Genomic DNA, 55,382 nt, shown 5'->3' with positions numbered 1-55,382 from the left:
ACGGTACCGGTTGGCGAGCACGGCCAACTGCCGAACGTCCTCACCCTCGGGCCGGGCGTCGGTGACGATGCCCACGAGCCCCTCCGACTGGTCCTTGCCGAACGGGCGCGCCCGGAAGTGCACCCAGTGCGCCACCCCGTCTGCGTCCTCGAACCATTGTTCCGATTCCACGTCCTGCCACACCGGCACCGCGGACATTGATACGATCAAGGGTTCGAGCAGCTCGCGCAAGCGTGTTCGCAACGCCTCGGTGGTGGCGCCGGGCATTGCCAGCAGCCGGGAAAGGCCCGAGGAGAACCACGTGAGATCGCCACTGTCGTGGCGATACTGCCACAGCACGGCCCCGTGTGCGGTCAACGCGAGATCCAGCACCGCACGACTCAGCTCGGAACCAGGTGGAAGATCACCGGCGTGCTCGTGCCCCTCGCGAGGCATCCACGTCCCCCTCTCCGTCCATGTCGACAGGGCAACTGTCTCCACCATCGCCCACGTGCGCAGCCCTCCGCAGTAGCCGTGTCCGGCGAGCGCGCTTCGGCGAGCACGTCCGGAGAGTGCCGCATAGCGGATCCGGACGAATACATACTGTGTTTCTCTCCGCCGACTTCAACTCGATGTTTCATTCATATGGGTTAAAAAACGAAATATATAAGCACATGTAGTAGCAAACCTCGAGTGTTCTCGGCACTGTCGTGTGAGGGGAGGGCGCGGTCGTGCTCACGATCCGTGTCCACGACCGTGCGGAACTGAGCGAGGAGACCAGCATGAGCACGCAGCAGTTAGATATCACTGGATTGGGTACGGTCACCGGCTATGGATGGGGTCGGGAGACCCTGTGGGACGGCCTGATCGCGGCGAAACCGGCTGCGTCGCTGCATCCCGGCTATCAGGATGCTGGGCAGCAGTCCGGGTGGGCCGCACTCGTGCCCGAGGGAGGCGACCCGACCGACGGGACCAGCCGGTTCCAACGCGCGATGCGTGCCGCCGCCCGTGAGGCCGTCCAGGACGCCAGCACGCGGGGATGGCAACCCGGCCGGCGGGTCGGCCTGCTGCACGCGGTCGTACTGGGCGAAGTCGATCTGTGGAAGGACTTCTACATCACCCAGGACGGGCAGCTGCCCGTGCGCGACTACCTCGCCCTCATGCCGTCCACACCGATGTCGACGTTGATGCAGGAACACGATTTCCACGGCCCCGCGATGAACGTCGGAGCAATGTGCTCCTCGGGCAACGCGGGCCTGCTCACCGCCAAAGCCTGGCTGGACGCGGGCATCGTCGACGACGTGGTCTTCGTGGCCACCGATCTGTCGGCGACCCCGGAGAACGTCGAGCACTTCGTCAAGATGGGCGTGGCCATCACCGACACCGATCCGCTGCAAGCATGCCGCCCCTTCCAGGAAGGCAGCCGAGGCTTCAGCATGGGTGAAGGCTCCGTGAGCATGGTCCTGTCCAGGCAGACACCCAACCCCTACGCACATGTCCTCGGCGGAGCCATGTCGCACGACGCCCACCACGTCACCTCGATCGACCCGGAACTCACCGACATCCGACGCTGCTTCACCGAAGCCCTCGACAACGCCGACGTCGACCCCAGCGAGGTGCGCTACCTCAACGCCCACGGACCCGGAACCGGCCAGTGCGATCAGGCCGAGGCCACCATCTTCGACTCCTTGTTCCCCGCCGAGGCCCAGCTCTACTCGGTCAAGCCCCTCGCCGGCCACTGCCAGGGCGCCGCCTCGGCCGTCGAGATCGCTGCCACCGCCCTGGGTTACGACCGCAACCTGCTGCCCGCACCGCCCACCATCGCCTCCGGGCACCCACGCCTGCTGAACGGTCCAACCCGGCCGAGCGACGGACTCACAGTCAAATCCTCCATCGGCATGGGCGGCCACAACTCCGCCGTCATCCTCAGCCCAGCATCCGAAGGACCCAACAAGCCCCAAGGCGGCACACGCTGACGTAACCGCTCACTGCACAAGCATCTCCCGGGACCGCCCACACAGCCTCAGAGTGTGTCGAGTCTCAGGTGATGGTTGACGTTGTGGTTTCATCTGTTGCTTGACGTTGGGGCTAGGAAACGTTGGGGGTGCGGGGGTGTTGTGCCTTCCAGCTGCGCACTGGCTGGGTGGTGGTGCGGCGGAAGGTGCGTTGTCCGCCGTCATCGAGTTCGACGGTGATCGTGTGCTCGGCGACGTGGACGGTGACGACAGTGTGCGCGTGGACGCGGCCGAGGGCGAGGTTTTGCCGGGCGACCATGATCACGCCGCTGGCGGAGGCGCGGCGTTGCACGGTGATCGGTTCGTGGTGTGGTCGGGGTGCGGGCCCGGCGGGGCGGGCTCCTCGCAGGGTGCGGGTCTGGTTGGCGGTCAGGGGATTCGTCCGGGTGCGGAGCAGTTCGCGGGTGTCGGGATCGAAGATCATCAGGGTGGCTGCTTCGAGGCGGATGCTGACTCGGCGGCCGGCGAGGATTTCGGCGGCGAGGATGCGCCGTCCGGCCAGGGCGATCAGCCCGCCGCGGCTGACGGTGCGGTCGACTTCGATGGCGGTTTCCTCGCCCGTGCTGGGTGGCAGTGGTGCGACTCCGGCGGGACGGGCGCCGGTGGCCGCCAGGGTGTGCAGGTCGGTGACTGACAGGTGCGAGCGCACCGTCTTCACCCGGGCACCGCCGATCATGAGGTGGATCAGGTCGCAGTCGGCCCAGAAGGTCACGGTGACCCCGGCCTGGGTCGGGCCGAGCCAGAACTGCTTGCCGCGCACGGCCAGATTCCCGCTGGGCGGCACGACTCGGTCGAACTCGATGGGTCCGCCGGTGTAGGCGGCTGGTGCGGCTGTGTTGGCCTCCTCGCGGGTCTCGGGCCGTTCGGGCGCGTGCTGGGCTGGCTGTGCCGTGGGGGCGAGGGTGAGTTGGCTGGGCAGCCGCAACGGCAGCACTTCCTCGTTGCGGGCGCGGTCGGCTTGGCTGGCGGCGAAGTAGTCGGCCGGGCAGGCCATGTCCAGCGTCTGGTGCGGGCGTTGGCAGTTGTAGTCGGCCACCCAGGACTCGATCGCGGCCTGGGCGGCCAGCACGCTGGTGAACGGATCGGCATCGCAGAGCAGTTCACGCCGCAGGCTGCCGTGGAAGCGTTCGATCTTGCCTGTGGTCGTCGGCGAGGACGGCTGGGTCAGCCGATGCGTGATCCCGTTGTCGCGGCAGATCCGATCGAACAGCACCTCGCCACCGCGACCGAATCGGTCGGTGAACTGCTTGCCGTTGTCGGTGAGCACTTCCTCCGGGACGCCGAACTGCTGCAACGCCTCGGCGAAGGCGGTACACACGGCCCGTCCGGTTGCTCGAGCCACGACGGTCGCGAGCACGCAGAACCGCGAGTGATCATCCACGCCGGTGACAACCTTGGCTTCGGTCCCATCTGCGAGCCGCACTCCGCCGACGATGTCGAGTTGCCACAACGCCATTGGTGCCGGGCGCTGCCACCGCCGGTAGTCCGCACGTCGTCGTCGGCGCTGGCCGGGCTCGATCAGTTTGTGCCGCACCAGGATTCGATACACCGTCGCCCGCGAAGGTGCTGGAGTCTCGTGCGGTACCACGAGTCCCAGTTCATAAGCGATCCGGCGCGGCCCCCAGCGAGGATGCTCGCGGCGCATCTCACAGACCCAGGTCTCGACCTGCCCGTCGGCCTGATGCGGACACGACTCCGGGCGATGCGATCGATCGATCAACCCGGCCAGACCATCCGTGCGATACCGATGCAACCAGGTATGCAACGTCTGCCGGGAGACGCCGAACTGGGCCGCCACGGCCTGCTTCGGTTCACCACGCTCGACCGCCAAGACGGCCCTATACCGCTGCTCGACAACCGACAACTCCACCAGAGCCAATCTGGCCTCCCGATCACCGCCACCAGGACGGCAATCAGCAAAGCCGATCAGGCCCCCTGTCAAGCATCAGGTGAGACCGGTGTGTCAAGCATCTCCCGGGACCGCACACACAGCCTCAGTGCGCGTGTGTTCAGAATTTCTCCACTGCATCAAGGGCGGCCCCTGCCGGGGCGGTTCAGTTTTTCGTGCTGAAGCTGGCACACCAGCCGTTGTCGGCGCGGATCCGCCAGATCGTGCGCTCCGAGACCTTGAACCCGGCCGTCACGACCTGATCGGCTAGCAGGCGGTAGCCGAACTCCGGATCGTCGCGATGGGCGTCGAACACCGCGTTGGCGACCTGGGCCTGCCGGTACTCGGTACTGGTCACTGGCTGGCGACGCCACCGGTGATAGGGCTGGCGAGCGATCTTCAGGGCCCGACATGTCACCGCCACGGGCACCCCGTCGGCGGCGAGCTCGCTGGCGAGCGGCTTCGCGGTTACGGGCCACGCGGACGACGACGTCGTCGCGGAACTCGCGGGGTTAGAGCTTGGGCACAGTGACATCCTTTCAGCCTGCCGCGCGGGCTAGCCACGGTGTGTGTCACCTACCTCTGCATCAGCCCCGAAGGGCCGGCCCCGCTCGGGAGGGACGCGGAACCGGCCGATGTCGGTCACGCGTGCCTGTTCCTCGCGTCGCCGCTGGCTTCGTTCGTCACCGGCAGTTCGCTGGCGGTGGACGGGGGCAGCGGAGCCGCGCACGCTGTCGCGGGCAGTTGGTGACGCCGCACCCGCCGACGCGGGAAGCGGTGCGGCGAACGGTTCGCCGCGGTTCGGAGCGCTGCCGTGCTGGTGCGGAGCACCGCGGGCAGCGGTTTGTCGGTCGATGCTGGAACGTGGAGGTAGTGATGTCCGGAATGTGCGCGGGTCGCGTCGCCGTGGTGACCGGTGCGGCGCGCGGGCTGGGACGGGCGCACGCGGTGGAACTCGCGCGGCAGGGGGCCCGGGTCGTCGTCAACGACGTCGGCGTGCGCGGGGACGGCGGCGGTGCTGATCCCTCCGCGTGCGCGGAGGTCGCCGCGGAGATCCGGGGGATGGGCGGCGAGGTCCTCGTCGACGGGTCCGATGTCGCGGACTGGGAGCAGGCGCGCGCGTTGATCGATGACGCCGTGACGGCGTTCGGCGGACTCGACGTGCTCGTCAACAACGCCGGATTCCTGCGCGACCGGATGTTCGTCAACATGTCCGAACAGGACTGGGACGAGGTGGTGCGGGTGCACCTCAAGGGGCACGCGGCGATGCTCCGGCACGCGGCGGAGCTCTGGCGCACCCGCGCGAAGAGCGGGCACACCAACGACGCGCGCGTCATCAACACCACCTCCGGTGCCGGGTTGCTCGGCAGCGTGGGGCAGACCAACTACGCCGCGGCGAAGGCGGGTATCATTGCGCTGACGTTGAACGCGGCTGCGGAACTGGGACGTTACGGGGTCAACGTGAACGCGCTCGCCCCCTCGGCGCGCACCAGGATGACCGAAGGCGCCTTCGGGGCGGCCATGTCCGAGCCGGGGGACGGGAGCTTCGACGAGATGGCCCCGGAGAACGTCGCCCCGGTCGTCGCCTGGCTCGGCAGCGACCGCTCGGCTGCGGTGACCGGCAGGGTGTTCGAGGTGGCGGGCGGTTGCCTCTCGGTGGCGCAGGGATGGTCCCGGGGCCCGGAGATCGACGTCGGGCGACGACTGCGAGCCGCGGAAGTGGACGAGATCGTCCCCGACCTCCTCGCTCGGGCGGCGGCACCGGGACCGGTTTACGGGGCGGCGAGCTGAACGGCCCGAGCTGTTGCGGCTCGTGACGTTGTTGGCGCCCCGCCGATGGGAGACGTGATGACGAGCGCTGCGCAGGCGGTGACCTGGACCGACGTCGAGGGGCGCGAGCACACCGCCCGGTGGAGCTCCGCGGGTGGTTTCCCCGCCCCGAAGCGCGTCGTCCCCGGCGACGACCGGTTGCCCGCTGCCGTGGCGCACCGCATGGCCAGCGAGGGCACCGGGATCCTCTGGCAGGGCGACTTCCACAACGCGCGGCAGCTCCTCGGCGCGATGCGGCGGCGGGCCGACCGGAAGCGCCGCAGCCGCGCCGCCGATCCCGCGACCGCGTTCCACCAGCACCGCCAGCGGCAGGCGCAGCGCGCCCGCGTGCTCTCCCTGCTGCTGGTGCCCCTCGAACCCGGCGGTGTGGTGCCGCTGCGGCGAGCTCCCGAGGTCTCCGCCGCCTGCGCCGAAGCCGGCCTGGACACCGGAGTGTCCTGCGCGCTGCCGCTGCGCGATCTGCTCGGGATGATCGGCGCGCACGAGTGGCGGAGGAAGGGCGTCGCGGTCCCGGCGCTGGGCGGGGAGCGCATCCACCCGCACTACGGCGTGTTCGCGCCCACGCGGAGCGAGTACGTGGATCTCGTCGCCCGGGCACCCCTGCCGCAGGGACGTGCGGCGTGGGACGTCGGAACGGGGACCGGGGTGCTCGCCGCGGTCCTCGCCCGCCGCGGCATGGCGCCGGTGACCGCCACCGACTCGAGCGGGGCGGCCCTGGACTGCGCCCGGGACAACCTGGCGCGCCTGGGGCTCGGCGACCGGGTGGACGTGGTGGGCACCGACCTCTTCCCGGAGTCGGGCACGGCTTCGCTGGTGGTGTGCAACCCGCCGTGGGTCCCCGCCAAACCGACTTCGCGGCTGGAGCGCGGTGTCTACGACCCCGGCAGCACCATGCTGCGCGGATTCCTCGGAGGACTGCGCGCGCGGCTCGCGCCCGGCGGTGAGGGGTGGTTGGTCCTGTCCGATCTGGCCGAGCGGTTGGGACTGCGCACGCGCGAACAGCTGCTCCACCTGTTCGACACGTCCGGTGTGGACGTGCTGGACAGGTGCGACGGGCAGCCGCGGCACCCGCGCGCGTCCGATGAGGACGATCCGCTGCACGAGGCCCGAGCGGGCGAGACGGTCTCGCTGTGGCGGCTCGGCCCGCGGTGATCGGCACCTGCGCACAGGTGCGGCAACGGTTTTCCGGGAACCTCCCGCGCCGACTCGCGCGGAGCGCGCTGCCGGGCGGGGGCCGCCGGTGCGTGGAGCGGTGCGCGCACCGCTCCACGCACCGGCGGGAACCTGCGGCGAACCGGCGCCGGTGTCAGCCGCAGAGCTTCCAGTCGCCGTCCTCCTTGACGAGGTTGAGCTTCGACGACTGCGGCTGCTGACCGGGAATGCTCGTCTTGATCGTGGCCGTGCCCTTGTCGCCGTTCCGCTGAACGCCTTCCAGCTCGGTCTTCACCTTCTTGACCTGGTTCAGCTGCTGCGGGTTGGCCTGCTTGAGGTACTGCTCCTTCTGCTTCTGGATCTGCTCGATCTGCGGCATCGCCTTCTCGCAGACCACGGCGCGGTAGTCCTCGGCGTTGACGCTCCGCGGGTTCTGCGTTTCCTGCGAGGTCAGATCCACGTAGCGCTGGGCCGCAGCTTCGGCCGAACTGCCGAAGAGGAAGAAGTACGCGGCCGTCGCGCCACCGCCGACGATGATCAGCGCAGCCGCGATCGAACCGACGAGGAGGCCGATCTTCTTGCGGTTGCGCCGCTTCCCCCGCCCGGGCGACGAAGACTGCTGCGGCAGCTGCTGCCACACCTGCTGCTGCGGTGTCAGCGGCTGCGCGGGCTGCTGGGCGGGTTCCTCCGGCGGCTGCGCGGGCTGCTGCATCCGCGTCGTCTCGTCCGCCTGTCCTCCGCCGGCCTGCTGCTCGTTCTCGGCGGGCTGCGCGGGATCGTCGGAGTCCGCGGCGCCGGTGTCGGAGAGGAACCGGGTGCTCTCCTCGGCCGGCGCGGACTCCGACGCCGTCTCGTCCGTGCGGGCGGACTCCTCCGCGGCCTCCGGGCCCCCGGGTTCGGAGGCCGCCTCCGAACCGGTCGCATCCGCCGCGGACGTGGTGTCTTCCTCGTTCTCGTCCGGGGTCCGATCCCCGGATTCGTGCGGTGGAGTCGTCATACGGCCTTCCGTGCGCGGAATTCCTCCGCGCGGTGTTCGAGTGCGGTTTCGATCGATCCCGAGCGGAGGGATTCGGTCTCCTGGTCCCTGCCCTGTGTCCGCCCGGTGCCCTGCGAGCTCGATCGCGGGCTCGACGACGGCGAGCGTCGAACCCGACACTAGCGGAAACGGTGGACGTCGTCGAAGACCGCTCCGGGGCCGGTCGTGATTCCGCGGCACCGCGCCGCGCGAATTCCGAAAATTCCGGAATTGCGCGGTGCCGGTTTCGCCCCTAACGCGGTTTGCGGGCCACCGCGCCCATGATCGCCGCGGGGTCCTGCTCCGCGGTGCCGCACCACTCCGCGCAGCGCACGAGCCCCGGCGGGACGTATTCCAGCCCCTCGAACAACCGCTCGATCTCCTCCGGGCTGCGCAGGTGGTAGGGCAGCGGTGCGGTCTCGTTGTAGCGGCGCTCCGCCTCGACCACGCCCTCGTCGAGGTTGCTGCCGTCGTAGAGCGCCAGGTAGCTGCCCGGGGGAAGCCGCGTGAGCAGTCCGTCGACGACCTGCTTGGCCTGCCCGGTGTCCGCGATGTGCCCGAGGACGCCCATGAGCAGCACGGCGACCGGCCGGTTCAGGTCGAGCACCTCCCCGGCGCGGTCGAGCACCTGCTCGGCGTCGTGCAGGTCCGCGTGCACGTAGCGGGTCTCCTGCCCGGGCACGGAGCGCAGCAGCGCGCGGGCGTGCGCGAGCACGAGGGGGTCGTTGTCGACGTAGACCACGCGGCATCCGGACGCGCTGCGGTGGGCCACCTCGTGGGTGTTGTCCGCGGTGGGCAGGCCGGTGCCGATGTCCAGGAACTGCCGCACGCCGAGCCCGGCCAGGTGCTCGACGGCGCGGACGAGGAAGTCCCGGCCCCCGCGCGCCATCGCGCTGATGCTCGGGTAGTCGCGGTGGATGACGTCGCCGAGTTCGCGGTCGACCTCGTAGTTGTCCTTGCCGCCCAGCCAGTAGTTCCACACGCGTGCGGAGTGCGGCACGCTCGTGTCGATCTCGTCGGACGGAACGCCGGAACCCATCGGGAGCCCCTCCCCGGAAGCTGATCAACTTTTCCGGTGAGGAGTCTCGCACGGGCGGCGGGCTCGCGTCCCGGGATCGGCGGGGAACGGCAGCGGCCGGCGCCGGCGGGCTCCCGGGGCCTCACCCGCCGGCCATCGCGCCGATGATGAGGAGCGGTTCCTCGCCGGAGGCGACCTCGGCGGGCAGCGGGTCGTCCGGTTCCTCGTGCGAGAGGTCCTGCTGGCAGGCGTAGAAGCGGACGTACGCGCGGCGCCGGAACGTGTCCTGGTCGCGGATGGTGCCCCGCAGCGCGGGGTGGCGGACTTCCAGCGCGTCCAGCACGGATCGCTGGGTCGGGGTCCCGTCGACGTCGAGCTCGACCTCGCGCTCGTCGACCTTGGCGAGCGTGCGCAGGTGCGCGGGCAGGCTGACGCGGATCATCACCTCTCCTCTCGGCGGATCCCGCCCCGGGACGGGAGGGGTCACGGCAGCGTCTGGGCCTCCACGGAGAGCACGGCGGGCAGGTCGTGGACCACCGGGGCCCAGCTGTCGCCCTCGTCGGCGGAGGCGTAGACCTGACCGCCGGTGGTGCCGAAGTACACGCCGCAGCTGTCCAGCGCGTCCACGGCCATCGCGTTGCGCAGCACGTTGACGTAGCAGTGCTGCTGGGGGAGACCTCCGGTGAGCGGTTCCCACTCGCCACCACCGGTGCGGCTGCGGTAGACCCGCAACCGGCCTTCCGGCGGGTAGTGCAGGGAGTCGCTGGTGATCGGCACGACGTAGACCGTGCTCTCCTCGTGCGGGTGCACCACGATCGGGAAGCCGAAGTCGCTGGGCAGGTTCCCGCTGACCTCGTGCCAGGAGTCCCCGCCGTCGTCGCTGCGCATCACGTCCCAGTGCTTCTGCATGTACAGCACCCGCGGCTGCCGGGGGTGCATCGCGATGCGGTGCACGCAGTGACCGACCTCGGCCTGCGGGTCGGGGATGCCGTCGGTGTGCAGGCCGCGGTTGATCGGCTGCCAGCTCGCACCGCCATCGGTGGTGCGGAAGGCCCCGGCCGCCGAGATGGCGGTGTACATGCGGTCGGGGTCGTCCGGGGCGGGGATGATGGTGTGCAGGCACATGCCGCCGGCGCCCGGGTGCCAGTCGGGGGCGGTGCCGTGCTCGCGCAGCGCGGGCAGCTCCCGCCACGTCGCGCCGCCGTCGGTGGTGCGGAACAGGGCCGCGTCCTCCACCCCGGCGTAGACCGTGTCCGGGTCGCTGCTGAGCGGTTCCAGGTGCCACACCCGCGTGAACTCCCACGGGCGCTGGGTGCCGTCGAACCACTGGTGCGTGCCCGGTTCGCCGGCGTAGGTGAAGTGGTTGCCGACCGGTTCCCACGTCGCGCCGCCGTCGTCGGAGCGCTGGATCAGCTGGCCGAACCAGCCCATCGACGGCGCCGCGTACAGCCGGTCCGGATCGGCCGGGGAGCCGGTGAGGTGGTAGACCTCCCAGCCGGCGAAGTAGGGGCCGTCGACCGACCAGGAGCTGCGGTCGCCGTCGGAGCGCAGCACGAACGCGCCCTTCCGCGTGCCGACGAGAACCCGGACCCGTGTCATGCCTGCTCCTCAGCGTCGTGGGCCGCCGTCCCGGAGGGGGCGAGTGCCGCCACCGTAGTGCCGGCCGCCGCGGTCGGTCTTCTTCGATTTTGCGGTGTTCGCGCGGCCAGCGGCGGAAGCGCGACGAGCACGGGCGGCGCCCACTCCAGGGCGATGTCCAGCGAGACCGCGTGGCCGGTGCTGACCTGCTGCGCCCGCGCGCGGACCGGGTGCGGGCACTGGCCGACGGCCTGCTGCGCGGGCGCGAGGTGCGCCCGCGGGTCGGCCGCTGCGGGCAGCGCCGTGCCGAGCAGCCAGTACTCCCCCGGGGGAACGCCGGTGAGCGTGAAGCTCCCCGGGCGGTCGAGCAGCGATCCGGCCACGGGCACGCCGCTCGGGGACCGCTGGCCGAACAGGCCGACGTAGATCACCGCCCCCGGCAGCCGGGCGGAGGCCGCCGGGGGCAGGGCCACCGCGCCGGTGACGGTGGCGCCGCGGCGGGCGCGTCCGGGTCGGTGCACCGGCTCGCGCGGGTTCTCGGTGAGCTGCTCGGGCAGGCGGCGGAACGCGGTGGGGGTCGTGCCGACGACGCGGGTGAACCGGCTGGTGAACGTCCCGGGGGAGTCGAAGCCGACGGCCAGGCACACGTCGAGCACGCGATCACCGCCGGACAGCAGCAGCTCCTTGGCGCGCTGGAAGCGGTGCGCGGCGAGGAAGCGCCCCGGCGGCTGCCCGACGGCGCGTTCGAACGTGCGGGCCAGGTGGTGCGGGCTGTAGCCGACGTGGTCGGCGACGTCACCGAGGCGGAGCGGCTCGGCCGCGTGGGCGGTGACGAAGCGCGCCGCTGCGACGACGGGGGCGGAGGAGGTCGCGGGTTCGGGCATGGCGTTGCTCCGCGGTGGAGGATGCGCGCCGATGAGCACGGGTGCGGTCGTTGTGCGCCGAGAGTAGCGCCGCGCACCGACAACCGCCCGCGGTCGCGCCCCGCGCTCCCCGGAGTTCCCGCGAGGAGCGGTTCACTGCTCGGGTTCGTCCCCGGCGGTGAGCTTGCCGAGCAACCGCAGCAGTTCGCCGCGCTCCTCGGGGGCGAGCCGGCGCAGCATCTCCGCGTCGATCGCGTCGGCGACGGGCGCGGCGGCGCGCAGTTCCCGCTCGCCCTGCTCGGTGAGTTCCAGCAGGCGGCGCCGGCGGTCCTCGTCGTCGACGGCGCGCCGGACGAGCCCGCGGCTTTCCAGGCGCACCAGCAGCGAGGCGAGGGTGGCCTTGTCGATCGCGGCGCGCTGGCCGAGGGCGGTCTGCTCGATGCCGGGGTTGGCGTGGATGGCGGTGAGCACGGCGTACTGCGGTTTGGTCAGCGACAGCCGCGCCTGCCAGTCGGCGGCGTGCTCCTGCAACGCGCGGCGGAGGAAGTGGAAGACGGCCTGATCGAGTTCCACGGGCTCGTTCCTCGTCGGGGGCGGCGGGCTGTGCGCCACATCGTAGTGCACGGCCTCCGCAGGACGAGTTAGTATGTACACGAACGTTCGTACACGAACCAATGGATGCGCGGGAGCGGTGGGATGCGACTCGTCGTCGGCATCAGCGGAGCGACCGGGGCCCCCTTCGGGGTCCGCCTGCTCGAGGCCCTGCACGAGCTGCCCGAAGTGCACACGCACCTGGTGATGAGCCGGTGGGCGCGCACGACCGTCGAACTGGAGACCTCCCGCAGCGCGCGGGAGGTCGCCGAACTCGCCGACACCGTGCACGGCAGCGGCGACCAGGCAGCGGAGATCTCCTCCGGCTCGTTCCGCACCGACGGCATGGTCATCGCCCCGTGCAGCATGAAGACCCTCGCCGGCATCCGCGCCGGATACGCCGACGGACTGCTCGGGCGGGCCGCCGACGTGGTGCTCAAGGAGCGCCGTCGGCTCGTGCTGGTGGCCCGCGAATCCCCGCTGAGCGAGATCCACCTGGACAACATGCTCGCGCTGTCCCGGATGGGCGCGACGGTCCTGCCGCCCGTCCCCGCGTTCTACAACCACCCGCAATCGGTGTCCGATGTGGTCGACCACGTCGTCACCCGCGTGCTCGACCAGTTCGACCTGCCCGCGCCGAACCCGAAGAGGTGGGGAGGTCTCGCCGCCGCGCGCGCCGAGGAGTCCGAAACCCGCCCCGAGCGGCCGCGCTGATTCGCGCAGCTGCCCGGAGATCACGAACAGGAGGAGCAGTGCCCCACGACGATTTCCGGTCCTACTTGGACGCGCTGAACCGGGAAGGCCAGCTGCTGCACGTCGCCGAGCAGGTCGACCCCGAGCCCGACCTCGGCGCAGCGGCGAACGCGGCACCCCGCCTGGGGGAGACGGCCCCCGCGCTGTACTTCGACAACGTCACCGGGTTCACCGACGCGCGCATCGCGCTCAACGCGCACGGCTCGTGGCCCAACCACGCCGTCGCCATGGACCTGCCGACGAACACCTCCACCCGCGAGCAGGTCGAGGAGTTCATCCGCCGCTGGGAGGACTTCCCCGTGCCGCCGGAGCGGCGCGCGGATCCGCCGTTCGCCGCGAACACCCGCGAGGGCGAGGACGTCGACCTGTTCGACGTGCTGCCGCTGTTCCGGCTCAACGACGGTGACGGCGGGTTCTACCTGGACAAGGCGGCGGTCGTCTCCCGCGCCCCGGAGGACCCGGAGAACTTCGACAAGCAGAACGTCGGCACCTACCGGCTCGAGGTCAAGGGTCGGAACAAGCTCGGCATGCAACCGGTGCCGATGCACGACATCGCGCTGCACCTGGGCAAGGCCGAGGAGGGGGACGAGGACCTGCCGGTCGCGATCGCGCTGGGCAACGACCCGGTCATGACGATGGTCGCCGGCACGCCGCTCGGCTACGAGCAGTCCGAGTACGAGATGGCGGGGGCGCTGCGCGGGGCTCCCGCGCCGATCGCCACCGCACCGCTGACCGGGTTGGACGTCCCCTGGGGGTGCGAGGTCCTGCTGGAAGGCGTCGTCGAGGGCCGCAAGAGGGAGATCGAGGGCCCGTTCGGCGAGTTCACCGGGCACTACTCCGGCGGCCGGAACATGACCGTGGTGCGCATCGACCGCATCTCCTTCCGCACCAGTCCGGTCTTCGAGTCGCTGTACCTCGGCAAGCCGTGGACCGAGATCGACTACCTGATCGGGCCGGCCACCTGCGTGCCGCTGCAGCAGCAGCTGCGCGCGGACTTCCCGGAGGTGCAGGCGGTCAACGCGATGTACACGCACGGGCTGCTGGCGATCGTGTCCACCAGGAAGCGCTACGGCGGTTTCGCCCGCGCCGTCGGGCTGCGCACCATGACCACCCCGCACGGGCTCGGCTACACCAAGGTCGTGATCGTCGTCGACGAGGACGTCGACCCGTTCGACCTGCCGCAGGTGATGTGGGCGCTGTCCACGAAGGTCAACCCGGCCAGCGATCTGGTGAACCTGCCCGGCATGTCCGTGCTGGAGCTGGATCCGGGATCGCAGCCGCCCGGGATCAGCAACAAGCTCGTCATCGACGCGACCACCCCGGTCAAGCCGGACGACCGCGGGCACTACGGCCAACCGGTGAGCGACCTGCCGGAAACCCCCGCGTGGGTGGAGAAACTGCGCGGCATGCTCGCCGAGCGCTGATACCGACCCGCCGACACCGAAGCAGAGGAGGACCATGATGTGCCCGCGTTGCGCGTGGGAGGAGCTCCACCGCCTCGCCACCTCGCCCGTGCCCGACGTGTGGGAGGTCTGGCAGTGCGCCCGGTGCCTGTACACCTGGCGCACCACCGAGCCGGCCCGCCGCAGCACGCGCGCGGCCTACCCGGAACGGTTCCGCATGACCCAGGCCGACATCGACGCGGCCCCGGAGGTGCCCGCCGTGCCACCGCTGTCCGGCAGCGCCCGCTCCGGTGGGGCCCGGTCCGGTGGGGCCCGCTCCGGTGGGGCCCGGTCCGGTGGGGCGCAGGGGTGATCGGGCATGGCCGATGACGACACGCTCATGTGGGAAGCGCGCGCGGCGCCGGGCTCGTGCGGGGCGCTGCTCCGCTGGGTCGAGGAGACCGCCCTGCCAGCCGCGCGCGGTGCGACCCGGCTCGCCGAGGCCCGGCTGTACGAAGCCGGTGAGGACCGCGTCGTGGCGATCCTGCACTTCGACGGTGCTCCCGCGTCGCTGCCGGAGCCACCCCGGGAACTGCTCCACCGGGAGCCCCACCAGTGGACGTTCCGCTGCGTCCGGGCCCGCTAGGAGGAGCTCCTCCGGTGGGGCGTGCTCTCCCGGGTCCCGTGAGTTGCACCGAGCTCACCCAGATTGGATCCGTTCCAGTGTGCGCAATTTTCATGAAAATTGCGCACACTGGAATCGGTCAAAAGAGGGAGCTGCAGGGCAACCGGCGTTTCTCAGTCTTTCGGGTTGATGCAGCCCAGGACCTGGGTGGTGCAGCAGTGGTGCAGCGCCGGGGTGGGCGGCGGTGACGGGACGGTCCCGCTTCAGGAACCGGTGCGGGCGGGGACGGAGGGCTCCTCCGCCCTGGGTGGAGCCGCGTTGCGCGGCAGGAACCGGTCGAGCGCCACGAGCAGCACCCCCAGCAGCCAGAACGCCGCGCCGTAGAGGACCACGTTCTGCGCCACCCCGGCCGCGCCGAGCATGTCGACGTTGATGAACGGGTAGGGGTAGCGCACCTCCGCATCGATGAGCGCGCCGCGCACGAGGGCGAACACGAAGTAGCAGACCGGGTAGGCCAGCCAGAGCAGCCCGCAGCGCCAGCGCAAGCGGCGGTGCTCGTCGAAGAGCAGCCAGTCGAGCACCGCCAGCACGGGCACGGCGGTGTGCAGCAGCCAGGTCGACAGCTCCATCGCCGCGGTCGGGGCGACGTCGCCTCCCTCCATCGTGTCCGACGGCGCGTCGGCGAGCACGAAGTTGAACACCAGCCCGGTGATGACGATGTACAGCGTGGCAGCACCCTTGAGCCAGCCCGGCAGCGGCGCGCGCCGTGCGAACGACGCCCAGGCCGACCAGGCGAACGCCGCGGCCAGCAGGATGTTGCTCTGCACGGTGAAGAACACGAGGGAATCGCCGGCGCCGTGCTGGTGGACGTTGAGCACCACGCCGAGGGCGGCGACCAGAGCGACCACGACGCGATAGAACCCGGCGACCGAACTGCCGCGCACACCCCACCCCCGCGAGATCACCGACGCGCAAACAGTCCAACCGTAACTGAGGTGAACGGTTCCGGATCCTCGCCTGGTGTGTGATGTGCGCGGCAGTGCTCGTCAGTCGCGGGCCCAGCTCCCCTCAGCCGCGGGTGATCAGCGAACGCGCGAAGAACCCGAGGTTGGCGGGACGTTCGGCCAGCCGGCGCATGAAGTAGCCGTACCAGTCATCGCCGTAGGCCACGTACACGCGCAGCCGGTTGCCCTCGGCGACGATGCGCCGCTGCTCCTCGGGTCGGATGCCGTAGAGCATCTGGTACTCGAAGTCCGCGGGACCGCGTCCGCACCGCTCGGCCAGATCGGAGGCGATCGGCACCAGCCGCGGATCGTGCGTGGCCACCATCGGGTAGCCGTTGCCCGCCATGAGCACCCGCAGGCACCGCACGTACGAGCGGTCCACCTCGTGCCGCTGCTGGAACGCAACCGAGGCGGGCTCGGAATAGGCGCCCTTGCACAGCCGCACCCGCGCCCCGCTGGTGGCCAGGTCGCGGCAATCTCCCTCGGTGCGGCTCAGGTACGCCTGCAGCACGGCGCCGACCCAGGGGAAGTCCACCCGCAGGTCCCGCAGGATCCCCAGGGTGGAGTCGATGGTGGTGTGGTCCTCCATGTCCAGGGTCACCGTGGTGCCCGCCGCGGCGGCCGCCTCGCAGATCGCGCGCGCGTTGTCCAGCGCGAGCTTTTCGCCGTCGCGCACCAGGAACTGGCCCACGGCCGAGAGCTTCACCGAGACCTCGGCGTGCTCGGCCAGTCCGCCGGCGCGCAGGGCTCCGAGCACCTGCTCGTAGGCCCGGACCGTCTCGGCGGCCCGTTCCCGGTCCACCGTGCCCTCACCGAGGTGGTCGAGGCTGACGGTCATGCCCTGGTCGACGAGCCGGTGCACGGCGGCCACGGCCTGCTCCGTCGTAGTGCCCGCGACGAAGCGGTCGACCACGGCGCTGGTCAGCGGGTTGGCTTCGACGAGGTGGCGCATCCGCGGCGAGCGCGCGGCGGCGAGCAGGGTGCTCCGGAACATGGTCGGTCTCCTGGAGTTTCGGGGTCCGGGACGGCGGGGCGCGGCCGGTTCCGCGCCCCGGCGCGGAACCGGCGTGGGTGACGTCAGCCCATGTGGGGGTAGGTGTGGTCGGTGGGGGTGACGAAGGTTTCCTTGATCGCTCGGGGGCTGGTCCAGCGTTGCAGGTTGAAGGGTGAGCCGGCTTTGTCGTTGGTGCCGGAGGCGCGGCTGCCGCCGAACGGTTGGCGCGACACGATGGAGCCGGTGGGTTTGTCGTTGACGTAGAAGTTGCCGGCGGCGAACCGCAGCCGGTGGTGCGCTTCGTCGATGGCGGTCCGGTCGGTGGCGAAGACGGCGCCGGTCAGCCCGTAGGGGCTGGTCGCGTCGACCTGGTCGAGCATCTGGGGGTAGGTGGTGTCGTCGTAGACGTGCACCGCGATGATCGGGCCGAAGTATTCGGTGGTGAAGGCTTCGTCGGTGGGGTCGGTGCCGACGAGCACGGTCGGTTCGACGAAGTAGCCGGTGGTGTCGTCGCAGCCGCCGCCGGCGAGGACCTCCAGGGAGGGTTCGCGTGTTGCGCGCTGCAGCGCCGCGGCGTGTTTGGCGAATGCGCGGTTGTCGATGACAGCTCCGCCGAAGTGGGCGAAGTCGGTGACGTCGCCGTAGGAGAGCGCCCGGGTGGTGTCGGCGACGCGTTCGCGCAGGCCGGATTCCCACAGCGAGCGGGGCACGTAGGCCCGCGAGGCGGCCGAGCACTTCTGGCCCTGGTACTCGAACGCGCCGCGCACCATGGCCGTGGCCACGGCTTCCGGATCGGCCGAGGGGTGGGCGACGATGAAGTCCTTGCCGCCGGCCTCGCCGACGATGCGGGGGTAGCTGCGGTAGGTCTCCAGGTTCTCGCCGATGGTGCGCCACAGCCTGCGGAACGTGGCCGCCGAGCCGGTGAAGTGCAGCCCGGCGAAGTGCGGGTCGGTCAGGGCGACCTCGCTGACCGCCTGGCCGTCGCCGGTGACCATGTTGATCACGCCGGGTGGCAGGCCGGCGGCCTCCAGCATCCGCAGCGAGTAGTGGGCCGCGAACTGCTGCGTCGGTGTCGGTTTCCACACCACGGTGTTGCCCATCAGCGCCGGGGCGGTGGGCAGGTTCGCCGCGATCGCGGTGAAGTTGAACGGGGTGATCGCGGTGACGAAGCCGTCCAGCGGGCGGTAGTCCATGCGGTTCCACTCGCCGGGCACCGACCGGGGCTGCTCGGCGAGGATCTGCCGGGCGAAGTGCACGTTGAACCGCAGGAAGTCGGCGAACTCGCAGACCGCCTCGATCTCGGACTGGTGCACCGACTTGGACTGGCCGAGCATCGTCGCGCCGTTGATCGTGTCCCGCCACGGCCCGGAGAGCATGTCGGCCGCGCGCAGCAGCACCGCCGCCCGCTCGTCGAAGGGGGTGGCGGCCCAGCCCGCGGCGGCGTCTCTCGCGGCGCGGACCGCGTCGGCGACGTCGGCGCGCGTGGCCTGCGCGGAGGTGCCGAGCACGTGGGCGTGCTCGTGCGGCTGGACCACGTCGAAGCGCGTGCCGCCGGCCATGCGCTGCTCGCCACCGATGGTGCAGGTCAGCTCGACGTGGTCGGCCTCGAGCTCGGCGATGCGCTTCTGCAGCGACTCCCGCTGCGCAGAACCGGGGCGGTACTCGTGCACCGGCTCGTTGGCCGGAGCCGGAACGGATGTGACCGCGTCCATGGCCATCCTCCTCGTTGCGGTTCGGGGTGGTTGTGTCCCGCTCTCACGGGAAGATTAGGTGTTTTCCACGTCACGCGTGTTGTGCGAGCGGCTATCGTTGGCCCGATCCGGTTGTTCTGCTGCACGAATGAACCAAGGTGTGGGAGTGGACGAGGTGAACGAGGCCCGCGACCCCTCGCGGGGAGGTCCTGCGCAGGGTGGTCCCGCGCCGGCTGGTCCTGCGCAGGGCGAGGCGCGCGCGGGCGAGGAACGCGAGGTGCCGCTGCGGCAGCTGCTCATCGCCGTGGGCGATCCGCTGGTGGAGGTGCTCGCCGCGCCCCGCGGCTTCGACGTCCCCGTCGCGGACGTCGCCATCCTCGACCCGGAGGAGGACATCAGCGGCCACCGCGGCGACTTCGTCCTCGTCATTGGGGCGCGCGGGCGGGCGGCGCTGCGCGTGGTGCGCGCCGCCGCGCGGGCCGGTGCGGTGGCCGTGGCCGTCAAGGTGACCAGCGACCAGGACGCGCGGGTGCTGCGCGACTCGGCCATCGACGAGGGCATCGCCCTGCTCGGCGTGCGCGGCGAGGTGCGCTGGGAGCAGCTCGAGTCGTTCGCCCGGTCGGCGCTGCACCACGCCCGGCTGGCCGGGGACGCCGAGGCCGCCGAGTCCATCGGCGACCTGTTCTCCCTGGCGCAGACGGTCGCGGCGATCACCGGCGGCAGCGTCAGCATCGAGGACACCGCCAACCGGGTGCTGGCCTACTCGCGCTCCGACGAGGACGTCGACGAGCTGCGGCGCCTGTCCATCCTGGGCAGGCAAGGACCCGAGTCGTACCTGGTGATGCTGCGCGAGTGGGGCGTGTACGAGCGGCTGCGCTCCGGGGAGGAAGTCGTGCGCATCGACGAGCACCCGGACCTGGGCATCCGCGGGCGGATGGCCGTCGGCATCCACGCCGGCGCGCAACCGCTGGGCACGATCTGGGTGCAGGAGGGGCGCCGCGGGCTGGCCCCCGACTCGGAACGCGCCCTGCTCGGCGCCGCCCGGGTCGCCGCGCTGCACCTGATCCGCCAGCGCACCGAGGCCAGCGCCGGTCCGCGGTTCCGGGAGAACCTGCTGACCGGGCTGCTCGACGGGCGGGTCGACGCCCGCTCGGTGGCCGACAACATCGGCGCCGACGTGGAGCGGCCGGCCGCGGTCGCGGTGTTCACGCTGCGCCCGGCCGAGACCCTCGCGTCCGACCACGCGGAGCGCGAGCTGCAACGGGCCGAACTGACCAGCCTCATCTCGGTGCACGCGGCCGCCTACCGGCGCAGCGCGCTGGTGACCATGCTCGGCTCGCGGGTGTACGTGCTGCTGCCCGACCTGCCCGGACGCGGTGCCGGGACCTCCGCGCTGGGACTCGTGCAGGAGATCGCGCAGGCCGCGCGCCAGCACCTGCGCGTGCGGATCCGCGCCGGGGTCGGCTCAGCGGTGGGCACGCTCGAGGACGCCGCCGAGTCGCGCGCGGAGGCCGACCGCGTGCTCGGCGCGCTGTCGACCGAGGGCGGACCGGAGATCGCCACGCTGGACGACGTGCGCGCGCACGTGCTGCTCGGCGAGGCGCTGTCGGTGCTGCGGGGGCAGGAGCGGTTCCGCGACGGGCGGCTGGACGCGCTGCGGGCCCACGACGCCGAGCACGGCGCCGAGCTGGCCCGCTCGCTGCTGGCCTACCTCGACGCGTTCGGCGACGTGCGCAGCGCCAGCGCGCAGTTGCACGTGCACCCGAACACGCTGCGCTACCGGATCCGGCGGGCGGCCGAGATCGCCGGCGTCGACCTCGGCGACGCCACCGAACGCCTCAGCGCCCAGCTGCAGCTGCGCGCCTTCGGCACCGGGTGATGCCGGGGCTTCCGGTGCTGCGCTCCAGCCGGACTTCGTCGCGTCGTTTCGCGCGCGGGGGAGCTCGCAGCTCCTCCGCAGCGGCAGGCGTCAGCGGCGTGGCGAAGCGCTGCTAGAGCTTGCGCAGGCGGATCCGGTTGATCGAGTGGTCGGCGTCCTTGCGCAGCACCAGGGACGCCCGCGGGCGCGTGGGCAGGATGTTGTCCACGAGGTTCGGCTCGTTGATGGTCTTCCACAGGTGCCGCGCCTCGTCGCGCGCCTCCTGATCGGACAGTCCGGCGAAGTGGTGGAAGTGCGCCCGCGGGTCGGAGAAGGACAGCCCGCGCAGCGCGAGGAACCGGTCGACGTACCACTGCTGGATGTTGTCGAGGTGCGCGTCGACGTAGATGGAGAAGTCGAACAGGTCCGAGACGGTCAGGCTCGGCCCCGGTTGGAGCACGTTGAGCCCCTCCAGGACGAGGATGTCGGGCTGGCGGACGACCTGGCGCTCGTCGGGCAGGATGTCGTAGGCCCGGTGCGAGTACACGGGAGCGGAGACCTCGGGCTCCCCGGATTTCACCTCGCTGACGAACCGCAGCAGCTTCCGGCGGTCGTAGCTCTCCGGGAATCCCTTGCGGTGCATGATCCCGCGGCGCACGAGCTCCGCCTTGGGGTGCAGGAACCCGTCGGTGGTGACCAGGTCCACGCGGGGGTGGTCGGGCCAGCGGGCCAGCAGGGTGCGCAGGATGCGCGCGGTCGTCGACTTGCCGACGGCGACGCTGCCGGCGATGCCGATGACGAACGGCACCTTCGCCGTGTTCCCGCCGCCCCCGAGGAAGGTGGTCGACGCCGCGTGCAGCTGCTGCCGGGCGGCCACCTGGAGGTTGATCAGCCGCGACAGGGGGAGGTAGACCTCGGCGACCTCGGTGAGGTCCACCGGCTCCCCCAGGCCGCGCAGCCGGTCGAGCTCCTCCTCGGTCAGCGGGAGCGGCAGGCTGTCGCGCAGCTCTCGCCACTGCTCGCGGTGCAGTTCGACGTACGGGCTCTGTTCGCGAACGCGCGTCACGCTATACCCCTCGACGATGAGGCGGGGACAACAACGACCCGTGCTGCCGCAGCGGCAACTCGGGCAGGCTAGACCCGCGCGTTCGCCGCGTGCAGTGATCCACTGCACTGTGAGAGCAACGGAACAGCGCCCCGTCGGGCGCCGGCGGGATGCGGACTGCGGGTTCGTCGGGCGCTCCCGCCGGACGGGGTGCTCCCGGACGTGGCGGCCCGCCGCGGGGGCGGGCCGCCGAGCCGGATCACCGCTCGCGGTGCAGCGCCGAGTTCCGGTAGCTGTAGGCGAAGTAGACCACGAGCCCGATGAGGAACCAGGCGCCGAAGCGCAGCCACGTCTCGGTGGTCAGGAACGTCACCAGCCACAGCGAGAACGCGATGCCGATCACCGGGACCACGGGCATGCCGGGGCAGCGGAAGGAGCGCGGCAGCTCGGGCCGGCGGTAGCGCAGCACGATCACCGCGGCGCAGACGACGACGAACGCGAGCAGGATGCCGATGTTGGTCAGCTCCGCGGCCTCGCCGATCGGCAGCAGGCCGGCCAGCACCGCCGCGACCGCGCCGACGACCCAGGTGAACCGGGTGGGCACCTGGCGCACCGGGTGGGTCTTCGCGAACCAGCGGGGCAGCAGGCCGTCGCGGCTCATGGCGAAGCCGACGCGGGTGACGCCGAGCATGAAGGTGAACATCACCGTGAGCACGCCGAGGACGGCGCCGACGGCGATGACCGCGCCGATGATCGGCAGGCCCACGTCCGCGAAGGCGGTGGCCAGCGCGCTGTCCGGGTTGATCTGGTCGAACGGGACCATGCCCGTGAGCACGAGGCAGACGAGCACGTAGATGACCATGGCGATCGCCAGCGACAGCAGGATCGCCTTCGGCAGGTGCTTCTGCGAGTCGATCGACTCCTCCGCGGCGGTGCTCATCGCGTCGTAGCCGAACACGGCGAAGAACACGGTCGCGGCACCGGTGAACGTGCCCGCGAGCCCGAAGGGGAAGAACGGTTCGTAGTTGCCGGTCTTGACGTAGAACGCGCCGACGGCGACGACCAGCAACGCCACCCCGATCTTGAGGTACACCAGGACGCTCTCGAAGCGGGCCGCGCTCTTCATGCCCATGTTCAGCACGAACGCGATGAGCAGGCACAGCAGCACCGCGATGAGGTTGATCTTGTAACTGCCGTCGGGCACCCCCGCCGGCTCCGTGCCCGGGGCGCCGCTCATCCACAGCGGCAGGTCCAGGTTCGCGAAGCTCAACAGCTCGTTGAAGTAGCCCGAGATGCTGATGGCGACGACGGCGGCGATCGCGGTGTACTCCAGCAGCAGGTCCCAACCGATGAACCAGCCGACGATCTCGCCGAGCACGGCGTAGCCGTAGGTGTAGGCCGAGCCCGCCTTGGGGATCATGCCGGCGAACTCGGCGTAGGAGAACGCGGCGGCCGCGCTGGCGATCCCGGCGATGAGGAACGAGAACAGCACGGCGGGGCCGGCCTTCTCGTTGGCGACGGCCCCGGCGAGCGAGAAGATCCCCGCACCGATGATGCCGCCGAGGCCGATCGCGGTGAGCTGCCACAGCCCCAGCGAGCGGCGGAGTCCGCCTCCGCCGGTGTCCTCGGAGATCTCCTCGATCGGTTTCCGGCGGAGCACTCCGAGCCCGGAGGTGCTGCGAGATGCCGTCAACGGCTGCTCCTCTCCAGTGAGGTGGTGGTGCCCGCGGCAGCGCCCGGGCGACGTCTCGGAACGGCCGTCGCAGACCAGCCGCGGAGCGCGTTGGTGCCGCGCTGCGGCGGCGGGGCCGCTGCGAACGGCCAGCGGTGAAACGTACGCCGCCATCCGTGTCGTGATGTTGTGCTGGAGCACAAGGATGTTCCCGAGTGGTTGGTCTTTCGGATGAACGGCGTCGGTATTGGGCGTGCCGCGCCTCGCGCAGCGGCCGGCTCGTGCGCCCTGCGTGACCGCTGCTGGCCGCGGTCGTTAGTGTTCACGCCGGTTCTCACGGCGCCAGGGAGTCGCGGTCAGCGGAAGCGAGGAGTCGATGTCCAGTTACGCCACGGTCATCGTCGGCACGGACGGGTCACCGCCGTCGCTGCAGGCGGTCGGCAGAGCGGCCGAGGTGGTGCGCGATGCCGCGTCCGAGCTCGTGGTGGTGTGCGCCTACACCCCGAACGACGACCGGCAGATCCAGGAAGCCCGCGACGAGCTCGGGGACGAGGCGTTCCAGGTCGTCGGTTCCGCGCCCGCCGAGGACACGTTGCGCGAGGCCGCCGACATCGCCCGCTCCACCGGTGCGCAGCAGGTGCGCACCGTCGCCGAGGTGGGTGCCCCCATCGGGGTGCTGCTCGAGCAGGCCGAGCGCCACGCGGCGGAGCTGCTCGTGATCGGCAGCCGCGGCCTCAACACCCTCAAGGGGCGCATCCTGGGCTCCGTGCCGTCCGAAGTGTCCCGCCGAGCGGAGTGCGATGTCCTCGTCGTCCGAACAGCCCGCTGAGTTCCGCGGAGAACCCCACGAGGTCACCGAGGTCCTGCTCGGGGGTGAGCCGCGGTACCGCAAGTCGGAGGTCGCCGAGGCGGTCGGTGTGGAGCTCGAACGCGCCGAACGCCTCTGGCAGGCCATGGGCTTCTCCCACGTGGGTGAGGACGACGTCGTGTTCACCGACTCCGACGTGGGCGCGCTGCGCGCGCTGGTGCAGCTGGTCTCCGCCGACGTGATCAACCCCGAGCTGGAGACCGCGGTCGCGCGCAGCCTCGCGCAGACCATGTCGCGCCTGGCCGAGTGGGAGGTCGGCATCTTCCGCTCCGTCCTCGGGGAGACGTTCACCCGGGACCCGGCGACCACGGCGGAGGTCGCGCGGGCGATCCTGCCGGTCATGGAGCAGATGCAGAGCTACGTGTGGCGGCGGCACCTGGCCGCCACCGCCACGCGGGAGCTCGCCGACCCCGGCTCCTCGGAGGAACGCGTCCAGGTGATCGGGTTCGCCGACATCGTCGGCTACACGCGGCTGATCAGGGACTTCACCGAGCTCGAGCTGGCGCGGCTCATCGACGCGTTCGAGGAGCTGGCGACCAGCGTCGTCGCGGAGAACCGCGGTCGCATCGTCAAGACCGTCGGCGACGAGGTGCTGTTCGTCAACGAGCGCCCCGGCGACGCGGCCGAGGTCGCGTTGACGCTCAACGAGCGCATCGCCGACAGCGATCTGCCGCCGCTGCGCATCGGCCTGGCCCGCGGTACGGTGCTCAGCCGCTTCGGTGACGTGTACGGCTCGACGGTGAACATCGCCAGCAGGCTGACCTCGGTGGCGCGCCCCGCATCGGTGCTCATCGACCAGGAGGTGGCCGAGGCGCTGCGGCCCGTGGGCGCCTACCGCCTCACCCCGCTGGGGCCGCGCAAGGTGCCCAGTTTCCGCGGTGTGCGGGCCTGGGCGCTGCGCCGCGCGGACTGACGCCCGCCGCGCGGTTCGCACGTCCGGCGGTCAGTCGAACGGGTGCTGGTCGTGAACGTGGGACACGGCATAGCCACGTCCCGGGGGGCTGCTCACCGGCGGTCGGCGCCCTAGAGTCGGGGTATGCCGGAAACCTCCGCGATCCGCGCGCACACCGACCGGGTCGAGAACCTGCGCCGCCAGTACTCCGCCATCCCGGCCGGACGACCAGTGCGCCTGGCCAAGCCGACGTCGAACCTGTTCCGCTTCCGCTCCGCCGAGGACCGGCCCGGACTCGACGTCGCGGCGTTCGACCACGTCCTCGACATCGACAGCGACGAGGACCGCGCCCAGGTCGAGGGCATGGCCACCTACGAGTCCATCGTGGACGCGCTGCTCCCCTCCGGGTACGTCCCGAAGGTCGTGCCGCAGCTGCGGACCATCACGCTCGGCGGAGCGATCGCGGGGCTGGGCATCGAATCCACTTCGTTCCGCAACGGACTGCCGCACGAATCCGTGCAGGAGATGGATGTCCTCACCGGTGACGGCAACGTGGTCACGGCACGCCCGGACAACGAGCACGCCGCGCTGTTCCGCGGTTTCCCCAACTCCTACGGCACGCTCGGCTACTCGCTGCGGCTGGATATCGAGCTGGAACGCGTCGCTACCCACGTGCGGTTGCGCCACCTGCGGTTCACCTCCGCGGCTGAGTGCGCCGCCGAACTCGCGCGGCTGTGCACCGAGCGCGACTGCGAGGGCCACCGGGTCGACTTCCTCGACGGCACCGTGTTCGGCCCGAACGAGCTGTACCTGACCGTCGGCACGTGGACCGAGGACGCGCCGTACACCAGCGACTACACCGGTCGGGACATCTACTACCTGTCGCTGCGGCAGCGCCACGTCGACTACCTGCGCACGTACGACTACGTCTGGCGCTGGGACACCGACTGGTTCTGGTGCTCCCGGGCCTTCGGCGCGCAGAACCGGTGGATCCGTCCTCTGTGGCCGAAGAAGTACCGGCGTTCCGACGTCTACCGCAAGCTGGTCTCGCTCGACCGGCGCTACGCGCTGAGCGACCGGCTGTCCGTGCTGCGCGGGGGCGGCGGCAACGAGCCGGTGATCCAGGACGTGGAGATCCCCGCCGACCGCCTGACCGAGTTCCTCGAGTTCTTCCACCGCGAGATCGGCATCACCCCCGTGTGGCTGTGCCCGGTGAACCTGCGCGACCCGCAGGGCTGGCCGCTGTACCCGATGGACCCGGAGACGCTCTACATCAACGTCGGGTTCTGGTCCGTGGTGCCGCTGCGGCCCGGCGAGGCGCCGGGCACGTACAACCGGCGCATCGAGACCGCGGTGCGGGAGCTCGGCGGGCACAAGTCGCTGTACTCCAACGCGTACTACACCGAGGACGAGTTCTGGCAGCTGTACAACGCCGAGGCCTACCGCGCGCTCAAGCAGGAGTACGACCCGCAGGGACGATTGCCCGACCTGTACGACAAGTGCGTCCGCGAACGTTGACCGGAGCGGCCGCACCGGACGCTCCGGAGGCGCGCCGCTGCACCGCCTGATCCGGCAGCGGCGGCGTGCGAACAGGGAAAAATCGAACGATCAGGGGAGGAGTCGCGATCATGGGCTGGGCAGACATGGTGCGACGGGTATTCGGCGAAGATCTCCCGGTCGAGATCACGGCCTACGACGGCAGCCGCACCGGGAGGTCCGGGGCGGACGCGCGCGTGGAGATCACGTCCCCGCTGGCGCTGGCGCACCTCGCGGCTGCCCCCGGTGAGCTCGGGCTGGCGCGGGCCTACGTCAGCGGCGCCATCGACGTGCACGGCGACATGTACACCGCGCTGTCCGGTTTCCCGACCCCGCAGCTGCGGGATCTGCCGCCCGGTCTGCGGAGCGAGCTGCTGGCGAAGCTGGCCGCCCACCGCGCGTGGTGGCCCGTGTCCGTGCCGGAGGTGGAGCACCGGCCGCGCGGAGCGCTGCGCGGCCTGCGCCACTCGAAGCGGCGGGACAGCGCGTCCGTGTCGTACCACTACGACGTGTCCAACCGGTTCTACGAGTGGGTGCTGGGACCGTCGATGACCTACACCTGCGCGGTGTTCCCCTCCGCTGATTCCACACTGGACGAAGCCCAGCACGCCAAGCACGACCTGGTCGCGCGGAAGCTGGCGCTGCGCGCGGGGATGCGGTTGTTGGACGTCGGCTGCGGCTGGGGCGGCATGGTCATGCACGCCGCCGAGCACTACGGCGTCCGCGCCCTCGGTGTGACGCTGTCGCAGCAGCAGGCCGAATGGGCGCAGAAGGTGATCGCCGAGCGCGGGTTGTCGCAGCTGGCCGAGGTGCGCCACCTGGACTACCGGGACGTGCCGGAGTCCGACTTCGACGCGGTCAGCTCGATCGGCCTGACCGAGCACATCGGACGCGACCAGCTGCCGGAGTACTTCCGCTCGCTCGCGGGGAAGCTGCGTCCCGGCGGCCGGTTGCTCAACCACTGCATCACCCGTCCGCACGGCGGGCACGGCATCCGCGCGGGGAAGTTCATCGGGCGCTACGTGTTCCCGGACGGCGAGCTGGAACCTGTGGGCACGCTCACCTCCGAGATGAACGACGCGGGGTTCGAGATCCGGCACGAGGAGAACCTGCGGGAGCACTACGCCAGGACGTTGGCGGGGTGGTGCGCCAACCTGGACCGGAACTACGGCGCCGCGCTCGCGGAGGTCGGACCGCAGCGGGCGCGGGTGTGGCGGCTGTACATGGCGGCTTGCCGCCTCGGCTTCGAGCGCAACGTGGTGCAGCTGCACCAGACCCTCGGCGTCAAGCTCGACGGGAACGACTCGCACATGCCGCTGCGCCCGGACTGGTGAGACCACCCCGCCCGCTGCACCCCGGCTGGTGGGACCACCCACCCCGTGGGTGCGGCTTGCTGCGGTTCTCACCCGGTGGGTGGTCCGGCGCGTCCGACATCCCACCGTGGTAGTCCGGTCGAGCGCAGGTTCCTCCTGCCCAGGGGATTCTCGCCAGGGGTGTGTACATTTTTCGAGAAATGCACACACCCGGTCCGGGCGTGTCGGAGCCGGAGCGCGGGCAGCGGACCGGGCCGGACGGGGGTGTCAGCGCGGGCGGAGGTGCCAGGAGTCGCCAGGGCGCGGGGAGAGCGCCAGGGCGCTGGAGCCCTCAGTACGCGAGGTCCTCGCGCGTCTGCGGCGGGACGAGCTCGCCGACCGGTTCGCGCACCCACCACGCCCCGCTGGAGCGGCGCTGCTCGCGCGTGGTGAAGCGGTAGTGGAACAGGCGGGCCCGCACCAGCACCGGCGGCTCCTCCGGGAAGGGGTTGTGCCGCAGCAGCCCGAGCACGTCCCGGTCGTTGCGCAGCAGCGCACCCAGCAGCCGCGGCAGCCATCCGCGCCCGTACCCCGGGGCGATCGCGCAGAACCACATCAGCCAGTCCAAGCGCAGGTGGTACGGCGCGATCTGCGGCGGACGCCGCTGCGGATCCCCCGGTTTGCCGCGGAACTCGTACTCCGACCACCCCTGCTCGGGATCGCTGGTGCCCTCCAGCACCACCTCGTAGCGGCCGCGGGTGATCGAGCCGAAGGCGCCGTAGGTGTTGCCCAGGTGGAACGCGTTGAACGAACGGTTCATCACCTGCCGCCGGCCGAGCATGTTGCGGACCGGCCAGTAGCTGAGCACCACGATGAGCGCGGTCGCGGCAACGACGAGCGCGGCGAACCACACCGGTGGCGCGGACGCGGCCTGCGGCACCGGCACGAGCGCACCCAGCCACCAGTCGTCGAGCGCCGCCACGGCGAGCGTGAGCGTCAGCGCGTTCAGCCAGGCGAAGTTGCCCGACAGCATCAGCCACGCCTGCGTGACGATGATGCACAGCGCGGCGGCACCGGCCACCGGCTGCGGCAGGAACAGGGCGAACGGCACGACGAGCTGGGTGACGTGGTTGGCCAGCACCTCGACGCGGTGCAGAGGTTTCGGCATCTGGTGGAACCAGCGGCTCAGCGGCCCCGGCATCGGCTGCGTCTCGTGGTGGTAGTGCAGAGCCGTCAAGTCCCGCCACGCGGGGTCGCCGCGGATCTTGATGAGCCCGGCGCCGAACTCCACGCGGAACAGCAGCCAGCACAGCAGCCACATCACCGGTGCCGGTGCGGCGACGTGCGCGGGTCCCAACAGCGCCACGAGGAAGCCCGTTTCCAGCAGCAGGGACTCCCAGCCGAACGAGTACCAGATCTGCCCGACGTTGACGATGGAGAGGTACAGCACCCACAGCAGCACCCACCACAGCAGACTCGCCCACACGGGCAGGATTTCGGTGAGCCCGAGCAGGGCGAGCGAGCTGAGCGCGATACCGGCCCACGCCACGGCGGCGAACCCGCGGTCCGAGTAGCGCCAGTGGAAAAGACTGGGGCTGCTGCGGAAATCCGTGGTGGCGAGGTAGCGGGGGATCGGCGTGAGCCCGTGCTGCCCGAGCAGGCCGCGGAACTGCCGCAGCGCGCAGGTGAACGCGAGCAGGTACAGCAGCGCCACCAGCCGCTGCACCGCGAAGCGCGCCGCCGAGTAGTGCTCGGCGGTGAACCACTCCCACGTCATGTCCGCACCTCGGCATGCGCGACGGCGGGATCGTCCGGGCAGCCGCGACGGCCGGTCCGGCTGACCGGTCGGAGCACCGCCGGCATGTGCCCTCCTGCCACGTGCGCGGGGGGTGCCGCCGTGGTGCGGGGTGAGCGGCTTCGCGCCCAGTCTAGGACGAGCGGGCCGGGCGGGCGCACCAGCTGCGTCCGCAGCGCTCGCCCCCGGTGGGTCGCGCCGCTCTGAGGGGCGGTTGGCCGCCGCGGAACCGGGGGTGCGGATAGACTGGCCGCGGGAGTCCGCCGCAGGACCGCCCGCCGCACAGGACCGCGCGGCGTCGCCGCGGCGATCGACGAGGGGGACGAGAACGTGCTCGACGACGTCGTCGGGCTGTTGGCGTGCCCGCACTGCGGGGGCGGATTCGTCATCGAGCCGGGGCGGTTGTGCTGCGAGGCCGGACACGGGTTCGACTTCGCGCGCCAGGGCTACGTCAACCTCGCCACGGGTTCGCCGAGCGTCGGCGACTCGGCGGAGATGGTCGCGGCGCGGGCGGCGTTCCTCGCCGCAGGCCACTACGAGCCCGTCACCGAGCTGCTCGCCGCCCAGGTGGTCGCGCACGCCCCGTCCGGACCGGTGGTGGACGTGGGCGCGGGGACGGGCCACTACCTGGCGCGCGTGCTCGACCGGCGCCTCGGTGAGGTGGGGCTCGCGCTGGACGCGTCGAAGTACGCCTGCCGCCGCGCGGCGAGGATCCGTTCCGGCGCGGGAGCGGTGGTGGCCGACACGTGGCGGCACCTCCCCGTCCGCGGCGGTGCGGCCGCGGCCGTGCTGAACGTCTTCGCCCCGCGCAACGCGGCCGAGCTCCACCGCGTCCTCCGGCCGGAGGGCCGCCTGTTCGTGGTGACGCCGCAGAGCGGGCACCTGGCGGAGCTGGTGCGCGCGCTGGGGCTGCTGACGGTGGGGGAGAGCAAGCAGGGCCGGTTGGAACGCCTGCTCGGGGCGTACTTCGCGCAGGTCGACCAGCGCCCCTGCGCGTTCCGGATGCGGCTGGGGGCCGACGAGGTGCGCGCGCTCGCGGCGATGGGACCGAGCGCGCGGCACCTGGGTGCGGAGGAGTTGGCCGGGCGAGCCGCGGAGCTCGGACAGCCCGCGGAGGTGTCGGCCGCGGTGACGCTCGGCGTGTACCGCCCGCGTGCCGAACCGCGGGCCGGCGCCCGCGCCGAGCAGGAGCCCCGGCGCGGGCGGTGACGGCCCACCGGTGCGAGCACTTCTCGAGGGACTCGCCCCTCGTGCGGGGGTTGGGGTGGCCGCGGGCGCGTGCTCAGCGGACGGTCTGCGGCACGTCCCACGGGTTGTCCGAGCGCACCGGCTCGGGCAGCAGCGCCTCCGGGGTGTTCTGGTAGGTCACCGGCCGCAGGAAGCGTTCGATGGCGGCCGTGCCGACCGAGGTGAACCGGGAGTCGGTGGTGGCCGGGTACGGGCCGCCGTGCTGCATCCCGTCGCTGACGGCGACGCCGGTGGGCCAGCCGTTGACGAGCACCCTCCCTGCCCGCTCGCGCAGCCGGCGCACCAGTTCGCGGCTGAACGCCGCGTCGGCGTCGCCCTCGCCGCGCGTCTCCGTGTGGACGGTGGCCGTGAGGTTGCCCTGCAGCTGTTCGGCGGCGCGCAGCGCGTCCTGCTCGGAGCGGTAGGTGACCACGATGGACAGCGGCCCGAAGGCCTCCTCGAGGAGCGTTTCGCGGTTGTCCAGCAGCGTGTCCACATCGGTGGTCACGAGCGTGGGGACCGGCTGCTCCTCGGCGGAGCCCTCGGCGAGCACGCGCACCTCCGGCAGCTGGGTGATCTCGGCGCGCCGCCCGCAGTAGCCCTCGTGCAGCCGGTCGTTGAGCAGGGCGTGCCCGGGCACCGCGGCGGACTCCGCGGCCAGGGTGTCGTCGAGCCCGTGCCCCTCCGGCAGGAACAGCAGGCCGGGCTTGGTGCACAACTGCCCGGCGTTGCCGGAGAACGAGGTGACGAAGCCCTTGGCGAGCTCCGCGCCGCGGGCGCGCGCGGCTTCGCCCGTGGCGAAGACCGGGTTGATGCTGCCGAGCTCCCCGAAGAACGGGGTCGGGACGGGACGGGCGTTGGCGATGTCGAACAGGGCGCGTCCCGCGGGCACGGAACCGGTGAACGCCGCGGCGGCGATCCGCGGGTCGCGCAGGGCCGTGGTGCCGGTCTCGAATCCGAGCACGACGGCGAACGCGCCGTCGGGTGCCCCGGCGCTGCGCAGCGCTGCGGTGACGATCTCACCGGTGCGCACGGACAGGCGCGGGTGCCCCGGGTGGGCCTTGAGCACGACCGGGCACCCGGCGGCCAGGGACGAGGCGGTGTCCCCGCCGGCGACGGAGAACGCGAACGGGAAGTTGCTCGCCGCGAAGACGAGCGCCGGCCCGAGCGGCTGGTTCACGCGGCGCAGGTCGGGTTTCGGCCCGAGCGGGAAGTCGCCGTCGGCGCGGTCGATCATCGCGCCCAGGTAGGTGCCTTCGTCGAGCACCCGGGCGAACATCCGCAGTTGGTAGGTGGTTCGCTTCAGCTCACCGGTCAACCGCCCTTCGGAGAGGTGGGACTCCTCCTGGGCGAGCGGCACGAGCTCGGCGGAGGCCGCGTCCAGCGCGTCGGCGACCGCGGTCAGCTGCCGTGCGCGGTCGGCCGGGCGCTGGGTGCCGAAGGCCTCGGCGGCCTCGGCGGCGCGCGCCAGGGTCGCGTCGAGCTCTTCCGGTGTCGTGTTGACGAGGGGATCGGTCGCGGTCAACGGTGCCTTACCTCCGGTGCGGTGGCGTTCACCGCCACGGTAGTACACGCCGTTCAGCGTCGTGCGGGATGCCGAACCCAGTTCGACATGTTGGCGGTGGGGGGAGGCCGCGCCGTCCCCTCCCGCCGTCCGGCCTCCGCCGTTCGACCAGCGGCACGCGCTCAGTCCGCCGCGCGGGAGATCCGCACCATCTCCTCGCGCGGCACCACCTTCATGCGCTCCCGCTCCCGCTCGGCGCCGAGCGCCTGCTCGTGGCCGTCGAGCCGCTGCCATCCCTCCCACGTGGTGTAGCTGACGCCGCGCTCGTCGAGCAGTCGCGGCAGCGCCTCCGGGGACGGTTCGGCGGCGTTCGGTTCCGCGTCGGCGAGCAGGCTGGCCACCGTCTCCGCGGCGTCGGACTTGGTGTGCCCGATGAGCCCGACGGGGCCGCGCTTGATCCACCCCGTGGTGTACACGCCGTCCAAGTGCCGGCCGTGCTCGCCGAGCACGCGTCCGCCCGCGTGCGGGACCGTCCCGCTGCGCTCGTCGAACGGGAGGTCCGCAGCGCGGGAGCTGCGGTAGCCGACCGCCCGGTAGACCTGCCCGACCGGCCACGTCTCGTGCTCGCCGGTGCCGCGCACCCCGCCGGCGCCGTCGAGCTCCATGATCTCGGTGCGCAGCCCCGTCACCCGCTGTTGGCCGGTGACGGCCACCGGAGCGCGCAGGAAGTGCAGGTGCAACCGGCGCGCGGTGTCCTCCCGCGGGTCCCGCAGCGCCCAGTCCTGCAGCGTGGTGACCACGTTCTTGACCTGGTTGCTGCTGTGGATCGCCTGTTCGCCGGCCTCGTCGACGTCGCACCCCTCCGGGGCCACGCGCACGTCGACGTCCGGCTGGTGGTCGAGCTCGCGCAGCTCCAGCGGGGTGAACTTGGCCTCGGCCGGGCCGCGCCGGGCGAAGACGTGCACGTCGGTCACGCGGGAGGCGCGCAGGCCGGCGTGGACGTTGTCGGGGATCTCGGTGCTCAGCAGGGATTCGGCCGGTTTGGCGAGCACGCGGGCGACGTCCAGGGCCACGTTGCCCGCGCCGATCACCGCGACCTGCTCGCTGTCCAGGGTCCAGTCGCGCGGCGCTTCCGGCAGGCCGTCGTACCACTGGACGAACCCGGCCGCGCCGTGGCTGTGCGGCAGGTCGATGCCGGGGATGTCGAGGCCGCGGTCGTGGTCGGCTCCGGTGGCGAGGACGACGGCGTCGTAGTGCTGCCGCAGGTCGGCGAGCTTGAGGTCGGTGCCGTAGTCGACGTTGCCGAAGAAGCGGATCGCCGGGCGTTCCATGATGCGGTGCAGCGCCGCGACGACGCCCTTGATGCGCGGGTGGTCCGGGGCCACGCCGTAGCGGATGAGGCCGAAGGGGGCGGGCATCCGGTCGAAGATGTCGATGGTGACGTCGCTGTCGGACTTGTCGAGCGCGTCGGCGGTGTAGATCCCGGCGGGGCCGGTTCCGATGATCGCCACGCGCAGCGCCCTGCCCAATGTGTGCTCCTCGTGCTCGACTGATTCCTCCTCCCCAGGTTAGGCACACCTAAGAAGGAAGTGGCGGGCCGCCCCGGTGAGACCGCTCATACCGGCGGGGCGGTCCGGACGACACCGGGTGGGTGACCGACTGCACTTCGTGTCGCTAGGATTTGCGTCGATCATGAACACACTCCGCGGGATCGCGGCGGGCAGCACGGGCTTCGGGGGGAGCGTCGGATCCCGGGACCGGGAGGAGCTTCGACCATGCAGCGAAACGACGACTGGTTGCCGCCCGATGTCGACCTGGAGAAGCCCAGCGCGGCGCGGTGCTACGACTTCTACCTGGGCGGGGCGCACAACTTCGAGGTCGACAGGGACCTCGGCCGCAGGGTGATGGAGGTCGTGCCGAACGTGCAGGAGATCGCGCGGAACAACCGGGCGTTCCTGCGGCGGGCGGTGCGGTACTGCTTGGACCGGGGGATCCGGCAGTTCCTCGACCTGGGGTCCGGCATCCCCACGGCGGGCAACGTGCACGAGATCGTGCACGCCGTCGATCCCGGGGCCCGCGTGGTCTACGTGGACAACGAGCCCGTGGCCGCCGCGCACAGCGAAACGATGCTCAGCGACGAGCCCAACGCCACGGTCATCCAGGCGGACATGCTCGACGCCGACAAGGTCATCGGCGCGTCCGAGACGCAGCGGATGATCGACTTCTCGCGGCCGGTGGCCGTGATGATGATCGCGGTCGTCCACTTCGTCGGCGAGAGCGCCCGGCCCGGCGAGATCATCCGCCGCTACCACGAGCAGATGGCGCCCGGCAGCTACCTCGGCTTCTCGCACGTCACCGACGACGACCACCCGGAGGGCACCCACGGGCTGGTCAAGCTCTACGAGAGCAGCTCCAACCCGGTGACCCTGCGCAGCCGCTCCCGCGTCGAACAGCTGCTGTCGGATTTCTCCCTCGTCGACCCCGGCGTGGTCTACGTGCCCGAGTGGCACCCCGACGTGCCCGATGACGTCGGGGAGAACCCGGAGCGCTCGATCGTCTACGGCGCCGTCGGCTACAAGGACTGAGACCGCGAAGTCGGCAGGACGGAGAACGCTGATGGAGCAGGACGCGGACCGGCCGCCCGATGTCGACCTGGAGAAGCCCAGCGCGGCGCGGTGCTACGACTTCTACCTGGGCGGGGCGCACAACTTCGAGGTCGACCGGCAGCTCGCGCGGCAGGTCGTGGCCGCCGTTCCCCAGGTGCAGGAGATCGCGCGGAACAACCGGGCGTTCCTGCGGCGGGCGGTGCGGTACTGCTTGGACCGGGGGATCCGGCAGTTCCTCGACCTGGGGTCCGGCATCCCCACGGCGGGCAACGTGCACGAGATCGTGCACGCCGTCGACCCCGGGGCCCGCGTGGTCTACGTGGACAACGAGCCCGTGGCCGCCGCGCACGCCCGCACCCTGCTGGAGGAGGTGGACAACGCCGCGGCGGTCCAGGCCGACCTGCTCGACGTGGCGGGCGTGCTCGAGCACCCGGAAACGCAGCGGTTGCTGGACTTCTCGCGGCCGGTGGCGGTGATGCTGGTGGCCGTGCTGCACTTCGTGCCCGACGAGGAGCGGCCGCGGGAGGTCATCCGCAGCTACCACGACCGGCTCGCCGCGGGCAGCTACCTGGCGCTCTCGCACGGCACCGCCGACGGCAACCCCGCGGCGGTGGAGGCGGTCTCGAACCTCTACGCTGCCGGGGACACGCCGCTGATCACCCGCAGCCGCGAGGAGGTCGCCGCACTCGTGAGCGACTTCGAACTCGTCGACCCCGGGATCACCTGGGTGACGGAGTGGCGCGCGGAGAGTCCCGACGACCGCGCGGAGGATCCGGCGGAAACGCTCATCCACTCCGCGGTAGGACGCAAGGTGGGCCGGTGACCGACCGAGGCGCAGGCGAGGGCCCGGAGGTCCCGGAACGCGAGGCGATCGCGCGGGAGTGGGCCTCGCGGATCCTGGCGACCAGCTACGTGCCGCTGTCGCGCCAGGAGGTCGTGGCGCTGCTGCGCGGCCACGTGGACACGCTGCTCGCCGCGGCCGCGGGGAGGCGGCCGCAGGAGGCGGCCTCCGAGGCGGGCGGGCACCTCGTGCGGCTGCACTTCACCCGGTCGGTGGCACTGGAGCGCAGTCTCGAACTGCTCGGGGAGCGCCTGCCCGCGTGCCGGTCCGATGCCGACCCGGGGCAGCTGAACGCGGTGCTGTCCGCGTTCGCCGCCGGTTTCGCCGGCCAGCTGCGCGAGGTCACCCTGCAGCAGCAGGAGAACGTCAAGCAGGCGGTGATGAGCGCCCGCGACCGCGCGGAGGAGGCGCTGCGCGCCAGCGAGACCCGTTCGCGCACGGTGTTCGAGGCCTCCGCGGTGGGCATCGCGATCGCCCGTCTCGACGGGGTCGTCGAGGAGACGAACCCCGCGATGCACCGCATCTTCCAGGCCTTCCCCGAGGAGCTGCTCGGCACGCACGTGGTGCGGCTCGCCGACGGCGAGTGGGAGCAGGAGCTGCGGGACGGCCAGGAGGCCATCGCCGCTGGCGAGAAGGACTTCCACCAGGTCGACCTGCGCTTCACCGGCAGCGACGGTGAGGAGGTCTGGACGCAGCTGTCGGCGACGCTGGTGCGCGACCAGCACGGCGCCCCGGAGTACCAGGTGCTGCTGTACGAGGACATCACGCACCGGCACATGCTGCAGGAGCACTTCCGCCGGCAGGCCACGCAGGACCCGCTGACCGGGCTGGCCAACCGGACGCTGCTGACCAACCGGGTGGAGTCGGCGTTGCTGCCGGACCCGCCGGGGCGCCGGGTCGGCATCTGCTACTTCGACCTGGACGGGTTCAAGGCCGTCAACGACAGCCTGGGGCATCCGGTCGGGGACGAGCTGCTGCGCCAGGTCGCCCACCGGCTGCAGGCGCTGACCGAGTCGGACGGGGCGCTGGCCGCGCGCATGGGTGGTGACGAGTTCGTCGTGCTCGTCCCGGACTCGAAGGGCCCCGAACCGCTCGTGCGGCGGGTCGAGGAGATGCTCGCCGAGATCACCCGCCCGGTGCGGGTCGGGCAGCACGAACTCACCGCGGAGGCCAGCGTCGGGGTCGTGGAGCGGCCCGTCGCGCGGACCGGGGTCGAGGAGCTGCTGCGCGACGCCGACATCACGCTCTACCGGGCCAAGGTCGACGGCCGCGCCCAGTGGGTGCTGTTCGACTCGGAGCACAACGCCGCGGCGCGCGACCGGTTCCGGCTCTCGGCCGACCTGCCGAGCGCTCTCGACGGGGAGGAGCTCTACCTCGAGTACCTGCCGGTGCGCGCGCTCGGCAGCGGGCGGGTGGTCGCCGTCGACACCCAGGTGTGGTGGGACCACAACGAGTTCGGCGAGCTGCACGCCGACCGGTTCCTCGGGCTGGCCGAGGAGACCGGCATGATCACCCGGCTGGGCAACTGGATGCTGGAGCGGGTGTGCGAGCACGTGGCCACCTGGACCGAGCAGCTCGGCGGCGACCGGTGCCCGGTCGCGCTGGTTCGCCTGTCCGAGCGGCACTGCCGCGACGCCGACGTCGTCGGGGACGTGCAGCGTATCCTGACCGGTAGCGGGGTGCGGCCGGACCGCTTGGCGTTCGGCCTGCCCGAGCCGGCGCTGTTCGACGCTGACGGCGATCCCGTGGACGTGGTGGAGATCTTCGCCGACATGGGCGTGCGGCTGGTGGTCCACCGCTTCGGCGAAGACCCGACGCGGCTGCGCCGCATGCGGCAGCTGCCCGTGCACGCCGTGGAGATCGGCGGCAGCTACCTGGACAGCTTCGCCGGCGCCGCGGGGCCCGAGGTGTTCGACGAGCACCACCTGCGCACGCTCACCACCGCCGCGGGCTTGCTGGAGCTGCCGGTGTTCGCCACCGGGGTGAACACCGCGGTGCAGGCCGAGCGGTTGCGGGCCGAGGGGGTCTCCTTCGCCCAGGGCGAGCACATCGGCGGCTCGCACTCCGCTCTGGAGGTCAGTGCCGCGCTGCGGAGCTGACCGCGCCGCGCACCCGGGCGCCGCGCAGCAGCGCCTCGCGGGCCGCCGTCCGCTCGGCGCGCGGGCGGGCGGTCCCGGCGGCGCGGTCGAAACCGGTGCGGAAGCGGCGTGCCTGGCCTCGATAGCATCGACAGTGTCCAACGCAACCGTCGTGCCGGCAGCCGTGCCGGCAGCAGCCGAGGAGTGACCCGTGTCCGTACTGCCTGCCCCAGCCCAGAACGTCGCCCGGGTGAAGGTTCCGGCGGGCACTACCGCGGGCGAGGCGGTCGCCGAGGCCGGGCTGCCGGCCAAGGGGCCCGAAGCGGTCGTCGTCGTCCGGGACGAGGAGCAGAACCTGCGCGACCTCGCCTGGGCGCCCGAGTCCGACGCGGAGGTCGAACCCGTCCCGGCCAACACCGAGGCCGGGCGCTCGGTCATCCGGCACTCGGCCGCGCACGTGCTCGCCCAGGCAGTGCAGGAGCGGTTCCCGGAGGCGAAGTTGGGCGTGGGGCCACCGGTGGCCGACGGCTTCTACTACGACTTCGACGTCTCCCGCCCGTTCACCCCGGAGGACCTGCAGGCGCTGGAGAAGCGCATGAAGCAGATCATCAAGTCCGGGCAGAAGTTCAGCCGGCGGCGCCTGGACTCGGTGGAGGCGGCGAAGGAGGAGCTGGCCGACGAGCCGTACAAGCTCGAGCTGGTCGAGACCAAGTCCTCCGACGGCCTCGACACCAGCGAGATCATGGAGGTCGGTCAGGGCGACTCCGGTGAGCTGACCGTCTACGACAACATCGACCGGCACGGCGAGACCGCCTGGGGCGACCTCTGCCGCGGTCCGCACGTGCCGCACACCCGGTTCCTGCCCGCGGTCAAGCTCATGCGCGTGGCGGCCGCCTACTGGATGGGCGACCAGAACAACCAGCAGCTGCAGCGGATCTACGGCACCGCCTGGGAGTCGAAGGAACGCCTCGACGAGTACCTGGAGTGGCTGGCCGAGGCGGAGCGGCGCGACCACCGCCGGCTCGGCCAGGAGCTGGACCTGTTCTCCTTCCCGGACGAGATCGGTTCCGGCCTGCCCGTGTTCCACCCCAAGGGCGGCACGGTGCGGCGCATCCTGGAGGAGTACTCGCGGCGCCGGCACGAGCAGGCCGGCTACGAGTTCGTGAACACGCCGCACATCACCAAGAGCGCGCTGTTCGAGACCTCCGGGCACCTCAGCTGGTACGCCGACGGCATGTTCCCGCCCATGCACCTGGACGAGGAGCGGACCGCCGCGGGCGAGGTGCGCAAGCCCGGCCAGGACTACTACCTGAAGCCGATGAACTGCCCGTTCCACAACCTGATCTACCGCTCCCGCGGCCGGTCCTACCGGGAGCTGCCGCTGCGGTTGTTCGAGTTCGGGTCGGTGTACCGCTACGAGCGCTCCGGCGTGATGCACGGCCTCACCCGCGTGCGCGGGATGACCCAGGACGACGCGCACATCTACTGCATGCCGGAGCAGCTGCAGGACGAGCTGAAGTCGCTGCTGTCGTTCGTGCTCGACCTGCTGCGCGACTACGGGCTGGAGGACTTCTACCTCGAGCTGTCCACGCGGAACGAGGAGAAGTACTCCGGTACCGACGAGCAGTGGGAGCGGGCCACCGACGCGCTGCGGCAGGCCGCCGAGGAGTCCGGGTTGGAGCTCGTGCCCGACCCGGGCGGTGCCGCGTTCTACGGGCCGAAGGTCTCCGTGCAGGCCAAGGACGCGCTCGGCCGCAGCTGGCAGATGTCGACCATCCAGGTCGACTACGACCTGCCGCGGAAGTTCGACCTGGAGTACACCGCGCCGGACGGCTCCAAGCAGCGCCCGATCAAGATCCACCGCGCGCTGTTCGGCTCGATCGAGCGGTTCTTCGGCGTGCTCACCGAGCACTACGCCGGCGCGTTCCCCGCGTGGCTGGCGCCGGTGCAGGTCGTGGGCATCCCGGTCGCCGACGACCACATCGAGCACCTGCAGCGGGTGGCCGAAGGGCTCCGCGCCAAGGGGCTGCGGGTCGAGGTCGACGCTGGTGACGAGCGGATGCAGAAGAAGATCCGGACGCACACCACGCAGAAGGTGCCGTTCATGCTCATCGCCGGCAACGACGACGTCGAGGGCGACTCGGTTTCGTTCCGGTTCCGCGACGGCAGCCAGATCAACGGCGTCGGGGTGGAGAGCGCGGTGGCGGGCATCGTCGACTGGGTGCAGCGCCAGGTCAACGACTCGCCGAGCGCGGAGAACTTCCAAGCGGAGGTGGTTTGACTTTCTCCCCGCTCTCAAGGGGCAGGGGTTCCCCTCGGGCTCGCGCCCGAGGGTTCCTGCTTCCACGCCGATCCCCGAAGGGAGGACCCTTGCGGACGCACATCAGCTCCACAGGCTTCGCCGGGGTGCTTCCCGGCTACCGCTCGACCAGCGGCCAGGATGTTCTTCGCCGCGTCGTGGTCCCGGTCGTGCCGGGTGCGGCAGTGCGGACAGGTCCACGCCCGCGCGGACCGGTGCAGGTGGGCCGAGACGTGCCCGCAGTGCGAGCACGTCGTCGAGCTGGGGTAGAACCGGTTCACCGCGAGCACGGTCTTGCCGGCCCGTTCGGCCTTGTGCTCCAGCTGGCGGCGGAACTCGGCGAACGCGGCATCCGACACGCTGCGGTTCAACCCCGCCTTGGCGGCCACATCGGTTCCGGGGTTGTCGATGGTGCCGCGCGCCGCGGCGATCATGCCCGTGACGTTGAGGTCCTCGATCGCGATGGTGTCGGCCCGGCGCAGCAGGTTCGTGGTGGTGCGGTGCAGGAGGTCCGCTCGCGCGTGGCGGACCTCGCGGTGCGCGCGGGCGAGCTTGCGCTTGGCCTTGTAGACCCGGCACTTGTACGCCGTCCGCATAACAGTCACATAGCAGAGATGATCACCCCGGGGCAGCAGGGGGGTCGCCGCGACCCTTCGGGATCGATCCCGCCCCGGCCTGAAGGCCGGGGCTTCCGTCGATGGGAGGCCTGGTGAGCGAGCCGCACGGCAAGCCCGAGGGGGTCGAGCTCACCGAGCAGGACGGCATCGGTGTGCCCGACGCCCTGCAGCGGCTGTGGACCCCGCACCGGATGGCCTACATCCAGGGCGAGAACAAGCCGGAGGGCGACGGCAGCGACGGCTGCCCGTTCTGCAGGCTGCTCGACTCGGCCAGGCCGGACCGGGAGACCTTGATCATCGCCCGGGGCGAGCTCGTGTTCGCGGTGCTCAACCTGTACCCGTACAACCCGGGGCACCTCATGGTGCTGCCCTACCGCCACGTCGCCGACTACACCGAGCTCACCGCGGCGGAGACGATGGCGGTCGCGGAGTTCACCCAGCAGGCGATGCGGGTCATCCGCAGCGTGTCGGGACCGCACGGGTTCAACATCGGCCTGAACCAGGGGCCGGTGGCGGGCGCGGGCATCGCCGCGCACCTGCACCAGCACGTCGTGCCCCGCTGGGGCGGTGACTCGAACTTCATGCCGGTCATCGGCCACACGAAGGTGCTGCCGCAGTTGTTGGGCGAGACCCAGGAGCTGCTGTCGCGGGCCTGGGAATAGGAGCCGGGTCGTTCTGCGTGCTGGTCCCGCGGCTGGAGCGGTTGCTGTGCGGGGTGGCCGGGGCAGCCGGCGCGCCGAAGCGCGACGGGGAACACGCCGGCCCGTGAGCACTGCGCTGCACGTACAGCACGTGAGCGTGTGAAGCGCCGGCGCCGGGACCCCTCCCGGCGCCGGCGCTTTCCGGTTGCGCCCGCCCCGCGCGGGCGGCCGCGTGCGCGGTGGGGCTCAGCCCCGCTGCTGGGCCTCGATGTCGAGGGTGATGGTGACCTTCTCGCCGACCATGGCGCCGCCTTCCGGGCCGACGCCGAAGTCGCGGCGGTTGATCGTGGTGCTCGCCGACAGGCCGAGCAGCCCCTCGGTGAAACCGCCGGGCTCGACCTCGAGGGTGACGGGCTTGGTCACGCCGCGCAGGGTGAGCTCGCCGTCGACGTAGAAGTCCTCGCCGTCCTGGCGCACCCCGGTCGAGGTGAACGTCATGGTCGGGTGGTTGGCGGTGTCGAGGAAGTCGGCGTTGCGGAGGTGGTTGTCGCGGTCCGCGTTGCCGGTGTTGATCGAGTCGGTGTCGATCGTGGCGGTCACCGAGGAGTCGAGCGGGTCGTTCCCCGTGGTGATCTCGCCGCGGAAGCTGTCGAACCGCCCGCGGGACTTGCCGACACCCATGTGCCGGACGCTGAACTCGACGACCGAGTGCACCGCGTCGATGTCCCAGGTGCCGGTGGTGTAGCCGGGGATCGTGGACGTGGCCGTCATACCGCCTCCTCGCGTGCTGAAGTGGACGTGTCACCTACTTCCAACCCGAGGACCTCGGAACGCATTCCCCGCGCCCCTGCCCGTGAAGGATCTCACAGGGAGCGCCTTCCGCGGGCGGAGCGGGGTGGTGCGGACCTCTCCGGGCCCCGGCGCTGATCGCCCGGGGGCGGCGAGGCGCTAACCTGCGGGCGCACAGGAATCCGCGGACTGCGGAGGATCCCAGGGCACGGGTGCGGACTTCGGGCAATGTTGAACCTATTCGCGAGGGCTTCCCTGGCGCGGCTGACCGGCCCCCTCGGCACGGCGCTGGTGCGCTCGGGGATCACCCCGAACGCGGTGACGGCGACCGGTGCGATCGCCGCCTCGGCAGCGGCGCTGGGGCTGTTCCCGCGCGGGCACCTCGTGGCCGGCACGATCGTCGTCGCCGTCTTCCTGCTGTTCGACCTCGTCGACGGGGCCATGGCCCGCGCCGGCGGCGTCGCCTCGGCGTTCGGAGCGGTGCTGGACGCCACCTGCGACCGCATCGTCGACGGGGTGCTGTTCGGCTCGCTGGTGTGGTGGGCCCTCGTCCACGACGGCAGTCCCGACCGCGGGGCGGGGTTGCTGCTCTGCCTCGTGCTCGCGCAGGTCATCTCCTACGTCAAGGCCCGCGCCGAGGCCAGCGGGCTCTCCGCCGACGGCGGGCTGGCCGAGCGCGCCGAACGGTTCCTCGTGATCCTGGTCGGCACGGGCCTGCACGGCTTCGGCGTTCCGGTCGTGCTCGACGTCGCCATCTGGGGGCTCGCGGCCCTGTCCGCGTGGACGGTGGCCCAGCGGCTGGTCAGCGTCGCCGCGTCCGCGGGCGGCCCCCGGAGGTGACCCCGGTGCCGGGCGGCCGCCGCGCCCGAGGTCCGCGCTCCTCGGCGGACGCGCGGATCGGCGGGTGCGGCCGAGCACGCACCCGCCGATCCGCGGAGTCCATCAGTCCTGCCGGGTCAGGCTCTCCGGCATGGGCTCGTACCCCTCGAACCGGCGGGTGAACCGGGCGGAGCCGGAGCTCAGCGAGCGCACGTTCACCGCGTAGCGCACGAGCTCGCTGGCGGGCACGTGCGCCCGCACGACCGTCCACCCCGGCTCCTCCGGCTCGGTGCCCATCACCCGGCCGCGCCGGCTGGACAGGTCCCCGAGGATCGCGCCGAGGTGCTCGTCCGGCAGGTGCACCTCGACCTCGTCGACGGGTTCGAGGGTGATCAGCCCCGCCTTCTCGGCGGCGGCCTTGATCGCCAGCGCGCCGGCGGCCTGGAACGCGGCGTCGGAGGAGTCGACGCTGTGGGACTTGCCGTCCACGAGCGTCACCCGCACGTCCACGATCGGGCACCACCGGTCGGCCAGCCCCTTGCCGAGCTGGGCGCGCACGCCCTTCTCGACGCCCGGGATGTACTGGCGCGGCACGACGCCGCCGACGATGCGCTCGGCGAACTCCACCCCGGAGCCGCGCGGCAGCGGTTCGACCTCCACGTCGCACACCGCGTACTGGCCGTGTCCGCCGGACTGCTTGACGTGCCTGCCGTGCCCGCTGGTCGCGGCGGCGAAGGTCTGCCGCAGCGGCACGCGGACCGGTTCGGTGTCCACGGTGGCCCCGCCGTCGCGGAGCCGCTGCAGCACCACGTCGGCGTGCGCCTCTCCCATGCACCACAGCACGAGCTGGTGCGTTTCGGTGTCCCGTTCCAGCCGGAGCGTCGGATCGGCGGCGACGAGCCGGTTGAGGTTGCGCGCCAGCGCGTCCTCGTCGCCGCGGCCGCGGCCGATCACCGCGATCGGCAGCAGGGGCTCGGGCATCGCCCACGGCCGCACGAGCAGCGGGTCCGCGGGGGCGGAGAGCGTGTCGCCGGTCTCGGCCCCGGTGAGCTTCGTCAGCGCGCACACGTCCCCGGCCACGCAGCGGGGGACGGGGCGCAGGCGCGAGCCAAGCGGGGAGTACACGTGCGAGACGCGGTCCTCGCCGGCGTGGTCCTCGTGCCCCCGCTCGGCCATGCCCTGCCCGGCGATGGTGATCTCGGTGTCCGGGTGCAGCGATCCGGAGAACACCCGCACCAGCGATACCCGCCCGACGTAGGCGTCCGCGGAGGTGTGCACCACTTCGGCGGCCAGCGGGCCGGACGGGTCCGTGTCCAGCGTGCGGGCGGCGTCGGTGCGCAGTTCGACCGCGTCCGGGATCGGTCGCTCCGGCGGGGAGGGGAAGCCGCGGGCGATGCCGTCGAGGATCTCCTCCAGCCCGAGGCCCGTGGCCGAGCAGGTGGGCAGCACGGGGAACAGGCCCCCGCGGGTGACCGCGCGCTCCAGGTCGGTGATGAGCGTCTCCTCGTCGATCTCCTCCCCGGCGAGGTAGCGGTCCATGAGCGACTCGTCCTCACTCTCGGAGATGATCGCCTCGATGAGCTGCCCGCGGTAGTGCTCGACGCGTTCCGGAGCGATGTCCGGCAGGCTCTCCGTCCGACCGGAGACGGTCTCGGTGATGAGCCCGCGGAGGCCGGTGTGCTCGCCCGCGGCGTCCCGCTGCGGCAGGTACAGCGGTAACACGCCGTCCCCGAACACTCCCTGGCACGCCTCCAGGGCCGCGTCGAAGTCCGCCTGCGCCTGGTCGAGCCGCGCGATGAGCACGGCGCGGGGCATGCCGACCTCGGCGCACTCGTGCCACATCGCGCGGCTGGCGGCGTTGACGCCCTCGGCCCCGGCGAGCACGAACAGGGCCGCGTCGGCGGCGCGCAGCCCGGCGCGCATCTCGCCGATGAAGTCGGCGTAGCCGGGGGTGTCGATGAAGTTGATCTTCAGCTCGCCGTACTGCACCGGCGCCACGGCCATGCCCACCGAACGCTGCTGCTGGGTCGCGGCGGGTTCGTAGTCGCAGACCGTGCTGCCCTCGACGACCGAACCGGGTCGCGCGATCGTCGCGTTCGTCGCCAGCAGCGCCTCCACCAGCGTCGTCTTGCCCGAACCGGAGGGGCCGACGAGGGCGACGTTGCGGATGCCTCCCGGTTCGGCGGGCGCTGGTGCGCCCGCAGCACCGCCTGTTCTGCCGTTGGGTTGTTTGCTGCTCATCGCTGCTCCGCTCGCGGTGTGCCGTCGTGCTTGCGTGTGCCCTCGATCACACCCGGTGTTCATGGGTTGCGCAACAGCGGGAGGCCGCGGATCGGCCGCGCAGGTGGGCGCCTGCGGCGGGGGCGGCGAGTGGACTGCTGAAAAAGGGCGGAATTGGCCCGTGAACCAGTCCGGAAAACGGCCTAGCGTGACCGGTGTCCAGGCAGTCTCGAGTGGAAAGGGAACACCGGTGACTACTCCCGCGAACGGGAAGACGGCGACGACCGGTACCGAGGGTGTCAAGCGCGGCATGGCCGACATGCTCAAGGGCGGCGTGATCATGGACGTGGTCACGCCCGAGCAGGCGCGCATCGCCGAGCAGGCCGGGGCCGCCGCGGTGATGGCGCTCGAACGCGTGCCCGCCGACATCCGCGCCGACGGCGGCGTGGCGCGCATGTCGGACCCGGACATGATCCGCGGGATCGTCGAGGCCGTGTCCGTCCCGGTCATGGCCAAGGCCCGCATCGGCCACTTCGTCGAAGCGCAGGTGCTGCAGTCCCTCGGCGTCGACTACGTCGACGAGTCCGAGGTGCTCACCCCGGCCGACGAGGAGAACCACATCGACAAGTGGGCCTTCACCGTGCCGTTCGTCTGCGGCGCCACCAACCTGGGCGAGGCGCTGCGGCGGATCTCCGAGGGCGCGGCGATGATCCGCTCCAAGGGAGAGGCCGGCACCGGGGACGTCGTCGAGGCGACCCGGCACATGCGGCAGATCCGCGCGGACATCCGGCGGCTGTCGGTGCTGTCCGCCGACGAGCTCTACGTCGCCGCCAAGGAGCTGCGCGCCCCGGTCGAGCTCGTGCGCGAGGTCGCCGGGACCGGCCGGCTGCCGGTGGTGCTGTTCACCGCGGGCGGCATCGCCACCCCGGCGGACGCGGCGATGATGCGCCAGCTCGGTGCGGAAGGCGTCTTCGTGGGCTCCGGCATCTTCAAGTCGGGCGAGCCGGCGCGGCGCGCCGAGGCGATCGTCAAGGCCGCGACCTTCCACGACGACCCGGACGTGCTGGCCAAGGTCTCGACCGGGCTCGGGGGCGCGATGGTCGGCCGCAACGCCGACGGTCTGGACGAGCAGCAGCGCCTCGCCCAGCGCGGGTGGTGAGCGCGGCGCGGGCGGGGAGCCCCGGCGCTGTGGTGAGCGCGGCGGGTGCCGGGCTCAGGAGTGCTCCATGACCAGCACCGCCGCGGTTCCCGGCGCCAGCGCTTCGTAGAGGTGCGGCACGTCGCCGGAGAAGGACACGTAGTCGCCCGGGTCGGCCTCGACGGGCTGCTCCTGCGGACCGACGCGGGCGCGGCCGGCGGTGAGCAGCAGGTGCTCGACCGTGCCCGGGTTGTGCGCGGCGGCGTGCCGCGGCGCGCCGGGGGAGAGCTCGAGCTGGTACAGGTCGCGCCGCGCCCCCGGCGGGCACGAGGACAGCAGCGCCGCGGCGTAGGGCGACTGCTCGGAGCGCACCATCGGCGCCTCGCCGGCGCGGAGCACGCGCAGGCGGGGCCGCGGCGGGTCGACGAGGCGGCTGAACGGGGTTTCCAGCGCCACGGCGAGGGCCCACAGGGTTTCCACGCTCGGGTTGCCGGTGCCGCTCTCCAACTGGGACAGCGTCGACTTGGCGATGCCCGCCCGGCGGGCCAGTTCGGTCAGCGACATCTCTGCGCGGTCCCGCTCCCGGCGCAGCGCGGCGGCGATCGTGGCGAGCGGGGCGCTGTCGGCCTCGGGCACCGTGCCTCCTCCGGTCCGTTCGTTCGCTGTGGCGAACAGTCGGTATTCTTTGACGAACACGATGGCTGTGTTCATCATGGTGAACGTGCGTACGATACAGCGAACAGCAGCGGTGTGGCGAGACGACGTGGTCCGCAACGCCCTGTCCGTGGCGCTCGCCCTGGGAATCGTCGCCGCCTCGCTCGGCGCGATCGCCGTGACCAGCGGCGTGCCGCTCTGGCTGGTCACCGTCATGGGCGTGCTGGTCTTCGCCGGCGGTTCGGAGTTCCTCGTCGTCGGCATGATGACCGGCGGCGCCTCGGCGGTCACGGCCGTGGCCGGCGGGCTCATGCTCAACGCGCGGCACCTGCCGTTCGGCTTCGCCGTCGGCGGGCTGCTGCGCGAGCACGGCTGGGGCAAGCGCCTGCTCGCCACCCACCTCATGGTCGACGAGAGCGTGGCCGCCGCGCTGGCCCGGCAGGACCCGCACCAACGCGCCCGCGCGTACTGGATCACCGGGATCTGGCTGTACTGCGCCTGGGCACCCGGGGTCTTCCTCGGCGGGCTGCTGGGGCGGGCCGTCGGCGACCCGGAGGTGCTCGGCCTCGACGCGGCCCTGCCCGCGGCGCTGTTCGCGCTCATCACGCCGGCCCTGCGCGAACACCGCGTGCTCCGCGCCGCCGCCCTCGGCGCCGGGCTGGCCGTGCTGACCACGCCCGTGCTGCCGGAGGGGCTGCCCGTGCTGGTGGCGCTGCTCGGCGTGGCCGCCGCGCTGCCGCTGCCCGGGTCCGGCGCGCAGGCATCCGACGGCGGTGAGTCCGCCGCGGCCTCCGGGGAGGTGCGCTCATGACCCTGACCGCGGTGCTGGCGCTGGCCTGCGGCACCTACCTGCTGCGGCTGGCCGGACCGCTGCTGCGCGAGCGGATGCGGCCGTCCGAGCGGTGGGAACGCGGCATGTCGATCGGCGCGATCACGCTGCTCGGGGCCTTCGTGGTCACCAGTGCCGCGTTCGAGGCCGGTGAGTTCGCCGGGGTCGAGCGCGTCGCCGGCGTCGCCGTCGGCGGGGTGCTGGCCTGGCGCCGCGCCCCGTTCGTCGCGGTCGTGGTCGCCGCCGCGGCCACCACGGCGCTGCTGCGGTTGGTGCTGCCGCGCTGACCGGGGCGTTTCCGGGGCCGGGACGTTTTCCGGTGCGGGACGAACGAGGAGAATGGAGTCCGATGACGACGCGACCGAGGATCGGCGTGCTCGCCCTGCAGGGCGGGGTCGAGGAGCACCTCACCGCGCTGCAGCGGTGCGGGGCCGAGGCTTCACCGGTGCGGCGGCCGAGCGAGCTCGCCGCTGTCGACGGCCTCGTGCTCCCCGGCGGGGAGTCGACCACGATCAGCCGTCTGCTGGCCACCTTCGAGCTGGCGGAACCGCTGCGCGCCCGCCTGGCCGCCGGTATGCCCGCCTACGGCTCCTGCGCGGGCATGATCCTGCTCGCCGAACGCGTGCTCGACGACGAGCGCGGGGAAGACGTGCGGCCCCTGCGCGCGTTGGACGTCGTGGTGCGCCGCAACGCGTTCGGCCGCCAGGTGGACTCGTTCGAGACCGACCTCGAGTTCGCGGGGATCCCCGGTCCGCCCGTGCACGGCGTGTTCATCCGGGCTCCGCAGGTGGCCAAGGCAGGGGCCGGGGTCGACGTCCTGGCGACCGTGCCACCCCCGGACAGCGCCGGCGGCGGGGACGGCGACGATAGGATCGTCGCCGTTCAGCAGGGGCCCGTGCTCGCGACCGCTTTCCACCCGGAGCTGGTCAGCGGTGACGAACGCGTGCACCGCTATTTCGTGCAGACCGTACGCGCGTCCTAGAAGCGGCGGGAGGGTGCCCGACCCGGCGCGGATGCGTCGTCCGAGGAAGACGGAGGAGAGATGAGCGGCCACTCCAAGTGGGCCACCACCAAGCACAAGAAGGCCGCAATCGATGCCAAGCGCGGCAAGCTCTTCGCGAAGCTCGTCAAGAACATCGAAGTGGCCGCGCGGACCGGTGGTGGTGACCCGGAAGCCAACCCCACCCTGTACGACGCGATCCAGAAGGCGCGGAAGAACTCGGTCCCCCTGGACAACATCGAGCGCGCGCGCAAGCGCGGATCCGGTGAGGAGGGTGGCGGCACCGACTACCAGGCCGTGATGTACGAGGGTTACGCGCCCAACGGCGTGGCGATCCTCATCGAGTGCCTCACCGACAACCGCAACCGCGCGGCCAGCGACGTGCGCACGGTCATGACCCGCGGCGGCGGGTCGATGGCCGACGCCGGCTCGGTTGCCTACCTGTTCACCCGGCGCGGCGTCGTCATCCTGCCGAAGAACGGGCTGACCGAGGAGGACGTGCTCGGCGCGGTGCTGGAAGCCGGGGCGGAGGAGGTCAACGACCTCGGCGAGAACTTCGAGGTCCTCACCCAGCCGAGCGATCTCGTCGACGTGCGCAAGGCGCTGCAGGAAGCCGGGATCGAGTACGACTCGGCGGACATCAGCTTCCTCGCCAGCGTCAACGTCCCGCTCGAGGCGGAGGCCGCGCGCAAGGTGTTCAAGCTCATCGATGCGCTCGAGGACTGCGACGACGTGCAGAACGTCTACGCGAACTTCGACGTCAGCGACGAAGTGATGTCCCAGGTCAGCGCCTGAGCGGAAGGTGACCGGAGCTTCTGGCGCCCCGCCGCGCCAGCTGGTGCGGCGGGGGGTGCGTGGTGGGCGTTGCGCCTTCGCCGGCTGAACGCGGGGTCCGGAGCTCTGCTGGTCCGGCGCCCCTGCAACAGCTCACCGCCAGCACCCGCACCGACTGCTGCACCCGATCAGCTCCGGTGGCGGGGGGTGCGCGCGAGCTGGGGCCGGCCGAACTCCGCGCTGACGCCGTCGCTGAACGCGACGTGGTCGGGGCGGGGACGATCCTCGGCGCTGTCCCCGAGGACGTGCCCGAGACCGGCGGAGGCGAGGAGGCCGTCATCGATTTCGAGCAGCTCGGCGCGGCGCAGCGGCCAGCGCTCGTGGGCGTTGGGCAGGTGCCAGGTGCGGGCGAACCGGGCCACGTGCAACCCCCAGCGCGCGGTCAAGAAGGCCTCCAGCCGGCCGTCGAGCGGCTCCTCGCCGGGCCGGACGACGACCCGGCTGCGTGCGCGCGCACCTGGCCACCGCAGCCGCGCGGTGTAGGTGCGGAGCGCGCCGGCCGAGCCGTCGCCGTTGTCGAAGCTCATCCGGGCCCACCGGTAGCGCAGCCCGAAACCGACGCGCGCGGCCGTGACGACCGGCGCGCAGTCGGCATCGAGGCTCAGGAAGACCACACCGCGCCGGCCGGTCTCATCCACGGAGTAGAGCCGCACGTTCGTCTCCAGGAAGGTGCCCAGCCACGGAAGCGCAGGTCCGCGTGCGAATCCGTTGCCGACCACCCGGAACAGCACGAGCCCCGCGTAGGTGCGGCCGCCCACGACATCCGGCCGGGTACCACGCGGCAGCAGCGGCGCGACCTGCTCCGGCTGCACTGCCCAGTGCAGGAAGGTGACCTCCCGCCACTGCTGGCGCAGCAGCCGAGGTCGCGTCGGCTTCGGGGCGTCCTCGACGACGGGCTCGGGTGCGGCGTGTGCCGGGTCGGTGATCACGAAGGGCAGGATTCTCCCCTGCGTCCCGCGAACAAGGGCGCTGGGGTGGCCGGGCCGCGAAGACCTGACCGCCGCGCCCCGCTCCGCTCGGGGTGGATCCGTCCGACAGAATGGCGCGCGTGACCGACAGCGATGCGCAACTGCGCGAGTGGATGGTGCGGACCGCCGAGGAGCACGGGACCGCGGTGCTGCACGTGGCGGGCGACGACTCCGGCGCTCCGTTCGCCTTCTCCGCGGGGGTGTGGCGCCGGTTCGGCAGGCCCGAGGTCGTGGTCATCGGGCTGCCCCGCGACGTGGCGCACTCGGTGATCAACACCTACGCCCGCCGCGTCGCCGCCGGGGAGCGGTTCGTCCCCGGGCAGCTGTACGAGGGCTTCCTCAACGGGCTGCCGGTGGTGGTGGAGAACGTGGCGCACGGGCACTACCCGCAGTTCCTCGGCAGTGCCATGCTGCTCTACGAGGGCGACGACTTCCCCGCCGTCCAGCTCGTCGTGGCCTCCCCGGACGGCAAGTTCCCCTGGCAGGACGACGCGCCGGGCGGCTTCGCCGCCTACCAGCCGGTGCTCACCGGGAGCGGAGCCCCGGAGAGCTGGACACCCGGCGTCACCGGTCCGTGAACCGAGCGCCGCGGGGTGCGTTCGCGGCGGCTCGCGTGCGAGCGGGCCGTGGGCGCCCGGGCGGCTGCGGCTGCTGCACGTGGACGCGCCGCACGCGGGTGCGCCGACCTGCCGCGCCGGTGCGCGGCAGGTGCGTGCAGGAGCGCGGCAGCGCGCCCGGCGCTCCGGTGGTGCAGGGCATCGGCGGCGCAGGGTTCCGGCGGCGCAGGGATCCGGTGGTGCAGGGCCCCGGTGGTGCAGGGCCCCGGGGAAGCGGCCGCGCAGGGCCGGAGTGTCGGGAGGGGTGCGACGCGCCCCGTCCGGTAGGGTTCGAACGGACGTTCCCGGTGGCAGTGAGTAGGTGCGGTGTGCGGGTGTTGGGGATCGATCCCGGGCTGACCCGGTGCGGGCTCGGCGTCGTGGACAGCGGGCGCGGTCGCCAGGTGGAGTGCGTCGCGGTCGACGTCGCGCGCAGCTCCGCCGAGTCCGAGCTCGCCGACCGCCTGCTGGGCATCAGCCGGGCGGTCGAGCACTGGCTCGACACCTACGGTCCGGAGGTCGTCGCGGTGGAGCGCGTGTTCAGCCAGCACAACGTGCGCACCGTCATGGGCACGGCGCAGGTCTCCGGCGTGGTCGCGCTCGCGGCGGCGCAGCGCCAGGTGCCCGTGGCGTTCCACACGCCCAGCGAGGTCAAGGCCGCCATCAGCGGTTCGGGCCGCGCGGGCAAGGACCAGGTCACCACGATGGTCACGCGGGTGCTCGGGCTGAGCAGCAAGCCGAAGCCGGCCGACGCCGCGGACGCGCTGGCGCTGGCGGTCTGCCACGCCTGGCGGTCGCCGATGACGGGGCGGCTCGCGAGCGCCGAGGCCGAGGCCGCGCGCATGGCGCGCAACCACCGGGCGCGGCTGCAGCAGGCGGCCCAGCGCGGCGGGCAGTCGGGCACCACCGAGCGGCAGACGAAAGGATTCCGACCATGATCGCCTCCGTGCGCGGGCCGGTCCTGTCCGTGGGGCTGGACCACGCCGTGATCGAGGTCCAGGGCGTCGGCTACGCCGTGCACGCGACGCCCGCGACGCTGGCGGGGCTGCGGCGTGGTGAGGAGGCCCGGCTGTGGACCGCGCTGATCGTCCGCGAGGACTCGCTGACCCTGTACGGCTTCGCCGACCCCGGGGCTCGCGACCTGTTCACGCTGCTGCAGACCGCTTCCGGCGTGGGGCCGCGGCTGGCGCTGGCCGCGCTGGCCGTGCTCGCGCCGGAGCAGCTCAGCGACGCCATCGCCGACGGCAACATCACCACCCTCACCCAGGTGCCCGGTGTGGGGAAGAAGAGCGCTGAGCGCCTCGTGCTGGAATTGCGGGACAAGGTCGGCGCGGTCGCCGGCACCGCACCGGTCGGCGAAGGTGCGCAACAGCTGCGCACCGAGGTCTCCGAGGCCCTCGTGGGGTTGGGCTTCTCGGCCAAGCAGGCCGAGCAGAGCGTGCAGGCCGTGCTCGACGAGACCGACGGGGAGGCGGACACGGCCACGGTGCTGCGCCGGGCGCTGACCACCCTCGGGCCGAGCTAGTCCGGGCCGGCGGCGGTGCCGCGCGGCTCGGCGACCCGCCCCGGCAACACCGACACGTTTCCTGGACGGAGGGCGATGTACCAGGACGATCCGGCTGGTCAGGAAGCAACCGGGCAGGACGCGCCCGAAGCGGGCGACGCGGGGGAGGCCGGCGGTTCCGTGGCGCTCACGCCGCACCAGCAGCCCGCCGAGCACGAGCTCGAAGCGAGCCTGCGACCGCGGCACCTCTCCGAGTTCGTCGGGCAGCCGCGGGTGCGCGAGCAGCTGGAGCTCGTGCTGCACGGGGCCGTGCGGCGCGGTGACCAGCCGGACCACGTGCTGTTCTCCGGGCCGCCCGGGCTGGGCAAGACGAGCTTGGCCATGATCATCGCCTCCGAGCTGGGGGCCTCGATCCGCGTGTCCTCCGGCCCGGCGCTGGAGAAGCCCGGCGACCTGGCCGCGATGCTGTCGAACCTCACCGCGGGCGACGTGCTGTTCATCGACGAGATCCACCGGATCGCCCGCCCGGCCGAGGAGATGCTCTACCTGGCCATGGAGGACTACCGGGTGGACGTGGTCGTCGGGAAGGGCCCCGGGGCGACGAGCATCCCGCTGGAGCTGGCGCCGTTCACCCTGGTCGGCGCGACGACCCGCTCCGGTGCGCTGACCGGTCCGCTGCGCGACCGGTTCGGCTTCACCGCGCACATGGAGTACTACGCGCCCGCCGAGCTCGACCAGGTGCTGCGCCGCTCGGCGGGCATCCTCGGCGTGGAGCTGCGCGAGGACGGGGCCGCCGAGATCGCGCGCCGCTCGCGCGGCACGCCGCGCATCGCGAACCGGCTGCTGCGGCGCGTGCGCGACTACGCCGAGATCCGCGCGGACGGCGTGGTCACCCTCGGAGTGGCGCGCGCGGCGCTGGAGGTCTACGACGTCGACGAGGTCGGGCTGGACCGGCTCGACCGCGCGGTGCTCGGTGCGCTGGTGCGTTCCTTCCACGGCGGCCCCGTGGGGATCTCCACCCTGGCGGTGGCCGTGGGGGAGGAGTCGAGCACGGTGGAGGAGGTGTGTGAGCCGTACCTCGTCCGCGTAGGCTTGCTGGCACGCACGCCACGGGGGCGTGTGGCAACGGTGGCCGCCTGGCGGCACCTCGGTCTCACCGCCCCGGACCACGCTCCGGGGGAGGCGACGCCGAGCCTGTTCGAGGAGTGACGCAGCGCCCGCTCGCGGGGCGGTGCGGAGCGGGTCTTCGAAAACTCCGGGTGTTTCCGGCACACTGAGGAGTTGGACATCCGCGCAATTCGGACCGGTGCTCGGTTGAGGTCGGGGCGGTCCGGAACGTGTTCGCTGAACAACGTGTTCGCTGAACGGAGCATCATGGAATTCCTTCCCATCGTCCTGATCCTCGCGATCGGTCTCATGCTGTTCTTCCAGGTCCGCAAGCAGAAGAAGGCCATGGCGGACCAGCAGAAGCTGCAGAACTCGCTCACCGTCGGTGACCGGGTCATGACGACCTCCGGGGTGTACGGCACGATCACCGCCACCGCCGAGGACACGGTGGACCTCGAGCTCGCGCCCGGTGTGACCACCACCTGGCTGCGCCAGGCGGTTCGCCAGAAGGCGAACGAGGAGCAGACCGAGGCGGCGGACTCGTCGGAGCAGGACTCCGCGGACGACGCGTCGGAGGCGAGCACCGAGTCGAACGCGCAGTTCGCCGAGCCGATCGAGAACCGGAAGAACTGACCCGGCGCACGGTCCCGGGAGCGCTGCTGCGAGCTCCCGGGCCGCGCGTGCCGCGGGGGCGCCGCCTCGCCGTTGTCCGCGAAACCCGCTGCGTCCCCCCTGTCTTCTCCGTCGTTTCCGCTGCGTAACCCCTGCGCACGCGGTGTGCGCACCCGGGGGGAGGGGTGCGGCGGAACCCTGTCAGACTGGTGCCACGCGGTCTCCCGGCGTCGGTGTGCGTGACGCGGGTGGACCGCTTGCTTCTGCCATCCGCGTGAACAGGAGACCGAGAAACCGTGACACCTCCGGCCGGTCACATCCGCCCAGGGCGTTATCTCGCGGTTTTCGCGCTGATCGTCGCGGTCCTGTACTCGTTGGTGTTCTTCACCGGGGACCGGGAGCCGTCTCCCGAGCTCGGCATCGATCTGCAGGGCGGAACCCGCGTGACGTTGACCGCGCAGACCCCCACGGGGGAGCCGCCGAGCAACGAGTCGCTGGACCAGGCCCGCCAGATCATCGAGACGCGGGTCAACGGCATGGGCGTCAGCGGTTCCGAGGTGACCCGGGACGGCAACAACCTCGTCATCACGGTCCCCGGCGAGGGCGGTGAGCAGGCGCGCCAGCTCGGGCAGACCGCCAAGCTCGAGATCCGCCGCGTCGCCCAGGCCGTGCCGAACCCGCAGCAGCAACAACAGCAACAGCAGCAACAGCAGCCGCAGAACGCGGGCGGGGCGCCGGAGCGGATCGCCGAGGCGAAGAAGACGCGGCAGAGCACCGACCCGAACGTGCTGCGGCAGGCCGTCCAGAACCTGGACTGCAACGCGCCCGATCCGCTGCGCGGGCACGCCGACCCGGCGAAGCCGCTGGTGACCTGCGAGCGGGACGGCAGCGCCAAGTACGTCCTGGAGCCGGTGCTGCTCGAGGGCGAGCAGATCGAGGACGCCCAGGCGAGCGCCCCGAGCCAGCAGGATCCGCAGTGGAGCGTGAACCTGCGGTTCAAGCCCGAGGGCGCCCAGAAGTGGGGCCAGTTCACCGCGGCCAACCAGGGCAAGCAGGCCGCGTTCGTGCTCGACAGCGAGGTGGTGTCCGCACCGCGGATCCAGGCGGCCTCCAGCGCGCGCACGCAGATCACGGGCCAGTTCAACCAGGAGTCGGCCACGGAA

At 71.9% G+C, this 55,382-nt stretch carries 53 protein-coding genes (2 of these 53 cut by a window edge); 31 read left to right on the top strand and 22 right to left on the bottom strand.

From position 1 onward, the window contains the following. Positions 1-372, bottom strand: the 5' portion of a protein-coding gene (locus ACVGV0_RS16620) for a putative bifunctional diguanylate cyclase/phosphodiesterase (RefSeq protein ID WP_459156605.1). 1,626 nt of this gene lie to the left of the window's left edge; 372 of the gene's 1,998 nt are visible here — the first part of the coding sequence; the start codon lies at positions 370-372; its stop codon lies off the left edge, out of view. A gap of 389 nt (positions 373-761) precedes the next feature. Here ACVGV0_RS16620 and ACVGV0_RS16615 point away from each other — a divergent pair, with 389 nt between their 5' ends. Then, complete coding sequence (locus ACVGV0_RS16615; protein WP_459156604.1) at positions 762-1,955, top strand: beta-ketoacyl synthase N-terminal-like domain-containing protein; 1,194 nt, start codon at positions 762-764, stop codon at positions 1,953-1,955. Between the two features lie 112 nt (positions 1,956-2,067). Here the strand turns inward: ACVGV0_RS16615 and ACVGV0_RS16610 are convergent, their stop codons facing one another. Further along, positions 2,068-3,864, bottom strand: coding sequence for an IS481 family transposase (locus ACVGV0_RS16610; RefSeq protein ID WP_459160038.1), 1,797 nt, complete (start codon positions 3,862-3,864; stop codon positions 2,068-2,070). Between the two features lie 184 nt (positions 3,865-4,048). Beyond that, positions 4,049-4,417: a hypothetical protein gene (locus ACVGV0_RS16605; protein WP_459156603.1), complete on the bottom strand. Its 369-nt coding sequence runs from the start codon at positions 4,415-4,417 to the stop codon at positions 4,049-4,051. 30 nt (positions 4,418-4,447) lie between these two features. Between ACVGV0_RS16605 and ACVGV0_RS16600 the strand changes: the two genes are divergently transcribed. From ACVGV0_RS16600 to ACVGV0_RS16590, 3 genes are all read left to right on the top strand, one after another. Continuing rightward, entirely contained in the window at positions 4,448-4,633 is a 186-nt protein-coding gene (locus tag ACVGV0_RS16600; protein ID WP_459156602.1) for an SDR family oxidoreductase, read from the top strand. Positions 4,634-4,758: 125 nt separating this feature from the next. Then, a complete protein-coding gene (locus tag ACVGV0_RS16595; protein WP_459156601.1) occupies positions 4,759-5,673 on the top strand; it encodes an SDR family oxidoreductase in 915 nt (304 codons plus the stop codon). Between the two features lie 57 nt (positions 5,674-5,730). Then, positions 5,731-6,864 carry a methyltransferase gene (locus ACVGV0_RS16590; RefSeq protein ID WP_459156600.1) on the top strand — a complete coding sequence of 378 codons (1,134 nt, stop codon included), beginning with the start codon at positions 5,731-5,733 and terminating at the stop codon, positions 6,862-6,864. A gap of 154 nt (positions 6,865-7,018) precedes the next feature. On the opposite strand, the gene ACVGV0_RS16585 is transcribed toward ACVGV0_RS16590, so the two are convergent. The 6 genes from ACVGV0_RS16585 to ACVGV0_RS16560 form a co-directional block, all read right to left on the bottom strand. Then, positions 7,019-7,861 (bottom strand): Rv0361 family membrane protein, encoded by an 843-nt coding sequence (locus ACVGV0_RS16585; protein WP_459156599.1) that lies wholly within the window; start codon positions 7,859-7,861, stop codon positions 7,019-7,021. Positions 7,862-8,132: 271 nt separating this feature from the next. Further along, the gene (locus ACVGV0_RS16580; protein ID WP_459156598.1) at positions 8,133-8,918 is read right to left on the bottom strand and encodes an SAM-dependent methyltransferase; all 786 of its coding nucleotides are present in this window, start codon (positions 8,916-8,918) and stop codon (positions 8,133-8,135) included. A gap of 121 nt (positions 8,919-9,039) precedes the next feature. Continuing rightward, positions 9,040-9,339: a MoaD/ThiS family protein gene (locus ACVGV0_RS16575; protein WP_459156597.1), complete on the bottom strand. Its 300-nt coding sequence runs from the start codon at positions 9,337-9,339 to the stop codon at positions 9,040-9,042. 41 nt (positions 9,340-9,380) lie between these two features. After that, a complete protein-coding gene (locus ACVGV0_RS16570; RefSeq protein ID WP_459156596.1) occupies positions 9,381-10,496 on the bottom strand; it encodes a WD40/YVTN/BNR-like repeat-containing protein in 1,116 nt (371 codons plus the stop codon). Then, on the bottom strand, positions 10,493-11,359 hold the full coding sequence (locus ACVGV0_RS16565) for a helix-turn-helix domain-containing protein (protein ID WP_459156595.1): 867 nt from the start codon (positions 11,357-11,359) through the stop codon (positions 10,493-10,495). The genes ACVGV0_RS16570 and ACVGV0_RS16565 overlap by 4 nt, the downstream gene beginning before the upstream one ends. 132 nt (positions 11,360-11,491) lie before the next feature. Beyond that, positions 11,492-11,911, bottom strand: a complete 420-nt coding sequence (locus ACVGV0_RS16560) for a MarR family winged helix-turn-helix transcriptional regulator (protein ID WP_459156594.1) — start codon at positions 11,909-11,911, stop codon at positions 11,492-11,494. A 123-nt stretch (positions 11,912-12,034) separates the two neighbouring features. On the opposite strand from ACVGV0_RS16560, the gene ACVGV0_RS16555 reads away from it, so the two are divergent. From ACVGV0_RS16555 to ACVGV0_RS16540, 4 genes are read left to right on the top strand one after another with little or no spacing between them, the layout of a single operon-like run. Beyond that, positions 12,035-12,643 (top strand): non-oxidative hydroxyarylic acid decarboxylases subunit B, encoded by a 609-nt coding sequence (locus ACVGV0_RS16555; RefSeq protein ID WP_459156593.1) that lies wholly within the window; start codon positions 12,035-12,037, stop codon positions 12,641-12,643. 38 nt (positions 12,644-12,681) lie between these two features. After that, entirely contained in the window at positions 12,682-14,106 is a 1,425-nt protein-coding gene (locus ACVGV0_RS16550; RefSeq protein WP_459156592.1) for a non-oxidative hydroxyarylic acid decarboxylases subunit C, read from the top strand. Positions 14,107-14,140: 34 nt separating this feature from the next. After that, positions 14,141-14,437, top strand: coding sequence for a non-oxidative hydroxyarylic acid decarboxylases subunit D (locus ACVGV0_RS16545; protein ID WP_459156591.1), 297 nt, complete (start codon positions 14,141-14,143; stop codon positions 14,435-14,437). 6 nt (positions 14,438-14,443) lie between these two features. Further along, positions 14,444-14,710: a hypothetical protein gene (locus tag ACVGV0_RS16540; RefSeq protein WP_459156590.1), complete on the top strand. Its 267-nt coding sequence runs from the start codon at positions 14,444-14,446 to the stop codon at positions 14,708-14,710. Between the two features lie 242 nt (positions 14,711-14,952). Here the strand turns inward: ACVGV0_RS16540 and ACVGV0_RS16535 are convergent, their stop codons facing one another. From ACVGV0_RS16535 to pruA, 3 genes are all read right to left on the bottom strand, one after another. Beyond that, positions 14,953-15,597 carry a Pr6Pr family membrane protein gene (locus ACVGV0_RS16535; RefSeq protein ID WP_459156589.1) on the bottom strand — a complete coding sequence of 215 codons (645 nt, stop codon included), beginning with the start codon at positions 15,595-15,597 and terminating at the stop codon, positions 14,953-14,955. Positions 15,598-15,757: 160 nt separating this feature from the next. Continuing rightward, positions 15,758-16,687 carry a proline dehydrogenase family protein gene (locus ACVGV0_RS16530; protein ID WP_459156588.1) on the bottom strand — a complete coding sequence of 310 codons (930 nt, stop codon included), beginning with the start codon at positions 16,685-16,687 and terminating at the stop codon, positions 15,758-15,760. A gap of 83 nt (positions 16,688-16,770) precedes the next feature. Next, a complete protein-coding gene (pruA, locus tag ACVGV0_RS16525; protein ID WP_459156587.1) occupies positions 16,771-18,399 on the bottom strand; it encodes an L-glutamate gamma-semialdehyde dehydrogenase in 1,629 nt (542 codons plus the stop codon). Positions 18,400-18,655: 256 nt separating this feature from the next. On the opposite strand from pruA, the gene ACVGV0_RS16520 reads away from it, so the two are divergent. After that, entirely contained in the window at positions 18,656-20,257 is a 1,602-nt protein-coding gene (locus ACVGV0_RS16520) for a PucR family transcriptional regulator (RefSeq protein WP_459160037.1), read from the top strand. A gap of 112 nt (positions 20,258-20,369) precedes the next feature. On the opposite strand, the gene coaA is transcribed toward ACVGV0_RS16520, so the two are convergent. Together coaA and ACVGV0_RS16510 are read right to left on the bottom strand one after the other, a co-directional pair. Beyond that, positions 20,370-21,302 (bottom strand): type I pantothenate kinase, encoded by a 933-nt coding sequence (coaA, locus tag ACVGV0_RS16515; RefSeq protein ID WP_459156586.1) that lies wholly within the window; start codon positions 21,300-21,302, stop codon positions 20,370-20,372. Between the two features lie 238 nt (positions 21,303-21,540). Next, a complete protein-coding gene (locus tag ACVGV0_RS16510; protein ID WP_459156585.1) occupies positions 21,541-22,974 on the bottom strand; it encodes an amino acid permease in 1,434 nt (477 codons plus the stop codon). A gap of 355 nt (positions 22,975-23,329) precedes the next feature. Here ACVGV0_RS16510 and ACVGV0_RS16505 point away from each other — a divergent pair, with 355 nt between their 5' ends. The 4 genes from ACVGV0_RS16505 to ACVGV0_RS16490 all read left to right on the top strand — a co-directional run bounded on the left by ACVGV0_RS16505 (position 23,330) and on the right by ACVGV0_RS16490 (position 27,583). Then, the gene (locus ACVGV0_RS16505; protein WP_459156584.1) at positions 23,330-23,782 is read left to right on the top strand and encodes a universal stress protein; all 453 of its coding nucleotides are present in this window, start codon (positions 23,330-23,332) and stop codon (positions 23,780-23,782) included. Beyond that, positions 23,754-24,734, top strand: a complete 981-nt coding sequence (locus ACVGV0_RS16500; RefSeq protein WP_459156583.1) for an adenylate/guanylate cyclase domain-containing protein — start codon at positions 23,754-23,756, stop codon at positions 24,732-24,734. The genes ACVGV0_RS16505 and ACVGV0_RS16500 overlap by 29 nt, the downstream gene beginning before the upstream one ends. Positions 24,735-24,857: 123 nt before the next feature. Beyond that, entirely contained in the window at positions 24,858-26,231 is a 1,374-nt protein-coding gene (locus ACVGV0_RS16495; RefSeq protein WP_459156582.1) for an FAD-binding protein, read from the top strand. Positions 26,232-26,341: 110 nt separating this feature from the next. Further along, positions 26,342-27,583, top strand: a complete 1,242-nt coding sequence (locus ACVGV0_RS16490; protein WP_459156581.1) for a class I SAM-dependent methyltransferase — start codon at positions 26,342-26,344, stop codon at positions 27,581-27,583. A 310-nt stretch (positions 27,584-27,893) separates the two neighbouring features. Here ACVGV0_RS16490 and ACVGV0_RS16485 read toward each other — a convergent pair whose 3' ends face one another. Continuing rightward, positions 27,894-29,318, bottom strand: a complete 1,425-nt coding sequence (locus ACVGV0_RS16485; protein ID WP_459156580.1) for a lipase maturation factor family protein — start codon at positions 29,316-29,318, stop codon at positions 27,894-27,896. Positions 29,319-29,666: 348 nt separating this feature from the next. Here ACVGV0_RS16485 and ACVGV0_RS16480 point away from each other — a divergent pair, with 348 nt between their 5' ends. Next, a complete protein-coding gene (locus ACVGV0_RS16480; RefSeq protein WP_459156579.1) occupies positions 29,667-30,545 on the top strand; it encodes a putative RNA methyltransferase in 879 nt (292 codons plus the stop codon). Between the two features lie 73 nt (positions 30,546-30,618). On the opposite strand, the gene ACVGV0_RS16475 is transcribed toward ACVGV0_RS16480, so the two are convergent. Further along, complete coding sequence (locus ACVGV0_RS16475; protein ID WP_459156578.1) at positions 30,619-32,088, bottom strand: aldehyde dehydrogenase (NADP(+)); 1,470 nt, start codon at positions 32,086-32,088, stop codon at positions 30,619-30,621. A 161-nt stretch (positions 32,089-32,249) separates the two neighbouring features. Beyond that, positions 32,250-33,596, bottom strand: a complete 1,347-nt coding sequence (locus ACVGV0_RS16470; RefSeq protein ID WP_459156577.1) for an FAD-dependent oxidoreductase — start codon at positions 33,594-33,596, stop codon at positions 32,250-32,252. Between the two features lie 246 nt (positions 33,597-33,842). Here ACVGV0_RS16470 and ACVGV0_RS16465 point away from each other — a divergent pair, with 246 nt between their 5' ends. From ACVGV0_RS16465 to thrS, 4 genes are all read left to right on the top strand, one after another. Further along, a complete protein-coding gene (locus tag ACVGV0_RS16465) occupies positions 33,843-34,652 on the top strand; it encodes an SAM-dependent methyltransferase (RefSeq protein WP_459156576.1) in 810 nt (269 codons plus the stop codon). A gap of 31 nt (positions 34,653-34,683) precedes the next feature. Next, complete coding sequence (locus ACVGV0_RS16460) at positions 34,684-35,496, top strand: SAM-dependent methyltransferase (protein ID WP_459156575.1); 813 nt, start codon at positions 34,684-34,686, stop codon at positions 35,494-35,496. Then, on the top strand, positions 35,493-37,613 hold the full coding sequence (locus ACVGV0_RS16455) for a putative bifunctional diguanylate cyclase/phosphodiesterase (RefSeq protein WP_459156574.1): 2,121 nt from the start codon (positions 35,493-35,495) through the stop codon (positions 37,611-37,613). The genes ACVGV0_RS16460 and ACVGV0_RS16455 overlap by 4 nt, the downstream gene beginning before the upstream one ends. Positions 37,614-37,842: 229 nt before the next feature. Further along, positions 37,843-39,873 carry a threonine--tRNA ligase gene (thrS, locus tag ACVGV0_RS16450; protein WP_459160036.1) on the top strand — a complete coding sequence of 677 codons (2,031 nt, stop codon included), beginning with the start codon at positions 37,843-37,845 and terminating at the stop codon, positions 39,871-39,873. Positions 39,874-39,887: 14 nt separating this feature from the next. Here thrS and ACVGV0_RS16445 read toward each other — a convergent pair whose 3' ends face one another. Further along, a complete protein-coding gene (locus tag ACVGV0_RS16445; protein WP_459160035.1) occupies positions 39,888-40,487 on the bottom strand; it encodes an RNA-guided endonuclease InsQ/TnpB family protein in 600 nt (199 codons plus the stop codon). Between the two features lie 101 nt (positions 40,488-40,588). On the opposite strand from ACVGV0_RS16445, the gene ACVGV0_RS16440 reads away from it, so the two are divergent. Continuing rightward, entirely contained in the window at positions 40,589-41,170 is a 582-nt protein-coding gene (locus ACVGV0_RS16440; RefSeq protein ID WP_459156573.1) for an HIT family protein, read from the top strand. 225 nt (positions 41,171-41,395) lie between these two features. Here the strand turns inward: ACVGV0_RS16440 and ACVGV0_RS16435 are convergent, their stop codons facing one another. Next, positions 41,396-41,920, bottom strand: a complete 525-nt coding sequence (locus ACVGV0_RS16435) for a YceI family protein (protein WP_459156572.1) — start codon at positions 41,918-41,920, stop codon at positions 41,396-41,398. Between the two features lie 246 nt (positions 41,921-42,166). Between ACVGV0_RS16435 and pgsA the strand changes: the two genes are divergently transcribed. Beyond that, positions 42,167-42,778 carry a phosphatidylinositol phosphate synthase gene (gene pgsA / locus ACVGV0_RS16430; protein ID WP_459156571.1) on the top strand — a complete coding sequence of 204 codons (612 nt, stop codon included), beginning with the start codon at positions 42,167-42,169 and terminating at the stop codon, positions 42,776-42,778. A gap of 102 nt (positions 42,779-42,880) precedes the next feature. Here pgsA and ACVGV0_RS16425 read toward each other — a convergent pair whose 3' ends face one another. Next, complete coding sequence (locus ACVGV0_RS16425; RefSeq protein WP_459156570.1) at positions 42,881-44,998, bottom strand: elongation factor G-like protein EF-G2; 2,118 nt, start codon at positions 44,996-44,998, stop codon at positions 42,881-42,883. A 229-nt stretch (positions 44,999-45,227) separates the two neighbouring features. On the opposite strand from ACVGV0_RS16425, the gene pdxS reads away from it, so the two are divergent. Further along, entirely contained in the window at positions 45,228-46,136 is a 909-nt protein-coding gene (pdxS, locus tag ACVGV0_RS16420) for a pyridoxal 5'-phosphate synthase lyase subunit PdxS (RefSeq protein ID WP_459156569.1), read from the top strand. A 54-nt stretch (positions 46,137-46,190) separates the two neighbouring features. On the opposite strand, the gene ACVGV0_RS16415 is transcribed toward pdxS, so the two are convergent. Next, a complete protein-coding gene (locus ACVGV0_RS16415) occupies positions 46,191-46,751 on the bottom strand; it encodes a helix-turn-helix domain-containing protein (RefSeq protein WP_459156568.1) in 561 nt (186 codons plus the stop codon). Positions 46,752-46,836: 85 nt separating this feature from the next. Between ACVGV0_RS16415 and ACVGV0_RS16410 the strand changes: the two genes are divergently transcribed. The 4 genes from ACVGV0_RS16410 to ACVGV0_RS16395 all read left to right on the top strand — a co-directional run bounded on the left by ACVGV0_RS16410 (position 46,837) and on the right by ACVGV0_RS16395 (position 49,393). Next, positions 46,837-47,580, top strand: a complete 744-nt coding sequence (locus tag ACVGV0_RS16410) for an AzlC family ABC transporter permease (RefSeq protein WP_459156567.1) — start codon at positions 46,837-46,839, stop codon at positions 47,578-47,580. Continuing rightward, positions 47,577-47,885, top strand: a complete 309-nt coding sequence (locus ACVGV0_RS16405) for an AzlD domain-containing protein (RefSeq protein ID WP_459156566.1) — start codon at positions 47,577-47,579, stop codon at positions 47,883-47,885. Before ACVGV0_RS16410 ends, ACVGV0_RS16405 begins: the two co-directional genes overlap by 4 nt. Before the next feature lie 62 nt (positions 47,886-47,947). Continuing rightward, the gene (gene pdxT / locus ACVGV0_RS16400) at positions 47,948-48,580 is read left to right on the top strand and encodes a pyridoxal 5'-phosphate synthase glutaminase subunit PdxT (RefSeq protein ID WP_459156565.1); all 633 of its coding nucleotides are present in this window, start codon (positions 47,948-47,950) and stop codon (positions 48,578-48,580) included. Positions 48,581-48,640: 60 nt separating this feature from the next. Beyond that, complete coding sequence (locus ACVGV0_RS16395; RefSeq protein WP_459156564.1) at positions 48,641-49,393, top strand: YebC/PmpR family DNA-binding transcriptional regulator; 753 nt, start codon at positions 48,641-48,643, stop codon at positions 49,391-49,393. A 167-nt stretch (positions 49,394-49,560) separates the two neighbouring features. Here the strand turns inward: ACVGV0_RS16395 and ACVGV0_RS16390 are convergent, their stop codons facing one another. Beyond that, complete coding sequence (locus ACVGV0_RS16390; RefSeq protein ID WP_459156563.1) at positions 49,561-50,361, bottom strand: YqjF family protein; 801 nt, start codon at positions 50,359-50,361, stop codon at positions 49,561-49,563. A gap of 110 nt (positions 50,362-50,471) precedes the next feature. Here ACVGV0_RS16390 and ACVGV0_RS16385 point away from each other — a divergent pair, with 110 nt between their 5' ends. The 6 genes from ACVGV0_RS16385 to secD form a co-directional block, all read left to right on the top strand. Continuing rightward, a complete protein-coding gene (locus ACVGV0_RS16385) occupies positions 50,472-50,978 on the top strand; it encodes a DUF4262 domain-containing protein (protein ID WP_459156562.1) in 507 nt (168 codons plus the stop codon). Positions 50,979-51,325: 347 nt separating this feature from the next. Then, positions 51,326-51,934, top strand: a complete 609-nt coding sequence (gene ruvC / locus ACVGV0_RS16380; protein ID WP_459156561.1) for a crossover junction endodeoxyribonuclease RuvC — start codon at positions 51,326-51,328, stop codon at positions 51,932-51,934. Further along, complete coding sequence (gene ruvA, locus ACVGV0_RS16375) at positions 51,931-52,521, top strand: Holliday junction branch migration protein RuvA (protein ID WP_459156560.1); 591 nt, start codon at positions 51,931-51,933, stop codon at positions 52,519-52,521. Before ruvC ends, ruvA begins: the two co-directional genes overlap by 4 nt. A 75-nt stretch (positions 52,522-52,596) precedes the next feature. After that, on the top strand, positions 52,597-53,709 hold the full coding sequence (gene ruvB / locus ACVGV0_RS16370) for a Holliday junction branch migration DNA helicase RuvB (RefSeq protein ID WP_459156559.1): 1,113 nt from the start codon (positions 52,597-52,599) through the stop codon (positions 53,707-53,709). 165 nt (positions 53,710-53,874) lie between these two features. Further along, complete coding sequence (gene yajC, locus ACVGV0_RS16365; RefSeq protein WP_459156558.1) at positions 53,875-54,240, top strand: preprotein translocase subunit YajC; 366 nt, start codon at positions 53,875-53,877, stop codon at positions 54,238-54,240. A 275-nt stretch (positions 54,241-54,515) separates the two neighbouring features. Beyond that, positions 54,516-55,382, top strand: the 5' portion of a protein-coding gene (secD, locus tag ACVGV0_RS16360) for a protein translocase subunit SecD (protein ID WP_459156557.1). It continues 678 nt past the right edge of the window; 867 of the gene's 1,545 nt are visible here — the first part of the coding sequence; its start codon is at positions 54,516-54,518; its stop codon lies off the right edge, out of view.

The organism is Salinifilum ghardaiensis, from assembly GCF_054491345.1.
This window is presented reverse-complemented; position numbering and strand designations above follow the sequence as displayed.

What these genes read in the sequence shown, in the direction of transcription:
- ACVGV0_RS16570 (WP_459156596.1), bottom strand. Translation starts at nt 10,496, where the DNA reads ATGACACGGGTCCGGGTTCTCGTCGGCACGCGGAAGGGCGCGTTCGTG.
- ruvA (WP_459156560.1), top strand. Translation starts at nt 51,931, where the DNA reads ATGATCGCCTCCGTGCGCGGGCCGGTCCTGTCCGTGGGGCTGGACCAC.
- ACVGV0_RS16555 (WP_459156593.1), top strand. Translation starts at nt 12,035, where the DNA reads ATGCGACTCGTCGTCGGCATCAGCGGAGCGACCGGGGCCCCCTTCGGG.
- ACVGV0_RS16435 (WP_459156572.1), bottom strand. Translation starts at nt 41,920, where the DNA reads ATGACGGCCACGTCCACGATCCCCGGCTACACCACCGGCACCTGGGAC.
- pruA (WP_459156587.1), bottom strand. Translation starts at nt 18,399, where the DNA reads ATGGACGCGGTCACATCCGTTCCGGCTCCGGCCAACGAGCCGGTGCAC.
- ACVGV0_RS16405 (WP_459156566.1), top strand. Translation starts at nt 47,577, where the DNA reads ATGACCCTGACCGCGGTGCTGGCGCTGGCCTGCGGCACCTACCTGCTG.
- ACVGV0_RS16490 (WP_459156581.1), top strand. Translation starts at nt 26,342, where the DNA reads ATGGGCTGGGCAGACATGGTGCGACGGGTATTCGGCGAAGATCTCCCG.
- ACVGV0_RS16505 (WP_459156584.1), top strand. Translation starts at nt 23,330, where the DNA reads ATGTCCAGTTACGCCACGGTCATCGTCGGCACGGACGGGTCACCGCCG.
- ACVGV0_RS16460 (WP_459156575.1), top strand. Translation starts at nt 34,684, where the DNA reads ATGGAGCAGGACGCGGACCGGCCGCCCGATGTCGACCTGGAGAAGCCC.
- ACVGV0_RS16445 (WP_459160035.1), bottom strand. Translation starts at nt 40,487, where the DNA reads ATGCGGACGGCGTACAAGTGCCGGGTCTACAAGGCCAAGCGCAAGCTC.
- ruvB (WP_459156559.1), top strand. Translation starts at nt 52,597, where the DNA reads ATGTACCAGGACGATCCGGCTGGTCAGGAAGCAACCGGGCAGGACGCG.
- ACVGV0_RS16565 (WP_459156595.1), bottom strand. Translation starts at nt 11,359, where the DNA reads ATGCCCGAACCCGCGACCTCCTCCGCCCCCGTCGTCGCAGCGGCGCGC.
- ACVGV0_RS16590 (WP_459156600.1), top strand. Translation starts at nt 5,731, where the DNA reads ATGACGAGCGCTGCGCAGGCGGTGACCTGGACCGACGTCGAGGGGCGC.
- ACVGV0_RS16575 (WP_459156597.1), bottom strand. Translation starts at nt 9,339, where the DNA reads ATGATCCGCGTCAGCCTGCCCGCGCACCTGCGCACGCTCGCCAAGGTC.
- ACVGV0_RS16580 (WP_459156598.1), bottom strand. Translation starts at nt 8,918, where the DNA reads ATGGGTTCCGGCGTTCCGTCCGACGAGATCGACACGAGCGTGCCGCAC.
- ACVGV0_RS16595 (WP_459156601.1), top strand. Translation starts at nt 4,759, where the DNA reads ATGTCCGGAATGTGCGCGGGTCGCGTCGCCGTGGTGACCGGTGCGGCG.
- yajC (WP_459156558.1), top strand. Translation starts at nt 53,875, where the DNA reads ATGGAATTCCTTCCCATCGTCCTGATCCTCGCGATCGGTCTCATGCTG.
- ACVGV0_RS16425 (WP_459156570.1), bottom strand. Translation starts at nt 44,998, where the DNA reads ATGAGCAGCAAACAACCCAACGGCAGAACAGGCGGTGCTGCGGGCGCA.
- ACVGV0_RS16500 (WP_459156583.1), top strand. Translation starts at nt 23,754, where the DNA reads ATGTCCTCGTCGTCCGAACAGCCCGCTGAGTTCCGCGGAGAACCCCAC.
- ACVGV0_RS16615 (WP_459156604.1), top strand. Translation starts at nt 762, where the DNA reads ATGAGCACGCAGCAGTTAGATATCACTGGATTGGGTACGGTCACCGGC.
- ACVGV0_RS16465 (WP_459156576.1), top strand. Translation starts at nt 33,843, where the DNA reads ATGCAGCGAAACGACGACTGGTTGCCGCCCGATGTCGACCTGGAGAAG.
- ACVGV0_RS16540 (WP_459156590.1), top strand. Translation starts at nt 14,444, where the DNA reads ATGGCCGATGACGACACGCTCATGTGGGAAGCGCGCGCGGCGCCGGGC.
- ACVGV0_RS16495 (WP_459156582.1), top strand. Translation starts at nt 24,858, where the DNA reads ATGCCGGAAACCTCCGCGATCCGCGCGCACACCGACCGGGTCGAGAAC.
- ACVGV0_RS16440 (WP_459156573.1), top strand. Translation starts at nt 40,589, where the DNA reads ATGGGAGGCCTGGTGAGCGAGCCGCACGGCAAGCCCGAGGGGGTCGAG.
- ACVGV0_RS16485 (WP_459156580.1), bottom strand. Translation starts at nt 29,318, where the DNA reads ATGACGTGGGAGTGGTTCACCGCCGAGCACTACTCGGCGGCGCGCTTC.
- ACVGV0_RS16585 (WP_459156599.1), bottom strand. Translation starts at nt 7,861, where the DNA reads ATGACGACTCCACCGCACGAATCCGGGGATCGGACCCCGGACGAGAAC.
- ACVGV0_RS16605 (WP_459156603.1), bottom strand. Translation starts at nt 4,417, where the DNA reads ATGTCACTGTGCCCAAGCTCTAACCCCGCGAGTTCCGCGACGACGTCG.
- pdxT (WP_459156565.1), top strand. Translation starts at nt 47,948, where the DNA reads ATGACGACGCGACCGAGGATCGGCGTGCTCGCCCTGCAGGGCGGGGTC.
- ACVGV0_RS16385 (WP_459156562.1), top strand. Translation starts at nt 50,472, where the DNA reads ATGGCGCGCGTGACCGACAGCGATGCGCAACTGCGCGAGTGGATGGTG.
- ACVGV0_RS16545 (WP_459156591.1), top strand. Translation starts at nt 14,141, where the DNA reads ATGATGTGCCCGCGTTGCGCGTGGGAGGAGCTCCACCGCCTCGCCACC.
- ACVGV0_RS16530 (WP_459156588.1), bottom strand. Translation starts at nt 16,687, where the DNA reads ATGTTCCGGAGCACCCTGCTCGCCGCCGCGCGCTCGCCGCGGATGCGC.
- pgsA (WP_459156571.1), top strand. Translation starts at nt 42,167, where the DNA reads ATGTTGAACCTATTCGCGAGGGCTTCCCTGGCGCGGCTGACCGGCCCC.
- ACVGV0_RS16395 (WP_459156564.1), top strand. Translation starts at nt 48,641, where the DNA reads ATGAGCGGCCACTCCAAGTGGGCCACCACCAAGCACAAGAAGGCCGCA.